Here is a 57,470-nt window from a genome sequence, read left to right on the forward strand (position 1 = left end):
GCTATTTTTTAAGCATAATTAGGGCAGGGTTTGCAGATTTATTAAAAGCTTTATTCTCTTTATCTATTTCTTGCCACTTTAAAGGTCGGCAATCGATGTATTCACAATAACCACTTTCGCCTTGATATAGGTCTTCATTAATTTGAAGTTGATAACTAAAGCTACCGACATAGCCTGCACCTAAACCAAATTTATAATCGCCACGACTTTGCGCTTCTAGATTGATTTGAATATTTTCATCTTGATATTGCCACCCAAACTCACGTGGCAAGTACATTTCTTGTTGGTTTGGCGTTTTAACTTTAGGAAAGACTCGATCAATATTAAAATGCGCTTTCTTATCTAGCATCGTCATTTGATTATTCTGAGCATCACGTAAATAAATTCGTGAATATAAAATACTGTTCATTTGATCACGACTATGCATACAGATCATTTGTAAGTCTTCGCTGAGTTGCACAAGTTGATAGACATATAAAGCATGTGGAAGATAAGGAAAGTTCACCATTCTCAAATATTCAAAAGCACCCATTTGTTGAATTTGATATTTTTCCTGTTTAAATTGAATCGTGCCCTCGCAATGTGCTAGCAAAGACCAATGCTCTGCAAACCCAAATTTTAAATAGCTAAAATATGAAACCAGAGGCATGGTAGTCACTTTTAAATTAAAACTAAGTTCATCATCTTGTCTTTGAATTTCAAAACTTGGTAATTTTCCAAATAGCTTTTCTTTTTGTCCAAACCCAAAACTCACTTGATGATTTTCATCATTGGAAAACTGACAATCATTTTTTATTGAATATGAATTGAGTTGTCCAACCATATGCGGACTAGAACTCACCAAAACTGTTGCCGTATCTAATGCGCTTGTCGAAACTTCACTTTGGTTGCAAAAAACTGCGCTATTAGGCTGACCCATAAAGCTAAAGAAGTTGAAATAATGTAATGGCGCAGGAAGATCTGTAATGACCAATTTTTGGTGAATGATTTTATATTTATCTTTCGGTGGATGATATTGTAATTCTATAGGTTTTTGAGCTTGATTCAGTTGCCTAGACTGATCTAAGAAATCTTGAAACAACCGCATATCAAGCTCCTCACCATTTTCATTTTTATTTAGCTCATCTTATGCAACCGTATTTTTACGTGCAAGAAAAGTCGTTACAAAACCAGAAATCGCATAGATAACTGAAATCACCAGAATACCTACAGGAATATTATAGGTCATCGCAGCAAGGATAAAAACAGCGATTGGTAATACAAAAAAAGGAACTCGTTTACGGTCTACAGTTTTAAATGAATAGTATTTGATATTTGAAATCATCAACAAACCCACAGCAATAATAATCGCAGCATTAATTGATTGAATCGTAATATCTTTTAGGTCAAAAATATAAGGAAAATCTCGACCTACCCAAACCAATGAAATAATCATAACCGCAGCCAATGGACTAGCAACGCCAATAAAATAACGCTTATCGACTACACCGATTTGCACATTGAAACGGGCTAAACGGAATGCAGCACATGCAGTATAGACAAAACAGGCCGCCAATCCGATACGACCTAAATCATGTAAACTCCAACTATACATCAGGATCGCAGGTGCAACACCAAAAGCCAATAAATCTGATAACGAATCGAATTGCTCACCAAAAGCACTTTGTGCGCCTATCGCACGTGCAACTCGCCCATCCAAACCATCAAGCAGTGCAGCGATAAAAATCGCATAAATTGCCTGAGTATAATCACCATTCATACTGGCAATAATCGAGTAGAATCCCGACAACAATGCTGAAGTGGTAATTAAATTTGGCCACAAATAGATTCCGCGACGTTTCACCTTCTGCCCTTCATGCGTATGCTCTTCTTCTTCAACCTCAAATGTGATGCCATCATATCCTGGGTCTTGATGAGAAGAGTTTGGACTTTCTGGTTTATTTATATTTGTCATTTTAAAATCCTATCTATGGCTCTAAGCGAGCTGTTGATATTCTACCGAATTGATTTACTACATTCATTTTTAAGTGAAAATGACATGAATTACTTCATTTATTTGGTCTGAAATTGTAATTCACATCATCCACGGCATGTTCAACAGAATGCTTTATTCTCCAACTAACCAACGCACTGCCGCATGCCCACCATTTTCACTCATACGCAAATGTGGGAATAACCATTGCAATGCTTCATCCGCATCTTCAGAGAATTTCCAAGGTGGGTTGATCACCAATAGTCCACAACCATTTAAACCTACTGGCGTGTCATCAGGCCATACACAGACTTCACAGACCAACTGACGGCGAATACCTGTTTTAAACATTTTCTTTTCAAAGCGTTCAATCATCGCACGGTCTTTGATTGGGTACCAAATCGCAAAGACACCTGTTGGCCATTTTTTATAGGCTGCCACGATCAATTCAACCAATTGTGGAAAATCCTTACGCTCGACTTCGTACGGTGGATCGATCATCACCAAACCACGTTTTTCTTTTGGTGGAATTACACCTAAAAGACCTTCATAAGCATCACGCTCATGCAAGCCCGCACGTTTATCACGAATATTAAAATAAAGTTGTTGAAACACATCACGTTGCATTTCAAAAATAGTCGCCTTATCAATATCACGCATCGCTTCGATGGCAAACCACGGCGAACCAGGATAAGCACCTTTGCCTGAACCTGCACGCATATCTTCAACAATTTTGAGATATTGTTTTACACCTTCAGGCGCATTACGCTTAATTGAATCATCGAGTTTAACAAGGCGATGAATCCCTGTTAAAAACTCACCTGACTTTTGCGCTTCAGAGGTAGATAAGTCATATTTACCCGCACCACCATGTGTATCTATATAGCGATATGGTTTGTCTTTAGCATTGAGACGTGTCAAAAGTTGCAGCAATAACACATGTTTCATGACATCGGCAAAGTTGCCTGCATGGAAATGGTGACGGTAATTCATGTTTCGATTAATTCCTGAGTTCAACGCATATTTTAACACGAAAAAATGTTTCTTCACTGCCCATCGTTTGTTCTAAAATAACAAGCTTATTTTATTCGGTTATTTTTGGTCATTTATGGAAGCGTCTCTTGTCCCAAAGTCTTGGAATGTTGATCAAATTCTTGATGATTTAGATCAACATGGATTTACCATTATTGATCATGCCTATTCTTTAGAATACGTACATCAATTGGTTAAAGAGTGTACATCACATTTAAATGAATTTCGTGATGCAGCGATTCAAAATGGTGTTGTGAGTAATATTCGCAGTGATCATATTCTATGGATTAATGAAAATTTAGCCATTGCACAACAGCATATTCAAGCTCTATTCCAACTTTCGCAAAGTTTAAATCGTGCCTTTTATCTAGGAATCAAAGATGTAGAAGCACATTTTGCCTGTTATAACGCAGGTGAATTTTATGCCTTACATCGTGATAACCCACAAGGTAAAAATGGCAGAATGATTTCCGCTGTGTATTATTTACATGAACAATGGCAAGATGACTGGGGTGGCAAACTACACTTACAAGATAAAAATAACATTTGGCATTTCATTGAACCAAAACCTAATCGTATAGCCATGTTTCAAAGCGATCTACTCCATGAAGTCATAGAAGCAAAACATCAGCGGCTGTCGATCACGGCATGGCTCAGAAGCGATAATGGTCTGTTGTAGTTGGACACTATCTTCAATCTAAAAGTGCAACGCTGTATCGCGATTTATCTCACTTTAAATTTAGCCAATCGACCTCATAATAGAGTGTAGAAATTAAGAGGATTCAGCACATGTTTGATAATACAAAACAAATCATTTCACGTATTGGCGAAACGGATCAATTGTATTTGTCAGGCAATACACCTGAGTTGGCGCTTGAACGTGGTGACTTACGTTTACAATTGGTCGAACAAAGCAACTCCAAACAAGAGCAAATTCATTTTCTTCAAGAAGCCATCGTGTTACTCGAAACTGCACGTGTTGAATATGAAGAAATGCCGATGTCTTTGTATGTGAATTTGTCTTTACATTTAGCCAAAGCCTATATGATCTATTTTGAACTGACCAAAGAAGTTCGTTATGCATTGATCACACAGCAAATTTTAAAGCCGATGACACAACATGAAAGTGCTGATATTTATTTCATGCTTGCTTATGCTTCTGTGAGTAAAAATGAATTGTCATTGACACGACACTGGCTCAAAAAATATATGGCGACAGCTGATTTTGATCTGGTCTTGTTAAGACAACACCCTGCTTTAAAACCTGTACGTAATGAAACTTGGTTCACGCAAATGGTTCAAAATAAGTTGCATTGAGTACAGCCTACACAGGCTTGTACAAAGTTAAAACCAACATTTGAATTAATATAGAAAAGATGGTCATCCAATAACTTGAGTGACCATCTTTTTTGTTGCTCTGGGGGAAGGAAAATTTAAGCCATTTGTAACTTATAAGCATCCATGTGTAATTGTTGATTAAGTTCATCAATCCACATCGACCAATCGTCATCTTGAACCAAATGACTGATTAAAAAATCGCGCTGTGATTTATTCCAGAATGGTGCGTCATGCAAATTTTGATTTGCGGTTAATTGGTGAGTCCGGACATAAAGCTCAATTGCAGCAGGACTATTTGCCAAACCGAGCTGAGAAAATAATAAGGCTAAAGATGGTTGTTTATTCATGAGCTTCCTGCCCTCCCTCGGTTAAATCTCTGTCATTTAATCATTGTGAAATTTATATCAAAAAAATTGTATTTACTTATACAACTAACTTATAAGAATTCAGATAAAAAAAATAGCCTCGCAGCTATTTTTTGTTGTTTCAATTTGTGATTAAATTTCAATCATTATTTGATATAGAACACATTCCCAATAAATTCTATGGTTTATGTGACAATAATTCACTCAACTCATCAATCACCAAAGACCAATCATCATCTTTACGCCAATGGCTGGCTATAAAATCGCGCTGTGAATCATTCCAAAAATCTGCCTCATGCATCATGACGCCTTTTGATAATTGATGACTTTCCACAAACTGATCGATTGAAGCCTGATCAGAATCCAATCCTAACTGATCAAATAATAATTTGAGTGTCGGTTGTTCATCAAACATTTTATTTCCCTCTATTCCTTATTGTTAAAAGTACGATAATAAGTTTAAAACTAACTGTTTTTCATTCTAAATTCAGCTCAATCTTGCATTGTTCTTGTTATTGTTTGTTAATCATTTCGTCAATAAGTTTCCATAAAAAAAGCACCCCAAAATGGAGTGCTTCTTCAATTCAATCTAAAAGATCAGTGATCTTAAAAATTCAATTATTTAACCATGTCAGCAACTGCTGCACGTTCGCCTTCTAACTCATCAAGTGTAACGTTGATACGTTCACGGCTGAATTCGTCGATTTCAAGACCTTGAACGATTTTGTATTCGCCATTTTCACAAGTTACAGGGAAACCGAACATTACGCCTTCAGGGATACCATAAGAACCGTCAGAAGGAATACCCATAGTTACCCATTTGCCGTTTGTGCCAAGCGCCCAATCACGCATGTGATCGATTGCAGCATTTGCAGCAGACGCAGCTGAAGATAAACCACGTGCTTCGATGATTGCAGCACCACGTTTACCAACAGTTGGAAGGAATACGTTTGCATTCCAGTCAGCATCGTTGATTTTGTCTTTTAAGCTTTCGCCGTTTACTGTTGCAAAACGGTAGTCAGCATACATTGTTGGAGAGTGGTTACCCCAAACAGTCATCGTTTCGATGTCAGAAACTGCAACACCCGCTTTTTGAGCAAGTTGAGTTAACGCACGGTTGTGGTCAAGACGTAACATTGCTGTGAAGTTTTTCGCTGGAAGATCTGGCGCAGATTTCATTGCGATGTAAGCGTTAGTGTTTGCAGGGTTACCTACAACAAGAACTTTAACGTCACGGCTCGCAACTTCGTTAAGCGCTTGACCTTGACCGATGAAGATTTCACCGTTTACTTTAAGTAGTTCAGCACGTTCCATACCAGGACCACGTGGACGTGAACCAACTAAAAGTGCATAGTCAGCATCTTTGAATGCAACTTTAGGATCATCAGTACCGATCATGCCTTCTAATAATGGGAATGCACAGTCGTCTAATTCCATCATTACGCCTTTAAGCGCAGCTTGAGCTTTTTCAAATGGAACTTCTAATAATTGAAGGATAACTGGTTGGTCTTTACCAAGCATTTCACCACTAGCGATACGGAATAATAAGCTGTAACCGATTTGACCTGCAGCGCCAGTAACGGCAACACGAACTGCTTGCTTCATGTAATTATCTCCAATTGAGGATCGTTAATGTGACTAAACGGTTGAATCCGTTTTAATCGAATTATCATAAACGGCAAAGATTGTACTCCAATCCTTTGACACTTGCATGTAAAAGAGAATGAATTTCAACAAAAGTATGATAGGAAATATGAATAAAATCTGTTGAAAGACCTAATATGTCCCTTTGATCGAGAATGTATTCGGGCAATTTGACACGATGTGGTTTGAACATTGTTTATACTGACCATTGACCCGATAACACACTTGCACCTCGGTCAATACTGGGTTTGACGCATAACTTTGGCAGGTAAAACGGATACTTTCACTGTTCATACCTGGATTCAAACGCACAATCTGAGACTTCAATGCATGATGTTGCACATTTTTATTTTCTGCACTGGTCAACTCTGTCGGCACTTTTAGCTTATCTGCTAAATTAATCACTGTTCTAAAATATTGTGCTGCATTCATCGGTACGCAACCGCCCACGGTGCGCCACAATTGCACACGTGCATTTTCTTCAGGCATGACACGTGCAACAACTTTAGCCTGTAATGGTGACAAACTTGCAGAACTATTGGTTGAACAATTTCGCTCAGTCGTTTCAGGCAATAGCCCAGTAATCGTGAGTGAATAACCTTCTAAACATTTACGCTGCTTTTGTTTAGTCGAGTCTAATGCACAAACCGCAGGCGTTAATTGAACCTGCATCACATAGCCTTGTATTTGCGGTGCAGCATGTAACGGCACATTAAACAAAAAGAATCCTGCACAGCCTAAAACCCATGCCATGCAAGATTTTTTCAATTTACGCAAAATACTCAAATTCATTTACTTACCAATAAAACGCTGACTTGATCCAATTTTTACTGTGATACTCGAGTTGGAATAATAGGCATACGACTTTCAATCGCTTGAGGCCCTTGTCCAAGTAAAATTCCGTAATGTGCTGCATTGGTCATCACATTCTTCACGTAGTCACGTGTTTCATTGAGTGGAATCGATTCAGTATATTGATCCGCTGAAAGATTTTGATAGTCAGGCTGCCAACGCTTAGCTCGGTTTGGTCCTGCATTATAACCTGCGGTTGCCAAAACAGGATTGCTACTCAACTGACCATGAATCATGGATAAATAGAATGTGCCATAACGAATATTGGTATTTGCATCGCTTAATGCAGCTGGGTTATAAGTTTCCCCCATTTGTCGGGCAACCAACTTTGCTGTGCCAGGCATAATTTGCATCAAACCACCTGCACCCACATGAGAGCGTGCTGCCGTAACAAAACGACTTTCCTGACGCATTAAGCCATATGCCCAAGCTGGATCAATGCCCGCATTTCGACTATGGCTGACCACTAAACTTTGGTGTGGCGTTGCATAGCGATAATTATAGTTGTGCTTTTTCTCTGTGCGTTCAGCAGCGTAAATCGCACGGTCATACCACCCCATATCCGTCGCACGTTTCGATGCCGCTAAAAGCAATCCGTCATCGTGTTTTAAATACGCTTGGCGTACAGCCCAATTCCATTCACGATTGGTATACGTCGCAGGTGCATTAATATTACGCAAGGCAAATGCACGACGGAAATGAATGTCTTGATTTAAACGTTGCTGATCATCTACTGATGGCTGTTCTTTGGCAGGGTTAGCACTATATTTTTGCCCCAAGTGATCTTTTGCCAACAGATTATGATAGTCATCACCTGACATGGCTAAACGCTGATAAATTTCATTGGCTGCTTTTTTCGATTGAGCATCATTGCGTTGCTCAGAAGCACGTGCCAACCAATATTGCCAACGGTCTTCTTGCTTTTGCGTCACACTCATACTGTCAATCGCGCGAATCACACTTTCCCAAGCCCCAAATCGAATGGCTTGTCGTGCATACACTTCTGACTCTTCACTACTGAATGGCGCACCATAACTGGCATCAAAGTTTTGTAGCACTTCACGGTTGAAGTTATTTTTCATGACCGTTGTACCACCGATATATCCCACAGTACGATACAAATACTTCTGCACATCGGCAGGAACGTCCTGCACCAGTTTTGGCATAGACTGTAAAGTACTGGTCAAATCAGTATCTGCAGCACGTCCAAGTGCATACACCAAATAAGCATAATCCTGAACATTAGCTTTTGGCGCTGACCATAAATAATTCAGTGGACTGGCTTGGATTTGATTGAGTTGGCTTAATGATAAGTTAATCCCTAAGCTCTGTGCCGTTGCAATCGCTTGTCCAGACTGCCCTGCTCGTAATTGTGCATATAGACGCTGTTGACGGTCTTGTGTCGTCATTAACGGACTAGACAACATCATTCGTCCCAAACCATTACAAGACTCAGGTTGCGAGCTTGTGGTCAACCAGACATCTTTAAATTCAGCAAAAACCAATGAATCACCTGTTCGAGCACGAACTTGGGCAACCGCACAGCGTTCCGCTTGATCTGGATTGGTCACATAAGCCAATACAGGTTGAGCCGTTGCGTAATCAGCTTGTTTGACTTTTTCCTCAACATAATCTGCTGCTAATTTTTCAGCCATTGCAGATTGAGGATAGCGTTTTGCAAAGTTCACAATATTTGACGCAGGTTGGAATGCGAGATTGGAATTTAGTGACCAATATTCTGGATAGTAACCGAGTGCGTCATTCTGCATGCTATAGCGATATTGTTCCAATGCACTTGGACTATTGGCATTACGTAATGCACTATTAAAATCTTCTTCAGCAGCTTGCGTCACCTGCACACCTGTACACGCGATTATTCCTAAAAGGTAAGCTTTTAATTTATTCTGATTAAGTTGTTGCTTTAACACCGTTTTTCTCTCAACCTGCATGACATGCCTTAACTTACTGACGCACTGATTTGTGACTAGTTTAGTTATTCTAATTCATTTCTACTGTTGTGTTATGTAACCTTATGATTCGCCATTAATAATTTTCTCTATTTTTCATCCATATTTTCACCTAAAAAATCACCAGACGTAAATATTTCCCTGAGTTTGATTTAAATACTGTAAAATAGCGCGCTTTTTATGAGTCTGATAAAATCAGGTTCTATATAAAGTTCCAAATTCCCTTTTTCATAGGATAAACGCCTCCATGACGGTTCAAACCTTCATCCCCAATGGTGCCAAAGCTGCCTCAGAAAACACTGTAACCCAGCCACAGCACACCCCTGTCGACGGTGCAGTCAAAAAACTGTATATCGAGACACAAGGGTGTCAGATGAATGAGTATGACAGTCATCGTATGGCAGACCTTTTAGGCGACTCACACGGATATGTACTGACCACTGACCCTAAAGATGCAGATATTCTACTGATGAATACCTGTTCAATTCGTGAAAAAGCTCAAGAAAAAGTGTTTTCTGAATTGGGTCGCTGGCGCAAACTAAAAGAACAAAATCCAGACTTAGTGATCGGTGTCGGTGGTTGTGTTGCTTCTCAAGAAGGTGACAACATTCAAAAACGTGCGCCTTATGTGGACATGGTTTTTGGCCCACAAACTTTACACCGTTTACCACAAATGCTTGATCAACACGTTGAACAAATTGAGAAGCCGAAAAAAGAAAAAATCAAACTGGTGGATATTTCATTCCCAGATATTGAAAAATTCGACTTCTTACCTGAGCCACGTGTTGAAGGTTATAAAGCCTTTGTTTCCATCATGGAAGGTTGTTCAAAATACTGCTCTTTCTGTGTTGTTCCATATACACGTGGTGAAGAAGTTTCTCGCCCTCTCGATGACGTTTTAGCTGAAATCGCTGGTTTGGCTGAAAAAGGTGTACGTGAAATTAGCCTACTCGGTCAAAACGTCAATGGCTACCGTGGTGAAACTTTTGAAGGTGAAATCTGTACTTTTGCAGACTTACTTCGTTTAGTCGCAGAAATTCCTGGAATTGGTCGTTTACGCTACACAACATCACATCCACTTGAATTTAATGATGATTTAATTCAATGCTATCGTGATTTACCGCAAATGGTTTCACATCTTCATTTACCTGTACAAAGCGGTTCAAATGATGTGTTACAAGCGATGAAACGTAATCACACCATTGATGTTTATATTGAAAAAATTGCCAAACTTCGTAAAGTTCGTCCAGATATGCATTTATCTTCAGACTTCATCATCGGTTTCCCTGGTGAAACAGATGAAAACTTTGCTGAAACTTATCAATTTATCCAAGATTTAGATTTCGATCACTCTTATAGTTTCATCTATTCAAAACGTCCAGGCACGCCAGCATCTGAATTACCAGACAGCACACCTGAAGATGTGAAGAAAGAGCGTTTAGCTAAAGTTCAACAATGGATAAAACAATCCAGTATTGAAAAAACAGATGCGATGCTTGGTACGATTCAACGTGTCTTGATCGAGAATGTTTCCAATAAAGATCCGAATTTATTGGTTGGAACAGCGGACAATACACGTTTAGTAACATTTGTAGGTGACGCCGCTTGGGTCGGACGCTTTGCAGAGATTGAGATTACAGAGATTAAGACCCTAAATTTAGTTTACGGAGAACTCTTGAATCTTGAGCCTGACGTGGCGTAATGTAAGGGTATAGACTTTATTTATAAAAAGGATATCTCTTGACTGCAGCGATTCGACGTACAGTAGCTTTTCCGGGTATTTCAGTTGAACGTTTAAAAAGCATGTTGGGTGCTTATAACGGTCATCTGAAACAAATCGAACAACGTTTAGAAGTCAGTATTTCTCACCGTGGTGACAGCTTTTATATCGATGGAGATATAGAAGCTGTTGAGAGAGCTGAAAGTTTATTGCAGCGCTTACATGCTGAAGCTGAGTTCACACCTCAAGTCAGCGCAGATACCATTCACCTCCTCATTCAAGGCAGTCAAACTGACCGAGAAATTCAAGAAGATCTTTCGGATAATGAACATACGGGGCTAAACGATGTTTGGCTACAAACCCGTAAAGGTCGTATCAATCCACGTGGTGCAAATCAAAAACGCTACGTGCAGCGTATTTTACAAAGTGACATTTCTTTCGGGATCGGCCCTGCGGGTACAGGTAAAACCTATCTTGCCGTCGCAGCTGCTGTAGATATGCTCGAACGTAATGAAATTCAACGAATTCTCTTGGTTCGCCCTGCTGTTGAAGCAGGTGAAAAACTTGGATTTTTACCAGGTGATTTGAGTCAAAAAATTGATCCGTATTTACGTCCACTTTATGATGCCTTGTATGAAATGTTGGGGTTTGAAAAAGTGGCAAAATTGATTGAGCGTCAAGTGATTGAAGTTGCGCCACTTGCCTATATGCGTGGTCGTACACTGAATCATTCTTTCGTGATTTTGGATGAAGCACAAAACACCACACCTGAACAAATGAAGATGTTCTTAACGCGTTTAGGCTTTGGTTCTCGTGCCGTGATTACAGGTGATATTACTCAGGTCGATTTACCGCGTGGTCAGCAATCTGGGCTTGCACATGCATTGCGGATCATTGAGAAAATCAAAGAAATTCACATTACTCGCTTCCACTCTCGTGACGTGGTTCGTCACCAGTTGGTACAAAAAATTGTCGAAGCTTATGAGGGTTGGGACAGTGAGCAACATCGTTTAACCGCTGAAGCACGTGCTGAACGCAAAGCACGTCAGGAAGCACTCATTGCAGAGAATGATTCGGCTGCTGATGCTCAACATCAAGAGCCTGCGACCGATCAAGATCATGCTTAAGTTTGACATGAAGGATTGGTTTTGAAACTCAGCCTATCGTTACAACAATCGTTTGAAGCACCTGAATTGGTGCTCAAACGTGCTTATTTGAAAAAAGTCATTGAAACCACATTGCGTCATATCGACACACAAAGTGATTGTGAAATCGGAATCGCGTGTGTCGATAATGATGAAAGTCATAAATTGAATTTGGAATATCGTAAAAAAGACAAGCCAACCAATGTGTTGTCTTTCCCAAGTGATTTACCTGATGAAATGGCGCAAATCTTAGATACATTCCCGATTGGGGATTTGGTGATTTGTATTCCTGTGGTTTTACAAGAAGCGATTGAGCAACAGAAAACCCCAATTGAACATTTTACCCATATGTTGGTACATGGCACCTTGCATTTGATGGGCTATGATCATGAAACTTCAGAAGAAGATGCTGAGGAAATGGAAGCGTTGGAAATCGAAATTTTGAAAAAATTAGGTTTTGAGAATCCATATACTGTGAAAGAAGATTGATTGTTTAATCCAAAATGAATCCCTCAAAATTGAGGGATTTTTTATATAAATCTTCTCCCTAGCCCTAAGCCATATATGGCGCAAGGAAAAGAGGGGGGGGGGAACTTACTGTAACTAAAACAATTTTAGTAATGGAAGCTCCCTCCTTTTTCAAAGGAGGGTTGGGGAGGATTTAAAGAATTCTTAACTGACTGATATTATCTAAACCAAATACTTTCTATATGTAATGAATTAACATGAACTATCAAATTCTTGTATAAGCCTGAAAATTTTAGATTCAAATATATTTAAAAACGTATTGGAAATTGCTTCTCTTACGCCATATATCGCTTAGGGATAAGACTAGATTTCATAAGAGGATGAACTTTTCCTATAAATCCTCTCCCTAGCCCTCTCCTTTAAAAAGGAGAGGGCTAGGGAGAGGATTTATGAGAATTAAAAATGAACTTAAGTGAAAAAATCTAAATCAACATAAACCATCACCGAAAACTTTCCCAAATCCCCACCTGTCCTTCTTTCACTCGCGGAATATTTCCAAGTTTAATCCAAGGCATATTATCCCCGTGAAAATCACTTCCTACAGAAACTTTCAAACCAAACTCAGCAATCATCCGATCGACCATTTGCCGTGTAGAAGCAGGTTCAATTGCAGGTGGCAGCTCGACTGCATCACCACCATATTGTGCAAATATTTCAATCAAATAACGCACATTGGTTGCAGACAAATCATAACGTGTTGGATGTGCTAATACAGCAAAACCCTGACTTTCATGAATAACTTTAATGGTTTCTTCTAAACCCAAACCATCAAACTTCACATAAGCTTTTTTGCCTTCTTTAATATATTTATCAAAAGCCGACTGTGCGCGTTGCACAATTCCCTTTTCAACTAAAGTTTTGGCAATATGAGTACGGGTAATCCGATCAGGCTCACCATCTACTTTTGCCACCACATCAGCATAAATATCTTGATGAATTAAAGGAATCAATAAATCACAAATTTGCTTGGCACGTTCAGCGCGGATTTTCTTTTGTTGAGCTAAAAGACGTTGCAAAGGTTCAGGATTTTGCATGTTCAGCGCGACAATATGCACACCATAGCTCTTTTTAGTTGCAGGTCTAGACCATTGGCTAGAGATCTCTACACCAGAAATGATTTGAATTGGTTGATTTTTTGCAAATTGTTCAGCTTCTATTAAGCCATCCATGCTATCGTGGTCCGTAAGAGCAAGTGTATGAATGCCTTTCTCGATGGCCGCCTCAACCAATAACATCGGTGTCATGGTTCCATCAGAAATATTACTGTGAGTATGTAAATCTACGCCTTGCATCTTTTATACTATCCCATCAACCTGAACTGGCTAAGATACTTTAACATGAAAGCACTTTTAGACTTTGTGCCCCTCATAATTTTCTTTTATTTATATAAGACGGTTGATCCAAAAAATACTGATCATCCATTATTGCAACTGATCGGCTCAGCAGGTGGTGTTAATAACAATAATATTCTTGTTGCTACAACAGGTCTAATTATTTCCATGCTTGTGGTATATGGTGCTTTATTTGTATTCCAAAAATTCCGTTTAGACAAGCAACAATGGCTGGTTCTGTTTATGACGGTGATCTTTGGTGGCATCACACTGATGTTAAGTGATGACTTCTATATTCGCCTTAAAGCTGCCATTTTAAACTTAGCCTTTGCTGGTGCTTTCTTACTTTCACCTTATTTTGGTAAAGAGAAAAAGCCATTGATTCAACGATTATTTGGTCCAGTATTAAACCTCAGCGAAAAAGGTTGGAAAAATCTCAACTTTGCTTGGGCTGCCATGTTCATCGTGATGTCTTGCTTACATATTTTCTTTGCATTTTTATTTGCTGATGGAAAATATTGGGGCGAATTTACCGCATTTGGTGACATGATCGTGATGTTTTCCTTTATCATTATCCAGTTTATTATTTTACGGAAACACTTCAAGTCATCTGAAGACTAGTGTGTTTAGAAAAATCGAGAATTATCATGCCATTATTTGTAGTTACTTGTACTGATCAAGAAGGTACAGTAGAAAAACGTCTTGCAACTCGCCCTCAACATTTAGCACGTTTAGAAAAGTTAGATGCTGAAGGTCGTGTAATTGTTGCAGGTGCGATGCCGAAAGATCGTGAAAACCCACAAGCGGGTTTTTATGGCAGTACTTTGATTCTCGATTTTGATAGCCGTGAAGAATTAGATGCTTGGCTACAAGAAGAACCTTTCCTTAAAGAAGGCATTTATAGCCATATTGATGTTAAACCATTCAATAAAGCATTGCCTAAGGGATAATAGAATGCGCGTTGTCGTCCAAAGCTTATTGAGCCTAACATTAAGTACTTCTCTACTTTTACCTGCTGTTGCATGGGCTGAACCAAATCAAACCAGCCCACAAACAACTCAAGCAACGACTGCAACGCCTCCACCTCAGGCGAACCCACCTGTTGCCGCTCAAAAACCGAGTATTATCCCTGCGGTAGCGGGTGCACATGCAAATCAAACGCAAGCTCAGACACAAGAAAATAAGCCTTTAACTGCTGAACAGATTGCCAAAGAGAAAGCATCTCAAGAAGCCAATGTGAAAGCACTGGTAAAAGACCAAGCGACACGTTTACAACAACTTGAAAAAGCCAATTTAGAAGCCTTATCACAAAACCAAGAATTACAATTGAAAAATGACAATCTTGGTGTACAAGTTCAAGTTTTACAAAGTGAACAAAGTGCGCAAATGTTTCTATACGGCGCAGCCACCATTGCTGTTGGTGTACTACTCGGCTTTTTAATCGCAAGTTATATCTATACCAAACGTCGTCGTCAGTGGTAATTTATTAATAACGCCCCGATGACTTCAAACTGTTATTTGATACTCGGAAGTGTCATCCGCAATGTGTCTGAGACAAGACTCAATTAGTCATCCAATGTTTTTGCGATGTACTTACTCAAAAGATACAAGTGAACGAGTTTTGTCGGTGAGGAGCAACGCTCCGCAAGGTGGTTTTCTTGCGAAGTTTTACTTCTCATTTTCCCGAAACAAAAGTAGGTCGAGCCGAAGGCTAATCCTGAAATTTGCTTAATAGAAGCAAGACACCGTCGAGATTTTAATTACTATAAATTTCGATGAATTTTAAGTTTCTAAATCCTCTTATTCCACTTTTCACAAGGTACATTACGTTGTCACAAGCCATTCAAACAGCCGATTTAGATTGGCAATGTGTTGATGGAATTGAAGTTCCAATTTCTAAACAATTTGGTGATGTCTATTTTTCCAAAGACAATGGACTACTCGAAACCCGACATGTTTTTTTGGGTGGTAATGACCTTGAAACTCGCCTTGCAGCTTTAAATGATTTTGAATATTTCAGCGTGGGAGAAACAGGTTTTGGTACAGGCTTAAATATCCTTGCACTGTGGCAACTCTGGCAACAAGTCCGACCGAGTAACCAAAGCCATTTACATGCCATCAGTGTAGAAAAATTTCCACTATCTAAAGAGGATTTGATCCGCGCCTTAAATGTATGGGCTGAACTCAAACCCTTAGCAGATCAACTGATTGAGCAATATCCTTTAGCTATTGCAGGTTGTCACCGCTTAAATTTTCCCAAAGAGCGCTTTTCCATTGATTTATGGTTAGGCGATGCACATGATGTTTTCCCAATCATTCCCAAAACAGCACCTGTGAATGCATGGTTCTTAGATGGATTTGCCCCATCTTGTAATCCTGACATGTGGGAAGAAAATGTTTTAAATAATATTGTGCGGTTATCTGATCTTGGAACTACATTCGCATCGTTTAGTGTTGCAGGTGTGCTTAAACGTGGTTTAAAACAACATGGTATATCTATTTCACGTCCACGTGGTTTTGGACATAAACGTGAAATGCTCAAAGCTGTTTGGAATGTACCAGAAGTCGTCAATTTAAATGTTGATGAAAATAGCGCTCTTGAATCTGAAAATACGCAAATTGAGCAACATAATCATCAGCAAATTGATTTAGCCACGGCTCAAAAAAAAACTTTAAATAAAACTGACATTCAGAATAATTCTAAACAACGTCAAATTGCGATTATTGGCGCAGGAATCGCAGGATTGAGTTGTGCATGGGCATTGGCTCAACGTGGGCATAAAGTCACCATTTACGACCAATCAGCGCCATTATCAGGGGCATCTGGCAATCCACTTGCCCTACTCAATCCAAAACTCTGCCCAATTGAACAAAGTTCTGAGCATTTAATGACTTTGGCATGGCAACATGCGTTAAACCATTATCAAAATTTCAAAGCTTTTCGCCCCATTTCAGTCAATCAATTGGCACAAAAAAATCCTGAAGAATTATTGGCATTAGCCGAACAATATCCGCAAGGTCTACTCAAAGCACAGACGGAAAATGAATTAGATATTCAAAGTACTTTTTCAAGTTTACAACTGACTCAAGCAGGCTCTATTTATCCACATCAACTCAAAGATCAAATCCTTGAACATGCGTTAATTGAATTTCAACATGCTGAAATTGAAAAAATTGAACAACTTGAAAATAATCAATTACGAATTTTCAATCATCAACAAGATGCTTTAGGCTCATTTGATCATGTGATTGTCTGCTGTGCCAAAGAAAGTAAAAAATTCTTTGCAAATTTTCCAATCTTAAAACCTATTCGTGGACAAGTCAGTTGGGTAAATAATCAAGATCATGCTTTAGATCAACAACATGCTTATAGCTATGGTGGTTATTGCATGCAATTGGATAAGCAACAACTCATTCTAGGCGCGTCATTTTATCCAAATCGTGATGATACAGAAGTCTTACTTGAAGACCATGTGCATAACTATGATCTTATCCACAGTGTTTTTCCACAATACGCTGAAAACCTAGCAAATGTGAATGAGTGGCAAGGTCGTGCTTCGGTGCGTGCGCAAAGTTTGGATTATTTTCCATTGCTTGGAAAAGTCGAAGAAGAGCGTGAAATCTATACATTTTCTGGGCTAGGTTCTAAAGGTTTCTTATTTGCGCCCTTATGTAGTGAAGTTTTAGCTTCTTTAGTTTTAGGCGAAGCTTGCCCAATTCCAAATGATTTATTACAAAAACTCAGCCCTAAACGCTTTCAAAAGAAAGTAAAACCGAAGAAGCCTTATTTTAAACCAAGTGAATAATGCCAAATTGTTACCCATAAAAAAGCGCCTTTCGGCGCTTCTTTTTATGCACCTTGTTCCAATGGTAAACCAGCATCACGTGCTGCACGTGTGCCTCCCATCAAAACAACATAATCACGCGAACTGTCAAAACCCTCTAGTTTTTCAGCTGCACGCGGTGCTTTACTGCCGCCGCCACATAAAATGTAAATTGACTGATCCGACCCCACTTGAGTCAAGCTATCTGCAGTTAAACCATCTATCGGCTGATTCACAGCTCCTTTTACATGGCTTTCAGCAAACGCTTTATTGTCACGAACATCCCAGATTACTGCATTTTCTGGGAACTCAAATGTTGTAATTTCGATTTTACGGATCATTGCGCACTCCTTTGATGTAAACAACACTTGGCAAATGAAGAAAACATCCCTAGCATCTCAGATATTCTTTCTATTTGCAAAGGTCTAACTATGCCTTCTTTCGATATTGTATCTGAATTGGAAATTTTTGAAGTAAATCACGCGGTACAAAACACGCAAAAAGAGATTGCGACTCGTTTTGACTTCCGTGGACAAGATGTTTCTATTGATATTAATGAAAAAAATAAGGAAATTAAAATTTCTACGGAAAGCGATTTCCAATGTGAGCAAGTCTATAGCATGCTCGAAAATCACTTTTTTAAACGTAAAATTGATATTCAAGCTTTAGACCCACAAAAAATGACGGCTTCTGGTAAAAACATCATTCAAGTGATTAAGCTTAAAGATGGACTTGACTCAGATACCGCAAAAAAAATTAATAAAGCCATTAAAGAAAGTGGCATCAAAGTGCAATCTTCTATCCAAGGTGACAAGATTCGTGTAACTGATAAAAAGCGCGATACTTTACAGCAAGTTATGGCATTTTTAAAAGAACAACAATTCGGTGTCCCACTCCAATTCAATAACTTTAAAGACTAAGTCTTTAACGATGTTTACAGGGTGACATATGACTCAGACCAATCGCTTATCCAAACTGGTAAAAGCCACTTCAAAACTTCCGAAAGGAATCCAAAGTACTGTTCTCAGTAAAGCCTTTGGTCGAGTTGTTCCGATGGTTGGCACAGCCAAACTTCGCTACATAGAAGTCACACCTTCTCGCGTAGAAGTACGAATTGAAAACAACCGCAATGTACAAAACCATATTGGGCAAGTGCATGCCTGTGCCATGGCATTAGTCACTGAAACCGCAACGGGTTTTGTCACAGGAATGAATATTCCAGACTCATGTATCGTGCTGATTAAAAGCATGCAAATTCAGTTTAAACGCCCATCGAAAGGTGGTTTAACCGCTATTGCGACACTGACTGATGAACAACGTAAACTGATGCAAGAAACAGAAAAAGGTGAAACCCTAGTTTCAGTCGTTGTGACGGATGATTCAGGGCAACAACCGATTGAAGCAGAAATGCTTTGGGCATGGGTGTCTAAATCGCACCTCAAAAACAAGTAACTGAAAAACCAATAAATGTAAATAAAACTTACTTTTAAGTAAGTTGAAAAATTACTAAATCCCTGCAAATGAATGACGAATATTCACTATTTTCATTCAGTGTTAAGCTTCAAGATGGTGTGGAATCTAACATCATCTTGAGAATAATCATGTCAGCCTTTCAATCAAAAAAAATCATTGGATTAGGTTTAATCCTTAGCCCACTTTTACTACTTACAGCATGTAGTCAAAATCCCAATAAAGCTGTTGCAGCAGTAACGGACAATACGCTTAATGCAATTTCAGCCAATCAACAAGCGACGCAGAATAAGAAAATTGTAGTCGATTTCTACGAAGGTGTTTTCCAAAAGCATCAAGTCAAAGCCTATGCAGATCGTTATATTAGCGATCAATATATTCAGCACAATCCACATGTACCTGATGGTAAAGCACCTTTTGTTGACTATTTCACAGGACATTTTAAAGAAAATCCTGAAGCAAAAAGTGTCATTAAACGTGCTGTCGCTGAAGGTGACTTAGTATTCTTACATGTACATTCAACTCGAAATGCACAAGATCGTGGTGTGGCGATTGTCGATATTTTTAGAGTTGAAAATGGCAAAATTGTTGAACATTGGGATGTACAACAAGCAGTTCCTGAACAAGCTGCAAATACCAACACGATGTTTTAAGGATTTTTTATTCTTAATTCCCAATAAAAAATCCCAAACTCAGTTTGGGATTTTTTAGCTTACTTAACTGATGTTACGCAGTAACATAAAAACATCTTTTGCATCTCGATAAAATTGGATACGCGATAACGTCATCCGCATTTGTCTGAGGCAAGACTACTTCTGACCATAAATGTTTCTGAGATATATTCAATATTTTGACGGAAGCTGACAAGTTCTGCGGTGAGAAGCGAAGCTTCGCAAGATGGTTTCCTTGCGCAGTTTAACTGCTCATTTTGCCGAAACAAAAGTGCCTCGAGCCGCAGGCTAATCCCTAAATCTAAATAATTGATGTAAGACTCCGTCAAGGAGAATTAATATAATTTGAAAAATGAGTACTTTATTTTTCAAATGCGTAACATCAATTACTTAAGCAAATCAATTAAGCACTTTGAGTACTTAAAAACTTCTGCTTCACATCTTCAGGAATCTGACGCTTATTCCCCGCTACATCAACAGCAACAAAAGTAAATACACCTGCTGTCACACGTTTTGCTTCACGAGAACTGTCATGGCTATCCCAAACTTCAATCTGCATTTGAATCGAGGTATTGCCCACTTTCAAAATCTTGGTATAACAACTAATCACATCACCCACTTTCACAGGGACTAAAAACGTCATTTGATTAATTGAAATGGTTGCACAACGTCCTTTACTAAAACGTTCTGCATGAATTGCACCTGCCAAATCCATTTGTGAAACGATCCAACCACCAAAAACATCACCACTCCAGTTTGTATCTGCTGGCATAGCAATCGTTTGTAAAGATAGTGTACCTTCAGGTTTTACATGAGAATCTGACACAATAACTCCGAGTTCATAAAATTTTATGAGCGATTATTTAAGGGCATTCAATTGTTGATCTAACCATTCTTGCAATTGGTTAGCACGTAGCGCACCACTTATTCTAGCAACTTCCGTGGTTTTATTCATTAAAACTAGGGTTGGAATACTGCGAATATTGAAAGCACTGCTTAAACGCGGATTCGCCTCAGTATCAATTTTTGCAAAAACAACATTCGGATTGGTTTTTGCTACCTCAGCAAAATGTGGCGCCATCATTTTACAAGGACCACACCAGTCAGCCCATAAATCAATAATGATCGGTAAGTCACTATTGCTGACAAAGTTACTAAAATTTTGCTCATTAAGTTCAATTGGCGCCAATGGCACGAGGTTTTGATGACATTGACCACAAGTCGGTTGTGCAGTTAACTTATCTTCAGGTACACGGTTTTTCGCACCACATGACGGGCATACAATAATCATCTAGCTCACTCCAATATGTTGATGTAAGAATTCTAATTGGGTCAAAATTGCTTTTTCCAACCATTTGCCATGATAAATATCAAAATGCGCCATATTCCACTCATGATATTGTACAAAAGGTGCAATATTGGTTGCCGTTTCTCGACTGGATTCAATCGGAATAAAACTGTCTTTTTTCGCTGCAATAAACAGCACTGGAATATTGATGCTACGTACAGTTTGGATTGGTCTAAACCTGATTAAATTAAAAAATACCCGTGCTGGAACTTCCCCACTCCAGAAATAATCAGGGTTGACGATCGACATATAACCGTTATAACCATCTTTCGTTGGAATAAAAGACAAATCAAAAGGATGCACCACGGGCAAAGTCCTGATCTGCATCCCAACCTTTGCACCCATATAATCCTGACTGGATATTTTCAATGCTTTAGGCAATTGCTGAATCGGAAATAATTTTGCGGTTTCAGCACCATCTACAAATGGCACTTGCACCATAATGGCTTGGACATTTTTTAATTCACTAGCAAGTGTAAGCACATAACCTGCACTTAATGAGGTTCCCCAAAGAACCATTTTTTTAGTATTGATTTTCTTTTGTGTGGCAACATAATTCACCACGGTTTTCCAATCCTCCATTTGATCTTTCAAAGAAACGATTTCTCTCGGAAAACCTGTACTTCCACCCCAAAACCGGTAATCGAATAGCACAACGGCATAACCTGCTTGAGCAAATTTCTGCGCAAAAGGAATCAATTTAAATTGTCTTAGGGCAGCAAAACCATGCGCCATGATAATCACAGCTGGCTTTTTGACATTCTTGGGTCGGTAAAAATCCGCAGCAATGACTTCCTGCCCAATCGGTACATACAGTGGCTCAACTGTATACGCGTACATACACACTCCATTGCGTTATCTTTTGAGATAATTCTTTTATAAATCTTTTGTTGTTTAAGCTCACATTTCAGCTTAATGCTATTATATATAGCATAACTGTTCCGAAATAATATAGGAGTGACAAAATGAGTGAAAATGTTGGCTTTGCAGGTCAAATAGGTCCAGAACATATTGAACAAGTACTTGAAAAAGGATTCAAATCTGTGATCAATAACCGTCCAGATATGGAAGGTGGTCCAGAACAACCGACCAGTGCTCAGATTGAAGAAGCTGCTCGTGCGGCAGGCTTAGACTACGTTTACCAACCTGTTGTTGCAGGTCAAATTACTGAAATTGACGTGAGAGCTTTTGCCAATCACTACAATGAACTACCTAAACCTGTATTGATGTTCTGTCGTACAGGCAACCGTTCAAACAATCTGTATCAAATTGCCAAACAAATGGACTTATTAGACGACGAATAAGTCTAGATACTGTTCCATTTCATCGGCATTCCACATAGAGAATGCCTTTGAATCCATAAGATTCATGACAAAATATATTCCGCACGTGAATCAAACCCAAATCATTTAAGCATCACCTCTAAATGATAGGTCTAAAGCTTGTATAGTTTTTCTAAAAAAGTGATATGACAAAAGCGTCAGTTTCACGTTATGATTATTCTATAAATGAATTGCATAACTGCAAAATAAAAGGAATATTTTCATGCAACAGGCTTTATTCGGCGGTGGCTGTTTCTGGTGTACCGAAGCTGTATTTTTACAACTCAAAGGCATCCAACAGGTGGTCAGTGGCTATGCAGGTGGGCACACTATTGATCCGACCTATGAAGCAATTTGCAATGGAGATACCAACCATGCAGAAGTCATTTTGATTAGTTTTGACGAACAACAAATCAATTATCAACAATTGCTCACTGTATTTTTTGCCATTCATGATCCAACAACACTCAACCGTCAAGGCAATGACATCGGAACCCAATATCGCTCTGTGATTTACTATTTTGATGAACAACAAAAATTAGAAGCTGAACAATTCATTGAAAAACTAAAAGCTGAGAATTTAGATATTGTGACTGAACTCAGCCCTGTTCCAACCTTCTACCCTGCTGAAGAATATCATCAAAACTATTTTGCGAAGAATCCTGCACAAGGCTACTGTAACTTTGCCATTCCGCCGAAACTTTTAAAATTACATAGTCAGTTTAAGGATTTACTTAAAGACTAATTTTCATTATGAATAAACACAAAAAAACCTCCTGAATGATCTAGGAGGTTTTTTTATTCAGACATATTTACTGAATTAAATTATTAGTTATCACTCATAAAAGCAAGATCATTTAGACCCGCTTCACTGGCACGTGACATTACTTGTGCCACCGTGTCATAACGCGACTCTTTGTCTGCACGAAGCTGTACAGCAGGCTTCACAGGCTTTTGACCTTCCTCATTAAAACGAGTCGATAACTCATCTAAACTAATGATTTGATCATTCCAAGCCACTTCACCTTGTTGATTAATACTAATCGTAATCGCTTCAGGTGGTGGTGTCTGAATTTCAGCAGTGGTTTTTGGTAATGTTAATGGTATCGATGGGTTAGCAACGGTTGCTGTCACCAAAAAGATGATCATCAATACCAACATAATATCGATCAGCGGAATGAGATTCATCTCATTCATGCCAGAGTCGTTGTCTTCTCCCAATTGAAAAGCCATTAAGCTTGACCTCCAACTAAACCTTTATTACTTGATTCAACTTCAACTTTTTGAGTTGAAGAATCTTGCTGCAACATGGTATCAATCAACAAACCGTGAGCTTGATCTTGCAATTCATTAGATAATGTACGGTTAAAACGCACACAGATGTTATATGCCAATACTGCAGGAATCGCCACAGCAAGACCGAGACCTGTCATGATCAGCGCTTCACCTACAGGTGTTGCCACTTGCGCTAAACCTGCTTGACCACTTTTACCCACTGCAACAAGTGCATGGAAAATCCCCCACACTGTACCGAATAAACCAACGAATGGTGCAAGAGATGCAATCGTACCTAAAACCGAAACACCTTTTTCAGCATTGGCTTTTTCCACATTGATTTGACGAAGCAAAGCTTGTTCTGCGACTGCTTTACGTTGATCAAAACCCAAAGGAGCAAGTTTTGCTTTTAATGATTGCAGTGCTTGCGCAAGTTGTGCTTGCGCCACTTGTTTTAATTGGCGTGTGCCTAAAATACGCAAAATGAACACCGTCCAAGTTGCAATAGACATTGCCAATAATACGAAATACAGTGTTTTACTGATCGCATCAGCATGTTGCCAATAAACTGAAAAGTTCATCTGGAACTCCTATTATTTTGTCGGTGCTAAATCAAATGGTTGCTCAGCGCTAATTGGATAAGCGATACCATTTTCTTTATAAGGTTTAAATCTTGCATTGCGTACAGCATTTGAAATTCTACTCGCCATTTCAGAACCACAGCTTGAGTTTATTACATTTGCACTAGTCACTTTACCTTTTTCATTCGCTTTAATCGAAATCACAACACGGCAACCACCCGCAGGAATCTCACCATTTTGAAACTTAAATTTTGGCGATAAACTCCATTGTACCCCTGCACCAATCGATACAGTTTTAGGTGCTGGTGGCGCAGGATCAGCTTTCGGTGCTGGTGCAGGCTCAGGTTTTGGCTCTGGTACAGGTTCAGGCTTCGGTAAAGGTTTTGGCGTAGGTGTCGGCGTAACTGTTGTCGAGATCACTGGTGCCGGTTTAACATTCACTGGTTTTTCAACCACTTTTACCGTATCAGCTTTTTTCACTTCCTTAATTTTTTCCACTTTCTTTGGTGGTGGAGGCAATTCTTTTTCAACAATTTTAACTTGTTTAGGTTTCGGCGGCTCTTTTGGTTTCGGTGGTTCTTTTGGCTTTGGCGGCTCTTTAATTTTTACAAATTTGACTTTTAACGGTTCTTTTTTAATTTGAGGTAACTCAGGTGTTTTCATCTGACTGACAGCCCACAACACACCTGTGTGCCCGACAATCACTGCTAAAATTGCAGCAATAACTTTTTTCTTCATCGGTGGTGGCGTTTGAAGTGGTGCTGTGGAAGACTGACTCATAAGAATCTAAATACCTAAAATTAAGCCATCTAAAATCATTGAATTTAAATCATCAAATTGATTTATAGATGAAGCTCATCGGATAGAACAATTAAAGTAGCGCAATGATAAATGAGAAGTGTTTTCATTTGCAACTACTTTTTGGTTGCTTTTAATCGATTTTCCAAATAAAAAAGTAAAAAAAGGATGCCTAAAGCATCCTTTTTTTTAACTGAATTTCATGAATATTCACATATTATTGAAATACCACAGTTTTATTACCATCGACAATAATGCGATCTTCTAGGTGCCATTTCACAGCTCTTGCCAATACATTACGCTCTACATCTTGACCTAATTCACGTAATTGATCGACTGTAAAATCATGACTTACACGTTCCACATCTTGTTCAATGATTGGACCTTGATCGAGATCAGCAGTCACATAATGCGCTGTCGCACCAATCAATTTCACACCTTTCTCATGTGCTTGTTTATATGGATTTGCACCTACAAATGCAGGCAAGAATGAGTGATGAATATTGATAATTTTCATTTCCCATTTTTGTACAAATTCTTCATCTAGAATTTGCATATAACGAGCAAGAACGAGTAAATCATTGCCCTGCATCAATTCATCAATTTTGGCATAAGCTTCACGCTTATTTTCTTTATTTACAGGTACAACTTCAAACGGAATACCAAAATTTTCCACGGCTTCTTTAAGATCAGGATGATTCGAAACTACTTTGGTAATTTCGCAAGGCAAACCACCACGTGCATGACGCCACAATAGCTCAAGCAATGCATGGTCAACTTTCGACACCAAAATTCCGACTTTTTTCACATCACTGACCAAAGCCAAACGCCACTGCATTTCATAACGTTCAGCAACATTCGTCGCAAATGTTTGAAGCAAACTTTCACGACGACTTTGTAAATGATCCAATTCAAACTCAACACGCATGAAATAACGCCCGCCCTGAGCTTCAGTCGCGTATTGATCAAGCGCAGTGATGTTCGCGCCTTGATGATACAAAAAGCTCGATACAGCTTGCACGATGCCGGGCTTGTCTTCACAAGTAATCAGCAGACGTGCTGTGTTGGCAGTAGTCATGTTCATGTTAATGGGTATCACTTATATAAATTAATTTTAAAAACAGCCGAATATTCTAACGCTTTTTCGCTAGCTTTCAATCTCGTTTCAACATCAATCGTGCTTTGTCGCAGATAAACTGGCAAATAATTCAGAAGAACCAAAACTTTCGAGTAAGCGTTCATAAGTCTCACGACTTTCACCACGCAAATAAGGTCCTTCCAAGAACACCATTTGACGTAAAGCTTGCCAAATCCATTTTTCATCCAAATGGTTTGAATCGCTGAGATGACCCGACATATATAAGAAGTTCGTCCAGTTGGTTAGGACGATCCAAATATTGATGATTAATGCTTCGATTTCAGAAGGCGTCATTTGCATCAAGCCTGCTTCCACAAAGGCATGATAAATTTTCTGCCCTTGTTGCATCACTTTACCCGCAAAACGTGGGTAAATTTTTCTAAAATCTTCATTATTTTCAATCAAATGATATACATCACGATGCAGAAAGCGATATTCCCATAGCTGGCTACTCAAAACTTGGAAATAACGAATTTTGTCATTTGCATTGACTGCACGGTCATCGGGTAATGAAAGCATGTTCAAAGTTTCTTTTTGGTACTGCTCCATCAACTCCTTGATGATTTCTTGCTTATTCCGAAAATGGTAATACAAGTTCCCAGGGCTGATCCCAAGCTCAGCCGCAATATGGTTTGTCGTCACCGAACGCTCGCCACGCTCATTAAAAAGTTGCAGGCTAATCTGCAAAATTCGGTCTTTCGTTTTCAAAGTTTTGGAACTTGACATCCTATTACCATGTTTAACCGTTAGCACTTGCTAACATAAAGTGACTTGACTATTTAGAGTATTTACTCTAAAAAATATATTATATTAATCGATCCATAAATGGTACTTACCATGAACAGTCAAACAAAAACAAATTCAATGACGCCTTATTCACCTGAAGTTCAACACATGCATGACATTCTTGAACAACAGAAAATTGCTTATCAACGTCATCCAGTGCCAACAGCAAAAGAACGTATTGAACGTTTAGCACGTTTAAAGAAGGTTCTCGTAAAATATCAAGATCAATTGGCAGATGCAATTAATCAAGATTATGGCAATCGCTCTATCAGCGAAACCAAAATTGGAGAGTTACTCACATGTTTAGAGCAAATTAAATATTATAGCAAGCATTTAAGCACTTGGATGAAACCATCTAAACGCCATGTTTCTATGTTACATCAACCTGCAAAAGCTTGGGTGCAGTACCAACCTTTAGGTGTAATCGGGATTATTGCACCATGGAATTATCCATTAATTCTTTCGGTTGGCCCTTTAATTTGTGCATTGGCAGCGGGCAACCATGCCATGCTTAAAATTTCAAGCTCATCAGCAAACTTTGGTCATGTGCTTGAAAATGCCTTGTCTGAAGCATTTCCGCAAGAATTGGTTGCTGTGATCAATGGTGGTGGCGCAATTTCAGATGCATTCTCACACTTAGCATTTGATAAAATCATTTTTACAGGTTCAACCAATGTCGGTAAAACCGTCATGTCTGCTGCGGCTGAGAATTTAGTTCCAGTTATCCTTGAGTTAGGTGGAAAATCACCTGTAATCGTACATCCATCCAGTGATTTAAAGCTGGTGGCTGAACGTATTGCCTTTGGTAAATTATGGAACTCAGGTCAAACTTGTGTTGCACCTGACTATATGTTCCTGCCTAAGGGAAAAACCAAAGAATTCATTGAAAACTTTAGACAAGCTGCAACGTCGATGTACCCTTCTATTCGTGATAATCAAGACTACACCAGTATTATCAATGATAAACAATACAATCGTATCCAAGGTTATTTAGAAGATGCTCGTCAACAAGGTGCAGACATCATTGAAATTAATCCTAAAAATGAAGATCTAAGCTCAGTCCGCAAAATCGCACCTACATTCCTGTCTGGCGTACTACCAACCATGGACATCATGAAAAATGAAATCTTTGGCCCAGTACTTCCGATCATGGAATATGATCAAATAGACGATGTAATTGACTTTATTAATGGCAGACCACGTCCACTTGCTTTATACTATTTCGACTTTGACAATGCCCGTGCAGATTACGTTTCGCAACGTACCCATTCTGGGCATTTCGGTCAAAATGCCGTGCTTACCCATGTCGCACAAGACGATCTTCCTTTTGGTGGCGTTGGTGCATCAGGTATGGGCAAATATCATGGCCCTGAAGGATTCTTCGGTTTGTCGCATGAGCGTTCAGTGATGTCTATTCCAAAGCTATTTAGCTTAAAATTCATCTTACCGCCGTACGATAAACCTCTAAATAAGATTTTAGAGAAAACTTTCTTACGCTAACTGATCAAGGCATGATCTATCACAATAGATCATGTTGCGTTTTGACGAATTCCGCTTGTCTTTTAAGCGGAATTTTGGTATAAAACGCCCCTTGAATGAATTCAATCCGTTTTATTTTGACTGGCCATACAGATTTGCTGTTGGCTAAATCAATGGAGTTACACCATGTCTAAGGTTTGCCAAGTTACCGGCAAGCGTCCAGTCGTTGGTAACAACGTCTCACACGCCAACAACAAAACTAAACGCCGGTTCGAGCCGAACCTGCATCACCACCGTTTCTGGTTAGAAAGCGAAAAACGTTTTGTACGTCTTCGTTTAACCACTAAAGGTATGCGTATTATCGACAAATTGGGCATTGAAAAGGTTGTTGCTGACCTACGTGCTCAAGGTCAAAAGATCTAAGGAGTCTGAACCATGCGTGATAAAATTCGCCTAGTTTCTACTGCTGGTACAGGTTATTTCTATACCACTACTAAGAACAAACGTACTATGCCGGAAAAAATGGAAATCAAAAAATTTGATCCAAAAATCCGTCAACACGTAGTTTTCAAAGAAGCTAAAATTAAATAATTTTAGTTTTCTGAAAAAATACGACCCACTTGGGTCGTTTTTTTTGCCCTTTTTTTCTTCAAATTGGTAAAATTATCGGCATATTTGGCACTCTTTGTGCTTTTCCAATATGACTTTTAACTAAGTTACTCTTCTAGAAATGATTTTTTGAATGATTTCTCCTCAATGTTTAAGGAGTATTTTGTGCCTCATGATGTAGATTTGATCATTTTACTTGCAGTTGGTTTTGGTATTGCCCTTATTTTTGGCTATATCGCTGCTCGGTTACGTCTACCTCCTTTGATCGGGTATTTAATTGCAGGGATTATCATTAGTCCCAACACGCCTGGCGTTGTCGCAGATATTGCGCTTGCCAATCAACTTGCAGAACTCGGTGTGATGTTCCTAATGTTTGGTGTGGGCATGCATTTTTCTCTCAATGATCTAATGCAAGTCCGAAAAATTGCTCTACCTGGTGCAATTCTACAAATTACAGTCGCCACCTGTTTAGGTATGATCGTATCGCATTTTTGGGGTTGGGGTTGGGGTTCAGCGCTTGTATTTGGTCTAAGCTTATCTTGTGCAAGTACTGTCGTATTGCTTAAAGCCTTAGGTGATAAAGGTTTATTGGACTCAGTCAATGGTAAAATCGCAGTCGGCTGGCTCTTGGTTGAAGACCTTGCCATGGTTTTGGTTTTGGTTCTGCTTCCAGCAACAGCCGTTTTATTGGGGGGTCATGCACCAGAAGGTCATGCGGCAGATGAAAATATTTGGCTAACGCTTGGGATTACTCTACTCAAAGTCACAGGCTTTATTGCTTTTATGCTGATTATTGGCAAACGCCTCGTTCCAATGATCATGCAATATGTCGCTCGTTTGGGTTCTAGAGAGCTTTTTACACTGACTGTCGTTGCAGCAGCAGTTTCAATTGCCTATGGCTCATACGCGATCTTTGGCGTTTCTATGGCACTTGGTGCATTCTTTGCGGGAATGGTCGTCAAAGAATCAGACTTTAGTCATCGTGCAGAAGAAGAAACGCTGCCGTTACGTGAAATTTTCTCAATTTTATTCTTCGTTTCTGTCGGAATGCTGTTCGACCCACGTATCATTGTGGAACAACCGCTTCACATCCTTGCCGTTATTGCCATCATTATGATTGGTAAAACCATTGCAGCAATGGCATTAGTATTATTCTTCCGTTATCCAATTAATACAGCACTAACAGTGGGTGCAAGTTTGGCACAGATTGGAGAGTTCTCATTTATCCTAGCAACTCTAGGTTTATCTTTAGGTTTACTCACACCTGAAGCACAGAACCTAATTTTAGCAGGTGCTTTATTTTCAATTACGCTCAACTCATTTTTATTCTCTGCGATTGAACCTGTACAAAATTGGATTCGTGAACGTTCACATTTGGCGCGTTTATTAGAACGTAGTGGTGACCCTTTAGCCATGCTCCCTGATGAGGTTGATCAAGACTATTTACGTGATCAAGTCGTGATTGTGGGTCATGGTGAAGTTGGACGTCGTATCACCAAAACCCTAATGGATGACGGGATTAAAGTTGTTATTGCCGAAGAAAATCGTGAAATTGTTGAAAATCTACGTGAAAAAGGCATAGCTGCGGTTTCTGGTCGTGCAACTGAACCGAGTGTACTGATTCAAGCGCATATTCAACATGCGCGCCTATTGGTCATTTCACCGATGGACATTGTCGATATTCATAAAATTGTCGATACTGCAAAATTACTTAATCCTCAGATTCAAGTGCTTGTTTGTGCTGAGAATAAAGAAGAAGCCGAAGTCATTCGTAAAGATGACATTGGTGACGTCTATTATGCCAAAGAGGAAATGGCAAAAAATATGAGCAATCATATTTTAAATCAAATCCAAATTGCCCATCATCATCAACCAACACATTGATGATTCTTTGAATAAGCACAAAAAACGCACTTTAAAGTGCGTTTTTTTAATGTGTATGAATTCAAAAAAATTAACTCATAAATTTCGGTTGTTCATCCACAACTTCTGCATGCCACTCATCAGACTGCTTTTCTAGCAATGCAAACAAAGCTGCTTGAATCATTTGTTGTGCAATTGCAGGTGTTTGATCCCCTAACAATGCTTTCACTTCATCATTAAACTGAATCGTCACTAATGGCTCTTTTTCAGAACCTGCATTACGAAGTGCCAACTCTCCACCTTCGAGTTGTACCAACTCCAATATCGCTTCTTGATTCCCAAATAACTCTTTTAACTGTTCAATAGACATAAACCCTCCATGCGCAACATGGGGCAAAATACTGAATGCATTTTGCATCTTGTAAGTATTTTATATAGTCATTCAAAACAAAATTTCAAGTCAATCTGATCAATTTAATCAGAATTCCACCATTTCATTACGAAAACCATCAATGAGGTGAGTTAAATCTCGGTGCCATTCTCTTAAAATCTTAGTATCAGGCAACCATGCTTGTGGTGTTTGAGTAACTTTAATAATCAAATTTGAAGATGTTTCATCTTCTGGTTCAGGTGCACTTGGCTCAGGTGCATATTGGCACAGACGATAAGCTCTTTTTAATTCCGCAATAAAACCACTTTTTGCAAGCTGTTGCATCACTACAACTTCTGGTGAAACTTGCCCTTTTGCCGCCATATTTTCTTCAATTGATTTCAGTGTCGGAGCAAGATCATTTAAACGATAATAACGTACCAATTCTTGTAAAAATGCTAAGACCCCTCCATGTAAATGAAAAACTGCTGCTTCACGGTGCGCCTGCGCTTGTTGTACATTTTCACTCTGCTCTGCTTGCATACAAGAAAGGCGAGCAAAATAGAGTTTTTGATTGGTACGGTCTGCATGAAAGCGGGCTACACGTGACATGATTATTTCCTAGGATTTTGGCATTTATTACACACTTAGCTTAATCTTTATTGGAACAAATTCACAATAATTTATTAATGAATTCAAACTAAAAATATTTAAGCCCCATTGTAAAATTATTTAGCAATGTAGTTATCCAATTCAGCTTTCCACTATCCAATAAAAAAAGGAGCAATCTATGCTCCTTTCTATGCCACCATACTCAATTAAGCTTTTGGCTTATCTTCTGCCGCTTTGACACGAATACCCGCACCTTTCACTTTGAGTGTATTCAAGCCTTTGATCGCTTTAATCGCTTCACGACCATTTGGCATTTCCACAAAGCCAAAGCCTTTCGACTTCTTGGTTTCTGCATCCATCACCACAACAGCAGACTCAACCGTACCAAAAGGTTTAAACAATTCAAGCAATTCCGCTTCTGTGACTGAACGCTCTAAGTTACGTACTAAAATTTTCATGATCAAACCTAAAATATCTTCGCTATAGTTTAATCCAGATCAATACCAAAATCTAAATTAATCCGCTTTCGTTCGATCAAAGCACTTTTTACCGTTTGCTCACGCTGACGATAATGGGTTTCAGTGGTACATAAATTCCGAGTTAAATCATTGAGAAAATAGCTTTCCACCTTACGACCTTTTTCATCAGTTTGAGTATGCGCCCAAAAACTTAAATTTTGTTTGGTTAATATCAACTCATTTTGTGCACGGGTTAGCGCCACGTACAACACACGGCGTTCTTCTTCCACTTCATCAAAATTACCTTGCGCACGTGCATGTGGATATTGCCCTGCAGAAACATTTGCCACATAACAGACTTTTTGCTCAGTCCCTTTAGCGGAGTGAATGGTAATTAAAGTCACCACATCATCTTGAGATTGACGCTCTATTTCTGAAATAGACACAGGATCGAGCACGTATTCTTCTAAAAACTCACTCAGTTGTGAATGTTTCGAAGCCAATTGTTTAACTAGGTCAAAATCCCCCACTCGTTTATGCCAATCTTTCTTGGCATAATTTTCTTCAAGTTGATTGAGAATGGCTTCGACACCCAATTTGACACAGGCTTCTACTTCAGTTTTGAGTACTGACATTTGCTTCATAATCAGCAGAGTATTGTCAGGAATACGTCCAAACTTTTCTAATTTCTCAAACAGTTTATCTAAGTCAGATTCAAGTAAAAGTTGCTGTGCAAGCTTACTTGCTCCAACATCGCCAACACCATTCCACAGAGTTAAAAAGCGCATCCACGCAATATCATCCATTGGATTGGCGATCACACGAAGTAAACTCAGTAAATCTTTAACATGCGCTGTTTCAAGCAATTTCATCCCACCAATAAAACGATATGGCACATTGGCTTGGATAAATGCCGCCTCGACATGACGTGCTGCAAAGGCTGAACGCACCAAGACCATGTGATCATTCCACGCAGCCGCTTCAAGCAAATGCCGTTCTTTTATGTCGATGGCAATCCATTTTGCTTCATCAAACTCATTGGGAAAAACGTGCATTTTCGGTTTAATGCCATCACCACGATAGGCTTCTAATTTTTTATCGTAGTGAATTTCGCTTTGATCAAGCAACCAATTAGACAGGTCTAAAATTTCTTGGGTGGAACGATAATTTTTTTCGAGTTTAAAAATTTCTGCATTAGGCACTCGATCTTTGAAATGGTGAATATTTTCAAAGTCCGCACCACGGAATCCATAAATCGACTGTGCATCATCCCCCACACAGAACAATGAAGTTTTGTCTTTCAGTGGTTCTAAAATCGCCCATTGCAATGGATTGGTGTCTTGCATCTCATCCACGAGCATGTGTTGACACAACCCTGCCACATAATCGGTCAAGCCCTCAGACTGTGCCAAACCTGAAGCAACTACAGCTAAAATATCATCATAATCTAGAAAATTACGAGTACGTTTTCGGCTTTCGTACTCTTTCATAATCTCGGCGATTTGATCTTTATATTCTAAAAATTCAGGCAATTGTTTTTCTAAAGCCAAGCTGAGTTTTTGACGGGTATTGCGCGCGAATGAATAGAGGTCGCAAAGCTGTTGTGGCTTGGGTAATGCATTTGGATTTTTCTTATCATCTTTGCCACGGATTAAGCGGAATAACATCAGTTGATCATCACGATCAATAATTGAAAATTGTTCTAATCCAAAGGCTTTTGGCACACGGCGCAAGAGGTACATGCAAAAGGTATGAAATGTCGAAGCACGTAAGCCTTTGGCTTGATCACCCAAAGCGAGTTCCACACGTGCCACGATTTCACTCGCAGAACGGCGGGTAAAAGTCAGGATTTGGATTTGATTGGCAGGTACACCTTGATCTATCAGGTATGCTGCACGTGCCACGATGGTTTTGGTTTTGCCACAACCTGCCCCAGCAAGTACTAAACTGTGTTTTGTTTCAGTCGTAGCAGCTTGTTTTTGTTGAGGGTTTAATTCATTGATCAGGTTGGCTAAACTCATGGGTACTCATCGTGTTGTGGATGAAGGTAGTTTAGCAGAGCTATCGTGAAATAAGGCAGTTTCGGTTAATTATAGAAAGTACTCTTCCATATTCGTAGGATTCTTTCATAGACCTAAATTAATTAAGTTATTCAATTTGTTAAGAATACCACCCTTATATAAATTATAATAACAGCTATCAAAATCAGCAATGATTATCATATTTTTATTTAGATAGCATTGAAAATTATGACCGCTTAAACCATGTACTCTATAATGTTCATTATCACTTTTAAACTTATTCTGCTCTGGGATGCGAATTTCTTTTTCAACAGTTTCAAAATATTGTTCATTTTCTTGATGCCAAAAAAAACTATAAATCAGAAAACTTTCAATATTATGATAATAAGCTGGAGGTGATTTTTTCTGATATCCATAAACAAAAATTTCCCCTGTAAAATTATCTATACATAAAAATTCATCATTGAAATCATGACCAAAATAAGTAGTTCCTAGAGGAAGTTTTTCTTCGTCATGTATTTCATCAAATGGAAACTGAGCAGAGTAATAGTTTTTAAACCGATCAAATGTACAATCAGCAAACATACTTGTTAACAATGATGAACTATTTCCATATTTCATTAGAAAATTTTGATGATCCAACCTAATATCGATATAATTTTGTTCCAAAAAGTGATCAACATCCTCTTGATTAATACCTTGCAGTTTTAAATAGTGCATCATTAAAAAATTTATTAAATCATTTTTATTAGTCACAAATGTCACCTCTGAACAGTCAATATTTTCTTTCTTGCACAATTAAACGGGCAATATTCTCACAAGCCCTTTCCAAATTCTTCTCACCATTTTTCAAAGCTGTTTGTAAATCACAAGCCCCATCTACAATCCCCAAAATCGCAGTAAATCCCTCATCATAAAGTTCTTCAATGCTCTCACCGACATAGCCTGAAAAAGCGACCACAGGCTTATTGAAACGCTTTGCCACTTGCGCCACACCAAACGGGGTTTTACCAAACTTAGTCTGAAAATCAATACCACCCTCACCCGTAAAAACATAATCCGCTTGAGCAATTTTTTCAGCAAGCTGAGTTTCTTTAATCATAATTTCCACGCCTGAGCGAATACTTGCACCTGCAAAAGCCATCAAGCCAAAACCCAAACCACCTGCCGCTCCTGCACCGCTAATATTCTGTTTCTCGATATTTAAAGTGGATTCAACCAAATCAGCAAAATGCTTTAAGTTCTGATCTAAAGTTTTGACCATTTCAGTGCTTGCACCTTTCTGTGGCGCAAAAACATAGGATGCACCATTTTCACCACACAAATGATTATTCACATCACTTGCTATGATAATCTCAGTCTGCTTTAAACGCGCATCTAATTCAGAAAGATCAATACATTGAATCTGATCAAGCTGACTACCACCCAAGGCAACGGATTGACTATGCTTATCCAAAAACTTTGCTCCTAAAGCTTGTGCCATGCCTGCACCTGCATCATTGGTGACACTACCACCCAAACCAATAATGATTTTCGATACACCCAAGTCCAATGCAGCCTTGATCATTTCTCCTGTACCCAAAGTTGAAGTGAGTAATGGATTACGTTGTGACTTTTCAATCAGATGAATACCATTGGCAAGCGCCATTTCAATCACAGCCGTTTGATCATTTTCAATCAGACCGAAATAGGCTTGGACTTTGTGCTGTGTAAATGGTCCTGAAACTTCGATGTAAACTTTGCGCCCATTTCGTGCAGAAACCAAAGCATCCACCGTTCCTTCTCCACCATCTGCCATCGGTACGTGAATGATGTTTGCATCAGGTATAACTTTTTCGATACCACGTTGCATGGCTAAACAAGCCTGTTCAGCGGTCATACTTTCTTTAAATGAATCGGGAGCAAGGATAAAAGTCGTCATGTTCCATCATGTAAGTTGTTGGTCTAAGCCTATTATTAACATGATTTTTTCAATCAATTGGCTTATTTTATATCTTTTTATAATTTGCTTATTTTTGTTTCACTTTTTTATCCTCACTACGAAAATATAGCCGAATAAAGAACAGCAAAAGTGCTACGACTATTGCCAAAATAATGCCAACCCCTGAATCTATTTGAATTCTATCTGCTTTTAACTCATTTATCATAAAATATAAAACTGATCCAATCGCGGTAAGCGTAAATGAAATTTTATAAGCTTTATTCATCATTTTTATAAAATATAAACAGTGTTTGAAAATTTTAGCGATAAAATAAAGTATTACCAATAATGAAAGTGTAAATCACATGTCACGTGTCAATCTCGGTAAAACCGCACCTGAACTGTATAAAACAGTGCTTGAACTTGAAAATTTATCCGTGCAAAAAGTGAAACAAGCAGGTTTAGATCTTGGTTTTTCACATCTGTTAAAACTACGTGCTTCGCAAATTAACCAATGTGCTTTTTGTGTACGTATGCATACACAAGATGCAATCAAAGCAGGTGAGTCTGTAGATCGAATTGCTTTGATCAGTGCATGGCGAGAAAGTCAGTATTTTTCAGATAAAGAACGTGCTGCCTTAATTTTGATTGAAGAAATCACATTGATTGCACAGCAGCATTTCCCTGATGAAGCCTATGCAGCCGCGAAAGAAGTATTGAATGATGACGAAATTACGGTGATTGAATGGATTGCGATTGTCATTAATACGTGGAATCGTATTGCAATTTCAAGTCAATATAAAGTGGCGCCTTGAGCAAAACAATGCAATCTTGAATTTTAAATAAACTTAAATTTTTCAAAGCTAAAACAAAAATGCCCAACATATTTATTGATTGGGCATTTTTATTCATTTAAAAAAATAATCAATGACTTGCAGGTGGTATCTGCTTAATTGCCGCTGCAAAAGTCAGATAGTTTACTCCTTGAAATAAAATATCCACACCGAGAAATAATCCTAAGACCCAAAACGGAGCATCAGGCGAAGCTAAAATAATTGCACCCGTTGCCAAAGTCAGTAAACCTGAAAATAATGTCCATCCCCAACCTGATATCGGTTTCAACATAAAAGCATTAAAAACTCGAATAAATCCGCCAATAAGTAAAGCAATCGCTAGTAGATTGGTCAACACCACAGCCGTAGTAATCGGAGATTTAAACGCATAATAACCAGCGATCAAATACAATATTCCGAACAATGCCCAAAGCCAACGAAAGCCGCCATCAAAGATTTTAAAAGCAGCAATTAAATGAATCACCCCACCGATCATCATCAGGACACCAAACAAGACGACAACTGTTAATGTTGCCATCCCCAATGAAGCCAGTAAAACCAAACCAAAGATGACCAATAGAGCCCCGAGCAAAAGATACCATTTACGGTTTTCATGCAGTTGATGACGGACAATATCATTTCCAACAGTACGCATATTTTCTCTCTTACTTGTTATTGATTCATTTGATTTTTAATCCGATTCAATTTTTTGTCTGTATAAGATATGCATCTGACATGTGGATAGATTCTATCTTATCCACAGTTCTGAGCATCATGAGTACTTCTTATTTAATCCATCCCATTTCTTGAGCAGTTAAGCGACTAATCATCGTATCTTCTAGATTATCAGGTGTTTTACTCTTTATTGGTGATAATGGAATATATCCACCCATAATTTCTGCACGGCTTTGTGGATAAAGAGGTTTTTGTTCTGGATTTGCATAACCCGTTGGATTGATCGGTTGTCCAGTCGCAAAATCATATTTATCTTTTGCCCCAAAGGTATGTAAAAGCTCATGAACTAAAACTACTTTATTACTTGAACTTTGCTTTTTCGAGGCAAATAAATTAACCGCACCTATTCGACCACGCTCCAGAGCGGTTGAATGTTTTAAGCTATTTTGCAATTTAGGATCATGATAATTTAAATAAAGTATGACAGATGACGAGCCATCACCGCTCTCATGTTGTTTCCACGCATAGAAACGGAATTTCAAACTCCATAAAATTGCATCTAAAGCACTGCTTGTTTCAGGTGGTTTGGGTGGTAATGTTTTTAGCTCACGCCCCAATCGAAAATAAAATGAAATCGGTTGCCCTCTAAATTCTTTGGACTGAAGCTGTAAATAGTTTCGCATTTCATCCAAATCATCGATGGAGATTTGTTGAATATAATGTTCCGTTACAGGTTGACCATCAGCATTGATCGGATGTAATAACACCACGATTGGTTTTGTCCAATCTTGATTCATGTCTCGCCACGCATTCATACCGACGATCAAGAGAATGATGAGTAATAGGGCAACTCTAATTTTTTTCCACATTTCAGTCCCTTTTAAATAAGATGATGTCAAGTATCAATAATCATGGTGCAATAGATGCTGAGATCACTGCTTAGTATTCATTTTCCATATAAACCCTACTTAATAATTAAACATATTTACATGTCAACGTGAGATAAAAAATGCCCACCGAAGTGAGCATTTTTATATTTTTAAATAGTTTAAAGCTTAAGCTTCAACCCATTTTCCATCGTTATAAACCAACGACCATTTGGTTTGCTTACCTTCAGGCGTTTCAGAACCAATATACTGAGCTTGGTTTTTACGACTGAATTTCACTAAAGTCGGGTTACCCTCTGGATCTTGATCTGGTGCTTTCAATATAAACTGATATTTCGGATCAAGTTGATCTGCCACAGTACGCAATTCGGCAACTTTTGGCGCACGTGTTTCACGCACTTTCGGGAATTTACTTGCTGCTAAGAATAAACCTGCCGCACCATCACGAAGTACAAAGAAATCATCATGTTTGGTCGAACGCAAGTGTTCCATTTTGATTGGATCTACACGTGGAGGTGCAGGCTGACCATTTTTCAGAACTTTACGGGTATTATCACAACTCATACATGCAAAATAAGGACCGAAACGACCAGTCTTTAACTGCATTTCGCCATCACATTTATCACATGGAATGGTTGGACCATCATAACCCTTGATTTTGAACTCACCTTCTTCAAGCTCATAACCATTACAGTCAGGGTTATTACCACAAATATGCAGTTTACGACCACCGTCGATCACATAACTGTCCATCGCAGTACCACAGACAGGACAACGTTTTTTCGACATCAAATCGGCAGTTTCAGCACCATCATCATCAGACAAAGCTGCAAGTGACTCAACTGGGGTTAAATTCAGCGTGCCTTTACAACGTTCTTTTGGTGGCAAGTTATACCCTGAACAACCTAAGAATACACCTGTTGTTCCTGTACGAATCTGCATTGGACGTTCACATTCTTTACAATGAACGGCTTCAACTTCGACAGGAAGATTACGGCGCATGCCGTTCTCGCCTTGAGCTGTAGTTAAACGTTGCTTAAAATCGCCATAGAAGCTGTCTAAGAGCTCTTTCCAGTTACGTTGACCATCTGCAACCTTATCCAACTGCCCTTCTAAATCCGCAGTAAATGCGTAATTCATGAGGTTATTGAAGTTTTCATCTAAACGGTCGGTTACGATCTCGCCCATTTTTTCTGCATAAAGACGACGGTTATCCAGTTTCACATAACCACGATCTTGAATGGTCGAAATAATCGCAGCATAGGTCGAAGGACGACCAATACCTTTTTTCTCTAATTCTTTAACCAATGATGCTTCGGTAAAACGTGCAGGTGGCTTGGTAAAGTGTTGAGATGGATCTAATTTCTCAAGTTTAAGTACTTCACCCACTTTCACCGCAGGCAGTAAAACATCATCATCCGATTTATTTTGACCACGAACTTTGGTAAAACCATCAAACACTAAAGTACGCCCTTTGGCTTTAAGCTCTACGCCATTGGCATCGACAAGAATGGTTGATGATAAATATTCCGCTGGTGTCATTTGGCATGCCACAAATTGACGCCAAATCAAATCATATAAACGTTGAGCATCACGTTCCACACCTGCCAAGCTATCGCCTTTGAATGAAACATTCGATGGACGAATCGCTTCATGGGCTTCTTGCGCGCCAGCTTTATTACCATAACGATTTGGCTTTGCAGGTAAGTATTTCGTACCAAATTCTGTTTCAATATGGTTACGCACCATATTGACAGCATCATCACTCAAGAATGTTGAGTCTGTACGCATATAGGTAATGAAACCTGCTTCATACAAACGCTGTGCAAGCATCATGGTTTTCTTTACAGAATAACCGAGACGTGTACTCGCTGCCTGTTGCAAAGTCGACGTGATATATGGCGCACTTGGATTGACCTTGGTCGGCTTATCTTCACGTGTTGACACCTTATATTCAGCATCATTTAAAATTTTCAATAAAGCATCGGTTTGCGCTTTATTTTGTAATTTTAAAGTTTTACCACCTTGCTTCACTGCTTCAAGGCGAATGTCGTCTTTCTTCGATTTGGTATCTGCAAATACTTGCCAATATTCTTCAGGAATAAACGCACGAATTTCACGTTCACGCTCAACCACAAGTTTGACCGCAACAGACTGTACTCGTCCTGCTGAAAGACCACGGGCAATTTTTTCCCAAAGCAGTGGCGATACCATAAAGCCCACAACACGGTCTAAGAAACGACGTGCTTGTTGTGCATTTACACGGTCTATATCTAAGCGTGTTGGCTGTTTAAATGCTTCTTGAATGGCATTTTTGGTAATTTCGTTAAATACCACACGATGGTAACGTGAATCATCACCACCAATCACTTCTCTTAAATGCCAAGCAATCGCTTCCCCTTCACGGTCCAAATCCGTTGCGAGGTAGATAGCATCTGCATCTTTAGCAAGTTTCTTGAGTTCAGCAACTACATTTTCTTTGCCTGGAAGCACTTCATACTTGGCTTTCCAACCATGCTCAGGATCGACACCCATTCGGTTGACCAAAGCGGTTTGTGCTTTTTCAGCTTTTTGTTCATCCGTCAGTTTGGCACGTGAAACAGGTTTTTTTTCTGTTGTTTTACTTGAGCCACCTGTAGGCAAATCGCGAACGTGACCTACCGACGACTTTACAATGTAATCTGAGCCTAAATATTTATTAATCGTTTTCGCTTTTGCAGGCGATTCCACAATCACGAGCGCACGTTTTTTTCCAGCTTCGGGAGAAGTTGCTGCCGTGCTTTTGGATGCAGATCGAGGAGCGTTCGCCATAATAAACCACTGTTCCTATTATTAAAGTTAAATTTCAGCAAATTTCAGCAAATATGCTTTCATATCTTCAAGTTGGGTTGCTCTGAGGTCAGATGCTTCATCCCAATACAGCCCTACACAATTCGCCTGCATATCAATAGCATAAATCCCTTTTAATGCAATGGGAAAATCTTTAAATTTCTCATCGCCTTGAATCACTTGAAGCTTTTGATCTTCGACACGAAAGCGCATTAAAGGCAAACGAGCGTCTGGAATCAATACACTATAATACGCCACCATACTCGCACGAGATTCAGTTGCCATTGGAACTTTAGTCCAATCTGGCGCAGCCACTAAACGGGGGTGCAATCCCATCTTTCTCGCTTTTTCTCGCATTAAGCCTAATGCTTTTTCTCTAGGGCTTACGCGTAAACCAAAAATTGAGCCCAATACAAAAACAATAATAATGAGCGCAACCCAAAGACCAGTGTGTTCCATAGTTCACCTTTTAATTCCTATATTAGAGTTGCATAAGCTGAATATAAAACGCAAGTTTGTCTGATAAATTAATTTGCGAATAGAATTGAACTATATGACACCTGTTTCTTACTATTTATTTGAATTAAGTCATATTTCTTAAGTAATTCTAAGCTTTCTTCAACATACTTTTCATCTAAACATTTTTTTAAAACGCTCGTAAAACCGCCCAATGATTTAGGATAAGGCTTATTTTCTCTATTAAAATAGGTAACTAACTTAAATTGAATCTCTGTCAATTTTCTTTCTATTTCCTGATATTCAGAAGTTTCAGAAGTTTCAGAAGTTTCAGAAGTTTCAGAAGTTTCAGAAGTTTCAGAAGTTTCAGAAGTTTCAGAAGTTTCAGAAGTAGATTTTTTAGTCCAAATTAAGATATTTGAAGTGCTATAATGTAAGATTTCATTTTGAAAGTGAATAATTTTTTCTTTAATTAAAATTTGTAAAATTCTAATTATTGCTGAATCATCTTCAATTTTGAGTACAGCCTTAATAGAACTTAATAAGCTTGATTGTTTTGCTGGCTTATTATTCTTAATTTTTAAAAGATAATTACAATATTGTTGAACTAATTTTTCTTCGCTTTGAGCTATGTCTGCTACAGGTATAAATTTTACTTTATTCTCAGCTGTGACAATATGATTGCATTGTTTTTCTTGAATAATATTAGCATCAAATTTCGCAATTTTGAGTAAATCAACCACGTATTCCATTGAATGATCATTTGACATAATTTCAAAACAAAATTCTTTTTCTTTTACTTGAACAGATAATTGTCCTGCAATAAAAGCCAATCCAAAATCAGCCGCATCTTTCCCTATCTTAGGCATTTTTAAAATTTTTAGTTTTCCGTTCATTACAAATGGGGATAATTTAACTAAACCATCTAAACTAAAATTTACTGGTGATTTAGCATAAACCAAATAGACAAATGAATATTGTGATACAAATTTAAGTAACTCTTTTTCAGTTTTTTGAAGATTTTCAATATCAAGTAATAAAATTTTTTTCATATTCCTCACCAACCGTCTAAAATTAATATCAATTCAAATACATCTCATGGCTATACACCACTTCATGCCCATTCCAATAAATATAACCCTTTTCAATCAACTCTTTGAGCAATAAACGAATATCTGACTTAGGGAACATCTGTTCGAGTAAATCACGTAATTCGTAAATATCTTTGGGTTTATTGGTTTTTAAATCATTGAGCTTTTGAATCACTTCAATTTGTACTGGATCAATTTTATCAAAGTTTTTAAATAGAACCTTTTGCACTGCTTCAACTGAATCTTGCTGATCAATCTCAGTCAGCACTTGTTGAGAATCGCCACGTAATTTTTCTAGAATTTGATCTATTTTCTCTAGCTTCATTCGTGATGGAGTTGCAGTATCCTGTATTTCTGTTTCAACAACAGGATGATCTAATTCCAACTCAGTCCATTCTTTCAATACTTTTTTACGGTAGGCAACTTGCTCATCGATACGTTTGACTATTTTTAAATTGATCAACATACCCACCAAGTGTTGGGCTTTTTCAGGAACGATTTGTAAAATATTAGCCACAGAATTTCTAAGCTTTTCAACTGTATTCGGCTTTCCAGTCATTTTACCCAAAGCATCACAATACTTTTTGACCATCTGTAAATACGGTTTTTCTTGGATTGTTTGTATGCTTGGCAATACAGGCGTAGTTGCTGATGTTTCGGCTTCAACTTGAATCAAGCTGCAATGCAAATCTGAACTACGCATCATATCCAACAACATGTCACAACTTGGCATGGCTGAAATTACATCAATATGTGTTTCAGTCTCAACCAAAGCCATCAATTGACCTGTCACCACAGCATATTCAAATTCTTTCTCTATCGCTTCAGGTGTTTCAAGAATCACCACTTGACCACTCACGACCCAACTTGAAAATTCAGTTAAATCTTCAAGTGAATACTGAAACTGACCTGCACAATTAAATAAGTATAAAGTTGGATAATGCTCGACCATATTTCTCAGCAATTTTGCTGATGGCATATTATTTTCAAGGTCAAGGAGTACAACTTTATCGTGCATCATAAAAAATGATCAATTTTGAAAAAGAAAGCATTACAACGAGGTTTAGACAAAAGGTCAAATAAAAAATGAATTTCTAATAGACCTCTTGCGAAAGTTATTTTCGGCGAGATCTAAATCAATATTGAATGTTCCCTCTCCTTTCAGGAGAGGGTTAGGGAGAGGTTTTCTATTTAAAAGTCCCCTCATCCTAGCCTTCTCCCAAAGGGAGAAGGAACTTCCAATATTCTTTTGGATATGTTTTTAATCTAAAATTTGTACATTTTTTGACTTACGCAAGAGATCTAATGACGCCTATCCGAATAGCCCTCACACAGCTGAATCATTAATAATGCGGAGGGCGATTGGTCATCGGATCAAATGCTGCAATACCTTCTGACAAATCCGAAGATTCCACACGTTGATACAACAACTGCATTTGTTTTTTTAAATCAGCAATTTCTAAGCTCTGTTGTGCAACCTGATCATTTAATTGTTCGACTAAATCATCTAAAAATGCAATTCGGACTTGCAAATCTTCTATGGGTGCGGAAAATGACGCCTGATCATCAAGATTTTTCTGTTTAGTCATTTTTTAGTCCTCACTGTGGGATGTTTAGGAAACCGTATGGCCTATATTACTATAAGGGATGTCCAACTTGCGTTTGGTGGACCTGCCCTACTCGACGGCGCAAACTTCAATTTAGAACGTGGCGAACGAGTCTGTTTGATTGGTCGTAACGGTGAAGGTAAGTCAACTTTACTCAAACTAATTGAAGGAAGCTTACTCCCTGATCAAGGTGAAATTGCCCTACAAAACGGCATCACCATTTCCATGCTTGCCCAAGATGTTCCTATGGACTCTGGCAAAGTTGCTGACATTGTTGCCGAAGGTGCTGGTGAAGCTGCTCAAGTATTGAAAGAATACCATGAAGCGAGCGATGCATGTGTACTCGGTGACATGGAAGCCTGTGACCGCATGGGGAATTTACAACATAAGCTCGATTTACTCGATGGTTGGGCGCTCGAAACCAAAGTGAACTCTATCCTCAGTAAAATGGGCTTAGATCCTGAAGCGGATTTAGCAGATTTATCTGGTGGTCGTAAGCGTCGTGTCTTACTTGCACGTGCCTTACTCACTCAACCAGATGTGCTATTACTCGATGAACCAACCAACCATTTGGACGTTGAAAGTATTGAATGGTTAGAAAAATTCTTACTCGATCAAAATAATCTAACTTTGCTTTTCATTTCACATGACCGTGCATTTGTAGATAGTATTGCAACACGTATTGTCGAATTAGATCGTGGGCAATTGCGTAGCTATGAAGGTAACTATTCACGTTATCTTGATCTGAAAGCACAACAAATGGAAGCTGAAGAAAAACAAAATGCTTTATTTGATAAGAAATTGGCGGAAGAAGAAGTTTGGATTCGCCAAGGGATCAAAGCACGTCGTACCCGTAATGAAGGTCGTGTCCGTGCCTTAAAAGCCTTACGTGAAGAATCGAAAGCACGCCGCTCACAACAAGGTAAAGTGAGTATGGCAACTCAAGAAGCCAATCGTTCAGGTAAAGTAGTCTTTGAGATTGGAAATCTTCAAGTTACTTTTGGCGACAATGCACCGATTATCAAAGATTTCTCAGCATTGGTACTTCGTGGCGACCGTATTGGCTTAGTCGGTGATAATGGTGTCGGCAAAACCACACTGATTAAAGCGATTTTAGGTGAGCAAGAGCATAAAGGTACAGTTAAAACTGGTACACAACTTGAAGTGGCTTATTTTGACCAATTACGTAATGCGCTTGATCTTGAAAAATCAGTCAAAGATAACGTTTCAGAAGGTTCTGACCATGTCGATGTAAATGGTAGCCGTCGTCATATCTACAGCTATTTACAAGACTTTTTATTCTCACCAGAGCGCGCACGCACACCTGTAAAAGCACTTTCTGGCGGTGAACGTAACCGTATTCTTTTAGCAAAACTTCTACTCAAACCATCGAACCTCATTGTAATGGATGAGCCAACCAATGACTTGGATATGGTGACTTTAGAACTACTTGAAGAAATGCTTGGTGGTTATAAAGGTACATTGCTTCTCATCTCGCATGACCGTGCCTTTATGGACAATGTCGTGACATCAACTTGGGTCTTTGATGGTAAAGGCAATATCGACGAATACATCGGTGGTTATCAAGATTACCTAGAACAACGTCCTGACCAAACGGCTGTAGACCAGAAAAGTGCGGTGAAAAAAGCGATTGCCAAAGCGGAAGCTGCTGCTGCACCTGTGCAAACTGCACCAAAGAAAGTTAAATTAAGCTATAAAGATCAACGTGCTTTAGAACAACTTCCTCTTGAAATGGAAGCTTTGGAAAAAGAACAAGCTGAGATCAATGCAAAACTTGCAGATGGCTCGCTATTTGTTTCTGACAATGCACAAGCCATGAAGCTTTCAACACGTTTAGCTGAAATTGATGATTTGTTGCTTGAAAAATTAGAGCGTTGGGAAGAGCTAGAAGAAATGACCAAAGGTTAATTCTACATTTCCAATTTAGATAAAAACTCCGCCATCGTGCGGAGTTTTATCTTTCTCATTTTAAATTAATCAAAAAATCCATAAAACATTTTTGTAAATAGCTACTTAATTCCCAACCAAGCTATTGGCTTCATGAGCCAAAGCGACAATTTCCTCAATAGTTGATCAAAAAATTGCTGTTGTAAAATCCAACAAGTCAGAATAGATAAAACTATACAAATTCCAATCTCGACAAAAATATTAAAATCCAATTTCCAATAGCGAGCAATCAATATCACCACAAAACCATGAAGTAAATAAACAGGTAAAGTATTTTGTCCAAGTTGAATAAACCGAGGATTTAAGAGTTTAACCCATGCAAAAATAGCAAAAATACCAAGACTCGAAGTCAGTAATAAACTTGCTCTGATCCACGTACCATCCCATGCGCTGACCTTGAGTTGTGTATAGTTCAAACTCCCATAAAGCCTGAATGGGTTGATTTGTGAGAAATACACATAACTCACAATACCCAAAATAATCAGCCCACCGAAAACAGTTGCGAATTTAAATTGTTGTATCTTTTGTAGAATACTCTTGCCGTAAACCACACCGATCATAAAAAATGGGAAGAAAGTAAAAATTCGCCCGATTGAATATTGATAATTATTCCAAGGGCTTAAACCTATACACAGCGCAAGAATAAGTGAAATAATGACTGGAAATTTAATTTTGATGAACAGATGCGCCAGTAATGTCCAAAGCACCATGCCTTGCAAATACCATAAAATCCAATAAGGTCGTTCAAAAATATTCCAGTTGAATTTGAACTGCCCCGACCAAATTGCATCAAAAGCAGGGAATAGAAATTGGAATGGTAAATATAGAGATACAAAGAAAAAAATATTTTTGAGCCAGTTTTTATCTTTAAACAAAATGCCCGAAACGAGAATAAAAGCAGGCATATGAATAAAATAAATTGTGCCTAATAAGGTATGTGCGATTGGGTCTTTCCAACCCATCATTCGTTCGAGGAAATGTCCTAAAACCACGAGAAATATCAACGTTGCTTTACAACTGTCTAAATACGTATCTCTCATGGCAATTTCGATCTAAATAATAAATTGGATTATATACCTAAAACTTGAAATTGATTTTGGTCAATATCTGCAAGTAACTGTCGATAAATTTTAAAATTTTCCAGATCAAAACAAACAAAATTTATTTCTTCGACGGATTCAGCATGTTTAAAAAAATCAACCATGGTTTTAATCGCAATACTCGCAGCACTGACTTTTGGGAAATGATAAATTCCTGTGGAAATATTAGGAAAGGCGATTGTTTTCAGCTGATGTTGTTCTGCAAGTTTTAAGCTATTTGAATAAGCGTGTTGAAGTAATTCTTGTTCACCATGTTGCCCGTCTTGCCAAGTGGGTCCAACCGTGTGGATTACATAATTACTGGGCAATAAACCAGCTGTAGTGATGACGGCTTCACCAACTGCACAACTGCCTTGCTTTGCACGAATCTTTTGGCAGTCTTCTAAAATAGCAGAACCCCCTTTTCGATGAATTGCACCATCCACACCACCTCCACCAAGTAGCGAGGTATTGGCTGCATTAACAATTACATCTACCTTTTGAATGGTAATATCACCCTGAATTAATCGTATTATTTTCATTCCCCATCCCTAGCACGTTCAATTTTCTTTCTGACTTTGAGTGTTTTCTACTTTAAACCGCTTCATGCTACACTTCTTTCAGTTTCAATCACCCCCATATTTACAAAACTGCTATGAGTAAAAAGCATCAATACGAGTCTGGAAAGTTTTACTGGGCATTTTTGCATCCAAAATATTGGGGAATTTGGATCGCGATTGTATTTTTAATGATTTTGGCAATATTACCTTGGGCGTTCCAACATCGTTTAGCAACTTTGCTTGGTCATCTCGCATTTAATGGGCTGAAGTCACGTCGTGAAACCACCATTCGTAATTTAGAAGTCTGCTTTCCCGAATGGTCTGCGGAACAAGTTTTAGAAAATTCTAAACAAGTTTTTGTAGATCAAATGGTCGGCGTATTTGAAACACTCAATGCATGGTATGTACCACGATGGTTTAAAAATCGTGTGACCATTGAGGGTTTAGAACACATTCACCAAGCCAAAGCTGAAGGCAAAGGCATGTTGCTTTTGGGTACACACAGTACCATGTTGGATGCAGGTGGTTATCTTTGTGCGCAATTCTTTGAACCTGATGTGGTATATCGTCCGCAGAACAATCCTCTGTTGGACATGCTAATCTATCGTTGTCGAGCAACCATTTATAAAGCACAAATTGATCATGATGATATGCGTGGTTTGATTCGTCATCTCAAAGATGGGGATGCCATTTGGTACAGTCCAGATCAGGACTTCGGTTTAAAACAAGGTGTGATGGCACCCTTTTTTGGTGTGGAGGCTGCAACGGTTACTGCACATCGTCGTTTATTGAAAATATCCAAAGCAGTTGCGATTCCACTGTATTTTTATCGTCATGGTGATATTCGTAATCCAAAATATCATGTATTGATTGAACCTGCTGTTGAACCAATGCCGAGCGAGGATGAATTGGCTGATGCTATTCATGTCAATAAAATCATTGAAAATCAGCTTCGTATCGCACCGACTCAATATATGTGGTTCCACCGTCGTTTTAAAACACGCCCTGAGGGTTATGATAAGATTTATTGAGTTGGTTATTGTTTAGAATTGAAAGCATTTATATTCAAAATCAGGAGATCATCAAGATCTCCTTTTTTATTTTTGGATTAGTGTCCATTCCAAACGTACAAAAGCGTACTGTAGTCACAACATAAAATTCGCTAAGATCGTCAGCGTATAAAACACTAAAACTTAAAAACATGAAGGAAATATAAGACTATGCATATTTTTAATAAAATTCTTTTTATATCAATACTGAGTTCAAGCATTTTACTCATTGGCTGTGCAGATAAAAAAGCAAATACGGAACAAAATCAACAAACAAAAGAAAGCAGTACAACAACATCTACAGGAAATTGGCAAGCTAAAGCTTCAGAACTGAGTAGTGCAAATGCAACGGATATCAAATCAGATTTAGCACAGTTAAATCAAATCACCAATCAGTCCAACTCCCAAGCTTTACAACTTAGAGAACAAGCGCAAGCTGCAGCTTCTGATCCGCAAAAACTCAAAGAGGTTCTAAGCCATTCCAATGATATACAAAAAGAATTCCAACAAAAGCTGATGGGACTTCAATTAAAAAGTAGTGAAGTACAAAATATTCGTACACAAATGATTGATAACCTCCTTACTAGCCAAAAACTATATGAACTTTCAACTGCGCCGAATTTTGATATGAAAGCACCAAGTGAGGAATTTAAACAACTCAGTATGCGCACCATTGCGATCCAACAAAAAGTAGGTGCTGAATTAGATGCGATCAACCAGCAGTATCCTTAAAGATATTGGCGACATGAGACTCAAGCTCATGTCGCCGGCTTGGTTTGAATCTCTTAAAACCATTCTCAATCTAGCTTATTTTCAAGCTTGAATGATGGAAAATATCAGCCCTTCCAAACTCGAAAACGTGCCATTGCCCAAATCACATAAGGCCAAAAAATCATATTAACGATGGAATGGATACTATCCCAAATACGCCAATAACCTCGACCAAAAATATCAGCTCGGGCATTAAAAATTTCTATCACAAAGGCGAAAACAACCGTTACGATAATGGCGATATGTGATCTCAATTGTCTCTTGTGAATGGCTGCAACCACAAAATAAATGATTAGACCTGCGTAAATGAATAAAGCATCACTACTTAAACCTGTAAAATGTTTAAGGTTTTGTGCGTACTGTTGAATTTTAGCTAGAAACATAATCTCTCATTTTTATTTTCAATTCTAAATCGGATAAATTATATACCATAAATAAAGCTAACCCGAGTTCTGCGTCCTGCAAAACTCGGGTCTATGAGGTTGTGCTTTCAATCATTATTTTTATTCTATTTGGTTATCCATTCCAACATCAAATCCATGATGATTCATCCATCGACTTAGTCTTCCTTAGCGGGACATTTCCTTTCCCATTCCGTTTGTCGATGATTAAAGATTAAAGCGAATACAGATTTCATACCATCCGTTTAGAGACACAATCCTTGTACGAAATAGCTTACAAAAATCAATCAAATTCAGCCTTTATTGTCTGACAATTTATTTTCACCTTTATAATCCTGTGCAATTTCATCAGTGACAATTTTTTCTTCTTTCTCTGCTTTTTCGATGCCCTCTTGAATCGCTTCCTGAGCCTCTTGCTCATCCGCATCCGACTGTTCCAGTTCTTCTTGAATCTGCTCAAAAACACGACCCGTTTGCAGCGTAACAAAAATAGGGAAATGGTCTGATCCAATATGCGGCAATCGTTGCATCTGCACTAAAGCGAAGTCTGTACTATGAAATAAATGATCGAGCGACCATCTTAAAAACTTATAATCTGCATGGAAAGTATTGACATATTTACGCCCTACTCGTGGGTCAAGTAAACCACTAATCCGTTGAAATAGCCGTGTCGTCCGAGACCAAGCCACATCATTTAAATCCCCCATCACGATACAACTTTCATCCAAATCTTTAATTTGATCGCCGACAATGAGCAATTCAGCATCACGTAAAGTTGAATCTTTGGCTTCCGTTGGGCTCGGTGGTTTAGGGTGTAAACAATACAGTTTAACGGCTTGTCCTGATGGCAGAATCGCAGTGGTATGAATCGAAGGAATTTCATCACTCAGAATGAATTTGACATCGGTATCCACCAATTTTAATTTGCTATACAAATGCATGCCATACAAATTATCTAATGGCACAGGAACTCGATAGGGATAATCTTGCTCAATCACTTTTAAATAATTTTGCCAAGTTTGATCGGTTTCTAAGGTCAACACTAAATCAGGTTGAAACTTTTGAATGTGCTCAATCAAAAGATGATATTGATCATTCGGTGTGAGTACATTCGAAACAAGCACAGAAATCTGTTTACTCGAATCAAGTTGTTCTGATCGAACTTGAGCAACTTGTTTTTTCCATAGAAAGGTATAAGGCAAAACCATTTTCAATTGAAATGCTAAAGCCACAATCAACAACACAAAAATAATTTCTCGTTTTAAATCCCATTCCCCTTGCCAAAACAGCAGTAAAAAGAAAGCAATGATCCCGACAAACAAAATCTGTAAGCGTGGGAAATCTGCACCCCTGAACCACCATTCATCACGTGGGATCAATGACCAAAAACTCAGCCAAATCACGATTGCAGACAATATTTCTATCCAAATCATATTTTGTCACTCTTATATTCTTAATTTTTGAATGATTCATAAATTAATATCAATTTTGCATGTATCATAAACAAGATATATTGCACAATATAATTGTGTTTTCATTGTGTACGCTATTGCAGTTACACACTCTTTTGATACACTCAAGCCCCCTTTTTATTTTTTATTAACGCACCGAGGCAAAGTGACATGAAAGTAGGTCTGGTCGGTTGGCGCGGGATGGTTGGTTCCGTCCTTATGCAACGTATGGTTGAAGAGAATGATTTTGCTCATTTTGAGCCATTCTATTTCTCTACCAGTAACGCAGGTGGTGAAGCTCCTGCTTTTGGTGGTAAAACTGCTCCAGCACTTATGGAAGCGACGGACATTAGCAGTCTGAAGCAAATGGATGTCATTATTACCTGTCAAGGTGGCGATTATACCTCTGAAGTTTTTCCAAAGCTTAAAGCTGAAGGTTGGAACGGTTATTGGATTGATGCTGCATCTACATTACGCATGGATGATGAAGCGATTATCGTACTTGATCCAGTGAACTTGAATGTCATCAAAGATGGTTTAGTCAAAGGCACTAAAACATTCGTTGGTGGTAACTGTACCGTTTCATTGATGTTGATGGGTATGGGTTCATTATTCCAACAGAACTTGGTGGAATGGATGACTGCAATGACCTATCAAGCAGCTTCAGGTGCTGGCGCGCAAAACATGCGTGAGCTCATCACAGGCATGGGTTATTTATATAACAATACCAAAGACTTATTGGACGATCCTCGTTCTGCAATCTTAGACATCGACTCTAAAATTGCTGATTTACAACGTGGTGAAGGCTTCCCTTCTGCAAACTTCGGTGTACCACTTGCAGGCTCATTGATTCCATATATCGACAAACAACTCGAAAGTGGTCAATCAAAAGAAGAATGGAAAGGTCAAGTTGAAACCAACAAGATTTTGGGTAATCAACAGATCGTACCAATTGATGGTCACTGTGTTCGTATTGGTGCAATGCGTTGCCACTCTCAAGCTTTAACATTGAAATTGAAAAAAGATGTCCCGCTTGATGAAATCGAAGATATGATTCGTCAGTCTAATCAATGGGCTAAAGTAGTTCCAAATACCCGTGAAGCATCGATGACGGATTTAACACCAGTAGCAGTAACTGGCACACTTTCTGTTCCTGTAGGTCGTTTACGCAAATTGAACATGGGTAAAGAATATTTAGGTGCATTTACTGTTGGTGACCAACTTCTTTGGGGTGCTGCAGAACCTTTACGCCGTATGTTACGTATTTTAATCGATTATAAGAATGCGTAATTTCACAAAAAAGTATTAAACATTGAAAAAGCCGATCTATCTTGATCGGCTTTTTTATGTAACTATATTTATGTAACTCTTGTGTTAATAATTTGCATCTAGATTACATTTAGATATTGTATAATTTAAATGCGCGTACTTCGTCAGAGCAATGGACAGAGATGACCGGATATAACAAATTAAAAATTGCCATTTTAGCCATTATGACTTCGCAAACTGTAAATGCGATCACGATTGATCCGATTCAAGTTCAATCAGGAGCTGGGGAATTACTTTATGCGGAAATGAAGTTTAGTAATGCCAATCCGAATGACAAAATCGAAGCGGGTCTAGCCAGTGCGGATGATATTCAAAGTACTGGCGTGGCAACGCAAACACCTGGGCATTTAAACTTCTATACACGTCGTTCAAATGATGGCAGTGGTGTTATTGTCATTACTTCTTCACGCCCATTAATTGATTCAGAACTCAATATTTTAGTAAAAATCAAAGAAGGTAATGCCACTCATTTAAAGCAGATTAAAACACCATTGACTCGTGGTCGGAATAATGTTCCAGTACCTATGCTCAAAACTGCGGCAAATGAAAAACCGCTTATGCCTCAAGTGATTGTGAGTGAAAAAGATATTGCACTGAATTTACCGACGAGCACTCAATATAAAAGCAATGTGCCTCAAGCACCGTCAACAGCAAATACTCAAGTTGACACATCCCCTATGACCAACGCTCAACGCCCGCTCACAATCAGCGTTATTGCTCCACCTACTTTAAACACACCTTCTTTAAGCGCACCAACTTCAAAGATAGAAACAACGACACAAACTACAACAGTAGTGCCAGTCAACAATAACTCGGCTATTAAAAATGAAGTAGCCAAAACAGAAACACAAAAAGAGACAGCAACACCGGCTATTGCTCAAGCCCCTCGTCCACCAGAGCAAATTCAATCTGAAAAAATTCAAACAGATACAGTTCAAACGATAGAGACTCAATCACCTCAAAAAACAACTCCAGCACAGCAAGCCAAATCGCAGACTGCAAAGCCTGAAACTCATAAAGCTCAAAAAAGCGATAACAAGAAAAATGAAAATAGGAAAAACGAAAGTAAAAAAGTCGAGACCAATCAAGGCAATAATCAAAATCCTCAGCATATTGTCCAAGCAAATGAATCGCTATGGGCAATTGCGTCACGTATAGCCGCAGAAACCCATCAAAGCATCCCTGATGTGATGCGCCAAATCAAAGACAATAATCGGAGTGCTTTCATTCAAGGCGATGTCAATCGTATTCGTCGTGGAGCAGCACTCAACCTAGCTGCTAGTTATCAACAAACACCTCCGACAAAATACAAAGTCCCAACACAGGCACCTGTTGTTACTCAAAAACAGTCAGGAGCTGCAAAATATCGCTTAGATCAGGCAGAAATGAGCTTAGTTGCGGACAATGAACAAAATTCAGCCCAAGGTTCTGCAAAGAAAAATACTCAGATAAATCAAACAAATGCTGAACTTTCTACAAAAGTTATGACATCTCGTGAAAAAACAGTTAAATTACAGAAGAATGTGACTCAACTTGCTTCAGCTTTACAGCAAAAGAATCAACGAATTCAATTATTAAATGCACGATTAGCTCAATTGCAACAGCAATTAAAAGACAAAAGTGCAAATAAACCAAACAGTTAGAGTTGCATTAAAGGATATTAATTCATTGTACTCAATGAAGGGGAAATAAAATGTTGTTGTATGTGATTCCATTTGTTCTACTTTTGGTTGTCGCTATCGTTTTAAAGAAACGCGAAGACGCCAATAAAGAAAATAATAGCACCAGTGCGAAGAAAGCCAATAATAAAAAAACGGCTAAGAAGAATGTTGCTCGAACAGCACGTACAACACAACGACCACAGACCCAGGTTGTCGAAGATCCTGTTATCACTAAAAATGAACCTAAACCATTAAGCGCCGAACTTAAACAAAGCATTGAAAAACTGATTCAAGAAAAAAATTATTTTTCAGCTGAAGCAAAAATCAATCAAGCCTTAAATCAAGATAACTCCCAACATGAACTTTATCTGTATTTACTCGATGTTCATTTAGCACAAAATGATGAATTTGCTGTCAACCAATTGATTAATCATATTCGTTCATTGAATTTAGATGAAATCATTGAGCAAGCTGAAGCACGTCAAAAAGTCGCTGAAGCTGATCGCCCGATTGAATCAATTGCTTATGTTCCAACAACACCAGCAACTAAAGATACAGAAAATACAACAGCTTTTGATGCATTGATTGAGACTGATTCCGTATCAGAAATAACTCAACCTGAACCTACTGAGAATAAGATTGAATCACTAGAGTTTAGTGCTCCGACAATCACTGCACCAGCAACAGAAAAATCTCCAGAACCGATTCAACCCTTAGAGTTTACGCTAAACCCTACAACGCAAGAACCAGCGGAGACCGCAACTACAGCACCTGCTTTTGAAGCGACGCAACCTGTAGAAGTAGTTGAAGCTGAAACAGTGGTTCCGCTCGAATTTAGCTTTACACCGAATCAGGTAGAGCCATCAATTGAAAAGCCAACTGAAATTGCGCCTGAGTTTAAGCTTGATTTTGCAGAGCCTACACTCACTCCTGTTGTTGAAGAATCAGTATTAGAAGAATTAAAGCCATCTCATGAGGCTGAATTCAAACTCACACCAAGTAAAACCGAAACTCAACCGAGTTTCAGCTTTGATCTAGAACAAAAAACTGAAACTATTGAACAAGAAGTACCTGTTGCACCTACATTCAATTTAGATACATCAGGCCCTGCGACTGTAGCTATATCAGCCGAAGTAAATGATCCATTGGTCAAATCATTCCCTGAACTTGCAGAAGTGAATGAAATCCAGTTGAACTTAGATCTTGCTCAACAATATATTCACTTAGGTGCATATGCTTCTGCTCGAGAGTTACTCACCCAAGATGAAACAGCATATACACCTCAACAACGACAACAATCACAAACTTTACTCAATCAAATCGCGTCATAAACCAATTTGATTTAAGATAAAGCAGTCATTTATGGCTGCTTTTTTATTGTGGATATGGAAAATTACGAGCCAGAGAATCATGAATAAGAAAATTGCGCTAATTTACATGGGTGGAACTTTTGGATGCATTGGTGAACCATTAGCACCCATGCCAGAGACAGAGTTTATTCCTCAACTTAAACGTGTTCTCCCTCCTCACCTTAAAATCGAATGTTTTAAAGCACCCGGTATTAAAGACAGTAGTGCCTGTACTGCTATGGATTGGCTCAAACTGATTCAACAGATTCAAAGCTTGCAATTACAAAATTTCGAGCATTTTGTGGTAATTCATGGCACAGACACATTAAGTTATGCAAGTGCCACCCTATCACGCTTCTTAGGCGATTCATGCCATGTTGTGCTCACAGGTAGTCAATATCCTTTGCTGAATATTCAGGGAGATAATACCCGTGAATTTACCGATGCGATGGATAATTTAAATACTGCTTTAGATGCTGTAACAAAGCTCCCCGTTGGTGTTTATCTGGCTTTCTTCCACCAAGTTATCCATGCACGAACAGCTTTAAAAGCCCATAGCACAGCCTTAGATGCTTTTAGAGGACAAAAGGCTGATCAGAGTCTAAAAACAAATCAAGATGTTGTGAATGTTCAACTTTCACATCTTGAAAAAGCCAAGACCTTAAATATTCTCAATTGGATGATGATTCCAACTGAATTACAACAATTTGAAAATAATCTTGAAGCACTCATCCAACAAGCACCACATTTCTTGATTATTCAAGCGTATGGGGTTGGGAATCTTGCTGTAAATGAACGCATTATCCAACATTTTAAGTCACTACAAGATAACGGTTGCCAAATTATCTTGTCTACTCAAGTGCTATTTGGTGGTATGGATCAACGCTATGCGATCAGTCAATGGATTCAAGATTCTAAAATTTTAGTCAGTGATGCACTCAGTCAGGCAGATCTTTATGCCAAAATTTTGAAAATTTATTTACAATACCCGACTTCTGAACAATGGCACGATCATTGGTATGATCATTTAGACC

61 protein-coding genes (1 of these 61 running past the window's edge) are annotated in these 57,470 nt (G+C 38.6%); 26 read left to right on the top strand and 35 right to left on the bottom strand.

The features are described from left to right. Position 1 precedes the first annotated feature (1 nt). The 3 genes from EXE09_RS00005 to EXE09_RS00015 all read right to left on the bottom strand — a co-directional run bounded on the left by EXE09_RS00005 (position 2) and on the right by EXE09_RS00015 (position 2,965). A complete protein-coding gene (locus EXE09_RS00005; RefSeq protein ID WP_130115937.1) occupies positions 2-1,087 on the bottom strand; it encodes a DUF6670 family protein in 1,086 nt (361 codons plus the stop codon). A gap of 39 nt (positions 1,088-1,126) precedes the next feature. Further along, entirely contained in the window at positions 1,127-1,954 is an 828-nt protein-coding gene (gene pssA, locus EXE09_RS00010; RefSeq protein ID WP_087552145.1) for a CDP-diacylglycerol--serine O-phosphatidyltransferase, read from the bottom strand. Between the two features lie 153 nt (positions 1,955-2,107). Further along, positions 2,108-2,965 (bottom strand): 23S rRNA (adenine(2030)-N(6))-methyltransferase RlmJ, encoded by an 858-nt coding sequence (locus EXE09_RS00015; protein WP_068973646.1) that lies wholly within the window; start codon positions 2,963-2,965, stop codon positions 2,108-2,110. 115 nt (positions 2,966-3,080) lie between these two features. Between EXE09_RS00015 and EXE09_RS00020 the strand changes: the two genes are divergently transcribed. Further along, a complete protein-coding gene (locus EXE09_RS00020) occupies positions 3,081-3,683 on the top strand; it encodes a 2OG-Fe(II) oxygenase (RefSeq protein ID WP_087552146.1) in 603 nt (200 codons plus the stop codon). A gap of 110 nt (positions 3,684-3,793) precedes the next feature. Continuing rightward, positions 3,794-4,321, top strand: coding sequence for a hypothetical protein (locus EXE09_RS00025; protein WP_068973648.1), 528 nt, complete (start codon positions 3,794-3,796; stop codon positions 4,319-4,321). A gap of 116 nt (positions 4,322-4,437) precedes the next feature. Here the strand turns inward: EXE09_RS00025 and EXE09_RS00030 are convergent, their stop codons facing one another. The 5 genes from EXE09_RS00030 to EXE09_RS00050 all read right to left on the bottom strand — a co-directional run bounded on the left by EXE09_RS00030 (position 4,438) and on the right by EXE09_RS00050 (position 9,152). Next, positions 4,438-4,689, bottom strand: a complete 252-nt coding sequence (locus EXE09_RS00030; protein ID WP_068973649.1) for a DUF2789 family protein — start codon at positions 4,687-4,689, stop codon at positions 4,438-4,440. A 196-nt stretch (positions 4,690-4,885) separates the two neighbouring features. After that, positions 4,886-5,122, bottom strand: a complete 237-nt coding sequence (locus EXE09_RS00035) for a DUF2789 family protein (RefSeq protein ID WP_068973650.1) — start codon at positions 5,120-5,122, stop codon at positions 4,886-4,888. A gap of 203 nt (positions 5,123-5,325) precedes the next feature. Further along, positions 5,326-6,312, bottom strand: coding sequence for a malate dehydrogenase (locus EXE09_RS00040; protein ID WP_068973651.1), 987 nt, complete (start codon positions 6,310-6,312; stop codon positions 5,326-5,328). 171 nt (positions 6,313-6,483) lie between these two features. Continuing rightward, the gene (locus EXE09_RS00045) at positions 6,484-7,143 is read right to left on the bottom strand and encodes a ribonuclease T2 family protein (protein ID WP_130115938.1); all 660 of its coding nucleotides are present in this window, start codon (positions 7,141-7,143) and stop codon (positions 6,484-6,486) included. A 35-nt stretch (positions 7,144-7,178) separates the two neighbouring features. Beyond that, positions 7,179-9,152, bottom strand: coding sequence for a lytic transglycosylase domain-containing protein (locus EXE09_RS00050; RefSeq protein WP_130115939.1), 1,974 nt, complete (start codon positions 9,150-9,152; stop codon positions 7,179-7,181). 265 nt (positions 9,153-9,417) lie between these two features. Here EXE09_RS00050 and miaB point away from each other — a divergent pair, with 265 nt between their 5' ends. From miaB to ybeY, 3 genes are read left to right on the top strand one after another with little or no spacing between them, the layout of a single operon-like run. Next, positions 9,418-10,872 carry a tRNA (N6-isopentenyl adenosine(37)-C2)-methylthiotransferase MiaB gene (miaB, locus tag EXE09_RS00055; RefSeq protein ID WP_087552148.1) on the top strand — a complete coding sequence of 485 codons (1,455 nt, stop codon included), beginning with the start codon at positions 9,418-9,420 and terminating at the stop codon, positions 10,870-10,872. 38 nt (positions 10,873-10,910) lie between these two features. After that, positions 10,911-12,017 carry a PhoH family protein gene (locus EXE09_RS00060; RefSeq protein WP_068973655.1) on the top strand — a complete coding sequence of 369 codons (1,107 nt, stop codon included), beginning with the start codon at positions 10,911-10,913 and terminating at the stop codon, positions 12,015-12,017. 21 nt (positions 12,018-12,038) lie between these two features. Beyond that, complete coding sequence (ybeY, locus tag EXE09_RS00065; protein ID WP_130115940.1) at positions 12,039-12,524, top strand: rRNA maturation RNase YbeY; 486 nt, start codon at positions 12,039-12,041, stop codon at positions 12,522-12,524. A gap of 479 nt (positions 12,525-13,003) precedes the next feature. Here ybeY and EXE09_RS00070 read toward each other — a convergent pair whose 3' ends face one another. Then, positions 13,004-13,855, bottom strand: a complete 852-nt coding sequence (locus tag EXE09_RS00070; protein WP_130115941.1) for a PHP domain-containing protein — start codon at positions 13,853-13,855, stop codon at positions 13,004-13,006. Between the two features lie 45 nt (positions 13,856-13,900). Between EXE09_RS00070 and EXE09_RS00075 the strand changes: the two genes are divergently transcribed. The 4 genes from EXE09_RS00075 to mnmC all read left to right on the top strand — a co-directional run bounded on the left by EXE09_RS00075 (position 13,901) and on the right by mnmC (position 17,700). Further along, entirely contained in the window at positions 13,901-14,515 is a 615-nt protein-coding gene (locus tag EXE09_RS00075) for a septation protein IspZ (RefSeq protein ID WP_068973659.1), read from the top strand. A gap of 26 nt (positions 14,516-14,541) precedes the next feature. Then, positions 14,542-14,844, top strand: a complete 303-nt coding sequence (locus EXE09_RS00080) for a YciI family protein (protein WP_068973660.1) — start codon at positions 14,542-14,544, stop codon at positions 14,842-14,844. Between the two features lie 4 nt (positions 14,845-14,848). Continuing rightward, on the top strand, positions 14,849-15,376 hold the full coding sequence (locus EXE09_RS00085; protein WP_068973661.1) for a hypothetical protein: 528 nt from the start codon (positions 14,849-14,851) through the stop codon (positions 15,374-15,376). 347 nt (positions 15,377-15,723) lie between these two features. After that, positions 15,724-17,700, top strand: a complete 1,977-nt coding sequence (gene mnmC / locus EXE09_RS00090) for an FAD-dependent 5-carboxymethylaminomethyl-2-thiouridine(34) oxidoreductase MnmC (RefSeq protein ID WP_130115942.1) — start codon at positions 15,724-15,726, stop codon at positions 17,698-17,700. Between the two features lie 44 nt (positions 17,701-17,744). Here the strand turns inward: mnmC and EXE09_RS00095 are convergent, their stop codons facing one another. Next, complete coding sequence (locus tag EXE09_RS00095) at positions 17,745-18,059, bottom strand: rhodanese-like domain-containing protein (protein ID WP_068973663.1); 315 nt, start codon at positions 18,057-18,059, stop codon at positions 17,745-17,747. 90 nt (positions 18,060-18,149) lie between these two features. Here EXE09_RS00095 and EXE09_RS00100 point away from each other — a divergent pair, with 90 nt between their 5' ends. The 3 genes from EXE09_RS00100 (at position 18,150) to EXE09_RS00110 (ending at position 19,841) form a co-directional block, all read left to right on the top strand. Then, entirely contained in the window at positions 18,150-18,638 is a 489-nt protein-coding gene (locus tag EXE09_RS00100) for a YajQ family cyclic di-GMP-binding protein (protein ID WP_068973664.1), read from the top strand. A gap of 28 nt (positions 18,639-18,666) precedes the next feature. After that, complete coding sequence (locus EXE09_RS00105; RefSeq protein WP_130115943.1) at positions 18,667-19,170, top strand: DUF4442 domain-containing protein; 504 nt, start codon at positions 18,667-18,669, stop codon at positions 19,168-19,170. Between the two features lie 149 nt (positions 19,171-19,319). Then, positions 19,320-19,841: a nuclear transport factor 2 family protein gene (locus EXE09_RS00110; protein WP_130115944.1), complete on the top strand. Its 522-nt coding sequence runs from the start codon at positions 19,320-19,322 to the stop codon at positions 19,839-19,841. Between the two features lie 421 nt (positions 19,842-20,262). Here EXE09_RS00110 and EXE09_RS00115 read toward each other — a convergent pair whose 3' ends face one another. The 3 genes from EXE09_RS00115 to EXE09_RS00125 all read right to left on the bottom strand — a co-directional run bounded on the left by EXE09_RS00115 (position 20,263) and on the right by EXE09_RS00125 (position 22,047). Next, positions 20,263-20,631: an acyl-CoA thioesterase gene (locus tag EXE09_RS00115; protein ID WP_410117572.1), complete on the bottom strand. Its 369-nt coding sequence runs from the start codon at positions 20,629-20,631 to the stop codon at positions 20,263-20,265. Positions 20,632-20,718: 87 nt separating this feature from the next. After that, the gene (gene trxC / locus EXE09_RS00120; RefSeq protein ID WP_068973668.1) at positions 20,719-21,150 is read right to left on the bottom strand and encodes a thioredoxin TrxC; all 432 of its coding nucleotides are present in this window, start codon (positions 21,148-21,150) and stop codon (positions 20,719-20,721) included. After that, positions 21,151-22,047, bottom strand: coding sequence for an alpha/beta hydrolase (locus EXE09_RS00125; RefSeq protein WP_068973669.1), 897 nt, complete (start codon positions 22,045-22,047; stop codon positions 21,151-21,153). 125 nt (positions 22,048-22,172) lie between these two features. Between EXE09_RS00125 and EXE09_RS00130 the strand changes: the two genes are divergently transcribed. Next, positions 22,173-22,511 carry a TIGR01244 family sulfur transferase gene (locus EXE09_RS00130; protein ID WP_130115945.1) on the top strand — a complete coding sequence of 113 codons (339 nt, stop codon included), beginning with the start codon at positions 22,173-22,175 and terminating at the stop codon, positions 22,509-22,511. A 241-nt stretch (positions 22,512-22,752) separates the two neighbouring features. Then, entirely contained in the window at positions 22,753-23,274 is a 522-nt protein-coding gene (msrA, locus tag EXE09_RS00135) for a peptide-methionine (S)-S-oxide reductase MsrA (protein ID WP_087552159.1), read from the top strand. Positions 23,275-23,357: 83 nt separating this feature from the next. Here msrA and EXE09_RS00140 read toward each other — a convergent pair whose 3' ends face one another. From EXE09_RS00140 to EXE09_RS00160, 5 genes are all read right to left on the bottom strand, one after another. Beyond that, the gene (locus EXE09_RS00140) at positions 23,358-23,762 is read right to left on the bottom strand and encodes an ExbD/TolR family protein (protein WP_068973672.1); all 405 of its coding nucleotides are present in this window, start codon (positions 23,760-23,762) and stop codon (positions 23,358-23,360) included. After that, the gene (locus EXE09_RS00145) at positions 23,762-24,385 is read right to left on the bottom strand and encodes a MotA/TolQ/ExbB proton channel family protein (RefSeq protein WP_068973673.1); all 624 of its coding nucleotides are present in this window, start codon (positions 24,383-24,385) and stop codon (positions 23,762-23,764) included. The genes EXE09_RS00140 and EXE09_RS00145 overlap by 1 nt, the downstream gene beginning before the upstream one ends. 12 nt (positions 24,386-24,397) lie before the next feature. After that, the gene (locus EXE09_RS00150; RefSeq protein WP_087552160.1) at positions 24,398-25,165 is read right to left on the bottom strand and encodes an energy transducer TonB; all 768 of its coding nucleotides are present in this window, start codon (positions 25,163-25,165) and stop codon (positions 24,398-24,400) included. A 235-nt stretch (positions 25,166-25,400) separates the two neighbouring features. Then, a complete protein-coding gene (gene purU, locus EXE09_RS00155; protein WP_068973675.1) occupies positions 25,401-26,267 on the bottom strand; it encodes a formyltetrahydrofolate deformylase in 867 nt (288 codons plus the stop codon). 87 nt (positions 26,268-26,354) lie between these two features. Beyond that, complete coding sequence (locus EXE09_RS00160; RefSeq protein WP_068973676.1) at positions 26,355-27,047, bottom strand: TetR/AcrR family transcriptional regulator; 693 nt, start codon at positions 27,045-27,047, stop codon at positions 26,355-26,357. A 111-nt stretch (positions 27,048-27,158) separates the two neighbouring features. Between EXE09_RS00160 and EXE09_RS00165 the strand changes: the two genes are divergently transcribed. The 4 genes from EXE09_RS00165 to EXE09_RS00180 all read left to right on the top strand — a co-directional run bounded on the left by EXE09_RS00165 (position 27,159) and on the right by EXE09_RS00180 (position 31,079). Continuing rightward, positions 27,159-28,607, top strand: a complete 1,449-nt coding sequence (locus EXE09_RS00165; protein ID WP_068973677.1) for a coniferyl aldehyde dehydrogenase — start codon at positions 27,159-27,161, stop codon at positions 28,605-28,607. Positions 28,608-28,772: 165 nt separating this feature from the next. Beyond that, positions 28,773-29,009 carry a 50S ribosomal protein L28 gene (gene rpmB, locus EXE09_RS00170; RefSeq protein WP_000048256.1) on the top strand — a complete coding sequence of 79 codons (237 nt, stop codon included), beginning with the start codon at positions 28,773-28,775 and terminating at the stop codon, positions 29,007-29,009. A gap of 12 nt (positions 29,010-29,021) precedes the next feature. Further along, complete coding sequence (gene rpmG / locus EXE09_RS00175; RefSeq protein WP_004976146.1) at positions 29,022-29,177, top strand: 50S ribosomal protein L33; 156 nt, start codon at positions 29,022-29,024, stop codon at positions 29,175-29,177. A gap of 183 nt (positions 29,178-29,360) precedes the next feature. Next, the gene (locus EXE09_RS00180; protein WP_068973678.1) at positions 29,361-31,079 is read left to right on the top strand and encodes a cation:proton antiporter; all 1,719 of its coding nucleotides are present in this window, start codon (positions 29,361-29,363) and stop codon (positions 31,077-31,079) included. A gap of 70 nt (positions 31,080-31,149) precedes the next feature. Here EXE09_RS00180 and EXE09_RS00185 read toward each other — a convergent pair whose 3' ends face one another. The 6 genes from EXE09_RS00185 to EXE09_RS00210 form a co-directional block, all read right to left on the bottom strand. Beyond that, the gene (locus tag EXE09_RS00185) at positions 31,150-31,428 is read right to left on the bottom strand and encodes a hypothetical protein (protein WP_068973679.1); all 279 of its coding nucleotides are present in this window, start codon (positions 31,426-31,428) and stop codon (positions 31,150-31,152) included. A gap of 108 nt (positions 31,429-31,536) precedes the next feature. Beyond that, a complete protein-coding gene (locus EXE09_RS00190) occupies positions 31,537-32,040 on the bottom strand; it encodes a DUF6586 family protein (RefSeq protein ID WP_087552162.1) in 504 nt (167 codons plus the stop codon). 206 nt (positions 32,041-32,246) lie between these two features. Continuing rightward, a complete protein-coding gene (locus tag EXE09_RS00195; RefSeq protein ID WP_068973681.1) occupies positions 32,247-32,498 on the bottom strand; it encodes an RNA recognition motif domain-containing protein in 252 nt (83 codons plus the stop codon). Between the two features lie 29 nt (positions 32,499-32,527). Continuing rightward, the gene (locus EXE09_RS00200) at positions 32,528-34,519 is read right to left on the bottom strand and encodes an ATP-dependent helicase (RefSeq protein WP_130115946.1); all 1,992 of its coding nucleotides are present in this window, start codon (positions 34,517-34,519) and stop codon (positions 32,528-32,530) included. A 105-nt stretch (positions 34,520-34,624) separates the two neighbouring features. Beyond that, on the bottom strand, positions 34,625-35,275 hold the full coding sequence (locus EXE09_RS00205; RefSeq protein WP_130115947.1) for a hypothetical protein: 651 nt from the start codon (positions 35,273-35,275) through the stop codon (positions 34,625-34,627). A 19-nt stretch (positions 35,276-35,294) separates the two neighbouring features. Further along, a complete protein-coding gene (locus tag EXE09_RS00210; RefSeq protein ID WP_130115948.1) occupies positions 35,295-36,440 on the bottom strand; it encodes a glycerate kinase in 1,146 nt (381 codons plus the stop codon). Positions 36,441-36,805: 365 nt separating this feature from the next. Here EXE09_RS00210 and EXE09_RS00215 point away from each other — a divergent pair, with 365 nt between their 5' ends. After that, a complete protein-coding gene (locus EXE09_RS00215) occupies positions 36,806-37,255 on the top strand; it encodes a carboxymuconolactone decarboxylase family protein (protein WP_130115949.1) in 450 nt (149 codons plus the stop codon). A 109-nt stretch (positions 37,256-37,364) separates the two neighbouring features. Here the strand turns inward: EXE09_RS00215 and EXE09_RS00220 are convergent, their stop codons facing one another. From EXE09_RS00220 to EXE09_RS00250, 7 genes are all read right to left on the bottom strand, one after another. After that, positions 37,365-37,928: an HdeD family acid-resistance protein gene (locus EXE09_RS00220; RefSeq protein ID WP_130115950.1), complete on the bottom strand. Its 564-nt coding sequence runs from the start codon at positions 37,926-37,928 to the stop codon at positions 37,365-37,367. Positions 37,929-38,058: 130 nt separating this feature from the next. After that, positions 38,059-38,817 carry a hypothetical protein gene (locus tag EXE09_RS00225; protein ID WP_130115951.1) on the bottom strand — a complete coding sequence of 253 codons (759 nt, stop codon included), beginning with the start codon at positions 38,815-38,817 and terminating at the stop codon, positions 38,059-38,061. A 186-nt stretch (positions 38,818-39,003) separates the two neighbouring features. After that, positions 39,004-41,646: a type I DNA topoisomerase gene (topA, locus tag EXE09_RS00230; RefSeq protein ID WP_130115952.1), complete on the bottom strand. Its 2,643-nt coding sequence runs from the start codon at positions 41,644-41,646 to the stop codon at positions 39,004-39,006. Between the two features lie 27 nt (positions 41,647-41,673). After that, positions 41,674-42,123: an ammonium transporter gene (locus EXE09_RS00235; protein ID WP_130115953.1), complete on the bottom strand. Its 450-nt coding sequence runs from the start codon at positions 42,121-42,123 to the stop codon at positions 41,674-41,676. A gap of 68 nt (positions 42,124-42,191) precedes the next feature. Beyond that, the gene (locus EXE09_RS00240; protein ID WP_130115954.1) at positions 42,192-43,172 is read right to left on the bottom strand and encodes a PIN domain-containing protein; all 981 of its coding nucleotides are present in this window, start codon (positions 43,170-43,172) and stop codon (positions 42,192-42,194) included. 28 nt (positions 43,173-43,200) lie between these two features. Beyond that, positions 43,201-44,229: a hypothetical protein gene (locus tag EXE09_RS00245; RefSeq protein ID WP_130116103.1), complete on the bottom strand. Its 1,029-nt coding sequence runs from the start codon at positions 44,227-44,229 to the stop codon at positions 43,201-43,203. Positions 44,230-44,554: 325 nt separating this feature from the next. Beyond that, complete coding sequence (locus EXE09_RS00250) at positions 44,555-44,800, bottom strand: SlyX family protein (protein ID WP_068973694.1); 246 nt, start codon at positions 44,798-44,800, stop codon at positions 44,555-44,557. Positions 44,801-44,836: 36 nt separating this feature from the next. On the opposite strand from EXE09_RS00250, the gene EXE09_RS00255 reads away from it, so the two are divergent. Further along, entirely contained in the window at positions 44,837-46,747 is a 1,911-nt protein-coding gene (locus EXE09_RS00255) for an ATP-binding cassette domain-containing protein (RefSeq protein WP_130115955.1), read from the top strand. Positions 46,748-46,848: 101 nt separating this feature from the next. On the opposite strand, the gene EXE09_RS00260 is transcribed toward EXE09_RS00255, so the two are convergent. Continuing rightward, positions 46,849-47,826, bottom strand: a complete 978-nt coding sequence (locus EXE09_RS00260) for an acyltransferase family protein (RefSeq protein WP_130115956.1) — start codon at positions 47,824-47,826, stop codon at positions 46,849-46,851. A 29-nt stretch (positions 47,827-47,855) separates the two neighbouring features. After that, entirely contained in the window at positions 47,856-48,407 is a 552-nt protein-coding gene (locus EXE09_RS00265) for an O-acetyl-ADP-ribose deacetylase (RefSeq protein WP_130115957.1), read from the bottom strand. Between the two features lie 113 nt (positions 48,408-48,520). Here EXE09_RS00265 and EXE09_RS00270 point away from each other — a divergent pair, with 113 nt between their 5' ends. After that, on the top strand, positions 48,521-49,456 hold the full coding sequence (locus EXE09_RS00270; protein WP_130115958.1) for a lauroyl acyltransferase: 936 nt from the start codon (positions 48,521-48,523) through the stop codon (positions 49,454-49,456). A gap of 189 nt (positions 49,457-49,645) precedes the next feature. Continuing rightward, complete coding sequence (locus EXE09_RS00275; RefSeq protein WP_130115959.1) at positions 49,646-50,206, top strand: hypothetical protein; 561 nt, start codon at positions 49,646-49,648, stop codon at positions 50,204-50,206. Between the two features lie 104 nt (positions 50,207-50,310). Here EXE09_RS00275 and EXE09_RS00280 read toward each other — a convergent pair whose 3' ends face one another. After that, entirely contained in the window at positions 50,311-50,628 is a 318-nt protein-coding gene (locus EXE09_RS00280; protein WP_087552175.1) for a hypothetical protein, read from the bottom strand. Positions 50,629-50,939: 311 nt separating this feature from the next. Beyond that, positions 50,940-52,079, bottom strand: coding sequence for an endonuclease/exonuclease/phosphatase family protein (locus EXE09_RS00290; protein ID WP_130115960.1), 1,140 nt, complete (start codon positions 52,077-52,079; stop codon positions 50,940-50,942). Positions 52,080-52,268: 189 nt separating this feature from the next. Between EXE09_RS00290 and asd the strand changes: the two genes are divergently transcribed. The 4 genes from asd to EXE09_RS00310 form a co-directional block, all read left to right on the top strand. Then, a complete protein-coding gene (gene asd, locus EXE09_RS00295; protein ID WP_130115961.1) occupies positions 52,269-53,387 on the top strand; it encodes an aspartate-semialdehyde dehydrogenase in 1,119 nt (372 codons plus the stop codon). Between the two features lie 161 nt (positions 53,388-53,548). Next, positions 53,549-55,069 carry a FimV family protein gene (locus EXE09_RS00300; RefSeq protein ID WP_130115962.1) on the top strand — a complete coding sequence of 507 codons (1,521 nt, stop codon included), beginning with the start codon at positions 53,549-53,551 and terminating at the stop codon, positions 55,067-55,069. A gap of 50 nt (positions 55,070-55,119) precedes the next feature. Further along, a complete protein-coding gene (locus EXE09_RS00305; RefSeq protein ID WP_130115963.1) occupies positions 55,120-56,418 on the top strand; it encodes a hypothetical protein in 1,299 nt (432 codons plus the stop codon). A 79-nt stretch (positions 56,419-56,497) separates the two neighbouring features. After that, a protein-coding gene (locus EXE09_RS00310) for an asparaginase domain-containing protein (protein ID WP_130115964.1) crosses the window boundary here: on the top strand, positions 56,498-57,470 show its 5' portion. 14 nt of this gene lie beyond the right edge of the window; the window shows 973 of its 987 coding nt (coding positions 1-973); its start codon is at positions 56,498-56,500; its stop codon lies off the right edge, out of view.

Origin of the sequence: Acinetobacter sp. WCHAc060025 (assembly GCF_004209355.1) — a bacterium.
In the GTDB taxonomy this organism is placed as follows: domain Bacteria; phylum Pseudomonadota; class Gammaproteobacteria; order Pseudomonadales; family Moraxellaceae; genus Acinetobacter; species Acinetobacter wuhouensis.

Coding starts and splice junctions, on each gene's coding strand:
- EXE09_RS00005 (WP_130115937.1), bottom strand. CDS start 1,087: ATGCGGTTGTTTCAAGATTTCTTAGATCAGTCTAGGCAACTGAATCAA.
- pssA (WP_087552145.1), bottom strand. CDS start 1,954: ATGACAAATATAAATAAACCAGAAAGTCCAAACTCTTCTCATCAAGAC.
- EXE09_RS00015 (WP_068973646.1), bottom strand. CDS start 2,965: ATGAATTACCGTCACCATTTCCATGCAGGCAACTTTGCCGATGTCATG.
- EXE09_RS00020 (WP_087552146.1), top strand. CDS start 3,081: ATGGAAGCGTCTCTTGTCCCAAAGTCTTGGAATGTTGATCAAATTCTT.
- EXE09_RS00025 (WP_068973648.1), top strand. CDS start 3,794: ATGTTTGATAATACAAAACAAATCATTTCACGTATTGGCGAAACGGAT.
- EXE09_RS00030 (WP_068973649.1), bottom strand. CDS start 4,689: ATGAATAAACAACCATCTTTAGCCTTATTATTTTCTCAGCTCGGTTTG.
- EXE09_RS00035 (WP_068973650.1), bottom strand. CDS start 5,122: ATGTTTGATGAACAACCGACACTCAAATTATTATTTGATCAGTTAGGA.
- EXE09_RS00040 (WP_068973651.1), bottom strand. CDS start 6,312: ATGAAGCAAGCAGTTCGTGTTGCCGTTACTGGCGCTGCAGGTCAAATC.
- EXE09_RS00045 (WP_130115938.1), bottom strand. CDS start 7,143: ATGAATTTGAGTATTTTGCGTAAATTGAAAAAATCTTGCATGGCATGG.
- EXE09_RS00050 (WP_130115939.1), bottom strand. CDS start 9,152: ATGCAGGTTGAGAGAAAAACGGTGTTAAAGCAACAACTTAATCAGAAT.
- miaB (WP_087552148.1), top strand. CDS start 9,418: ATGACGGTTCAAACCTTCATCCCCAATGGTGCCAAAGCTGCCTCAGAA.
- EXE09_RS00070 (WP_130115941.1), bottom strand. CDS start 13,855: ATGCAAGGCGTAGATTTACATACTCACAGTAATATTTCTGATGGAACC.
- EXE09_RS00075 (WP_068973659.1), top strand. CDS start 13,901: ATGAAAGCACTTTTAGACTTTGTGCCCCTCATAATTTTCTTTTATTTA.
- EXE09_RS00080 (WP_068973660.1), top strand. CDS start 14,542: ATGCCATTATTTGTAGTTACTTGTACTGATCAAGAAGGTACAGTAGAA.
- EXE09_RS00085 (WP_068973661.1), top strand. CDS start 14,849: ATGCGCGTTGTCGTCCAAAGCTTATTGAGCCTAACATTAAGTACTTCT.
- EXE09_RS00095 (WP_068973663.1), bottom strand. CDS start 18,059: ATGATCCGTAAAATCGAAATTACAACATTTGAGTTCCCAGAAAATGCA.
- EXE09_RS00100 (WP_068973664.1), top strand. CDS start 18,150: ATGCCTTCTTTCGATATTGTATCTGAATTGGAAATTTTTGAAGTAAAT.
- EXE09_RS00105 (WP_130115943.1), top strand. CDS start 18,667: ATGACTCAGACCAATCGCTTATCCAAACTGGTAAAAGCCACTTCAAAA.
- EXE09_RS00110 (WP_130115944.1), top strand. CDS start 19,320: ATGTCAGCCTTTCAATCAAAAAAAATCATTGGATTAGGTTTAATCCTT.
- EXE09_RS00115 (WP_410117572.1), bottom strand. CDS start 20,631: ATGCCAGCAGATACAAACTGGAGTGGTGATGTTTTTGGTGGTTGGATC.
- trxC (WP_068973668.1), bottom strand. CDS start 21,150: ATGATTATTGTATGCCCGTCATGTGGTGCGAAAAACCGTGTACCTGAA.
- EXE09_RS00125 (WP_068973669.1), bottom strand. CDS start 22,047: ATGTACGCGTATACAGTTGAGCCACTGTATGTACCGATTGGGCAGGAA.
- EXE09_RS00130 (WP_130115945.1), top strand. CDS start 22,173: ATGAGTGAAAATGTTGGCTTTGCAGGTCAAATAGGTCCAGAACATATT.
- msrA (WP_087552159.1), top strand. CDS start 22,753: ATGCAACAGGCTTTATTCGGCGGTGGCTGTTTCTGGTGTACCGAAGCT.
- EXE09_RS00140 (WP_068973672.1), bottom strand. CDS start 23,762: ATGGCTTTTCAATTGGGAGAAGACAACGACTCTGGCATGAATGAGATG.
- EXE09_RS00145 (WP_068973673.1), bottom strand. CDS start 24,385: ATGAACTTTTCAGTTTATTGGCAACATGCTGATGCGATCAGTAAAACA.
- EXE09_RS00150 (WP_087552160.1), bottom strand. CDS start 25,165: ATGAGTCAGTCTTCCACAGCACCACTTCAAACGCCACCACCGATGAAG.
- purU (WP_068973675.1), bottom strand. CDS start 26,267: ATGAACATGACTACTGCCAACACAGCACGTCTGCTGATTACTTGTGAA.
- EXE09_RS00160 (WP_068973676.1), bottom strand. CDS start 27,047: ATGTCAAGTTCCAAAACTTTGAAAACGAAAGACCGAATTTTGCAGATT.
- EXE09_RS00165 (WP_068973677.1), top strand. CDS start 27,159: ATGAACAGTCAAACAAAAACAAATTCAATGACGCCTTATTCACCTGAA.
- rpmB (WP_000048256.1), top strand. CDS start 28,773: ATGTCTAAGGTTTGCCAAGTTACCGGCAAGCGTCCAGTCGTTGGTAAC.
- rpmG (WP_004976146.1), top strand. CDS start 29,022: ATGCGTGATAAAATTCGCCTAGTTTCTACTGCTGGTACAGGTTATTTC.
- EXE09_RS00185 (WP_068973679.1), bottom strand. CDS start 31,428: ATGTCTATTGAACAGTTAAAAGAGTTATTTGGGAATCAAGAAGCGATA.
- EXE09_RS00190 (WP_087552162.1), bottom strand. CDS start 32,040: ATGTCACGTGTAGCCCGCTTTCATGCAGACCGTACCAATCAAAAACTC.
- EXE09_RS00195 (WP_068973681.1), bottom strand. CDS start 32,498: ATGAAAATTTTAGTACGTAACTTAGAGCGTTCAGTCACAGAAGCGGAA.
- EXE09_RS00200 (WP_130115946.1), bottom strand. CDS start 34,519: ATGAGTTTAGCCAACCTGATCAATGAATTAAACCCTCAACAAAAACAA.
- EXE09_RS00210 (WP_130115948.1), bottom strand. CDS start 36,440: ATGACGACTTTTATCCTTGCTCCCGATTCATTTAAAGAAAGTATGACC.
- EXE09_RS00215 (WP_130115949.1), top strand. CDS start 36,806: ATGTCACGTGTCAATCTCGGTAAAACCGCACCTGAACTGTATAAAACA.
- EXE09_RS00220 (WP_130115950.1), bottom strand. CDS start 37,928: ATGCGTACTGTTGGAAATGATATTGTCCGTCATCAACTGCATGAAAAC.
- EXE09_RS00225 (WP_130115951.1), bottom strand. CDS start 38,817: ATGTGGAAAAAAATTAGAGTTGCCCTATTACTCATCATTCTCTTGATC.
- topA (WP_130115952.1), bottom strand. CDS start 41,646: ATGGCGAACGCTCCTCGATCTGCATCCAAAAGCACGGCAGCAACTTCT.
- EXE09_RS00235 (WP_130115953.1), bottom strand. CDS start 42,123: ATGGAACACACTGGTCTTTGGGTTGCGCTCATTATTATTGTTTTTGTA.
- EXE09_RS00240 (WP_130115954.1), bottom strand. CDS start 43,172: ATGAAAAAAATTTTATTACTTGATATTGAAAATCTTCAAAAAACTGAA.
- EXE09_RS00245 (WP_130116103.1), bottom strand. CDS start 44,229: ATGCACGATAAAGTTGTACTCCTTGACCTTGAAAATAATATGCCATCA.
- EXE09_RS00250 (WP_068973694.1), bottom strand. CDS start 44,800: ATGACTAAACAGAAAAATCTTGATGATCAGGCGTCATTTTCCGCACCC.
- EXE09_RS00255 (WP_130115955.1), top strand. CDS start 44,837: ATGGCCTATATTACTATAAGGGATGTCCAACTTGCGTTTGGTGGACCT.
- EXE09_RS00260 (WP_130115956.1), bottom strand. CDS start 47,826: ATGAGAGATACGTATTTAGACAGTTGTAAAGCAACGTTGATATTTCTC.
- EXE09_RS00265 (WP_130115957.1), bottom strand. CDS start 48,407: ATGAAAATAATACGATTAATTCAGGGTGATATTACCATTCAAAAGGTA.
- EXE09_RS00270 (WP_130115958.1), top strand. CDS start 48,521: ATGAGTAAAAAGCATCAATACGAGTCTGGAAAGTTTTACTGGGCATTT.
- EXE09_RS00275 (WP_130115959.1), top strand. CDS start 49,646: ATGCATATTTTTAATAAAATTCTTTTTATATCAATACTGAGTTCAAGC.
- EXE09_RS00280 (WP_087552175.1), bottom strand. CDS start 50,628: ATGTTTCTAGCTAAAATTCAACAGTACGCACAAAACCTTAAACATTTT.
- EXE09_RS00290 (WP_130115960.1), bottom strand. CDS start 52,079: ATGATTTGGATAGAAATATTGTCTGCAATCGTGATTTGGCTGAGTTTT.
- asd (WP_130115961.1), top strand. CDS start 52,269: ATGAAAGTAGGTCTGGTCGGTTGGCGCGGGATGGTTGGTTCCGTCCTT.
- EXE09_RS00300 (WP_130115962.1), top strand. CDS start 53,549: ATGACCGGATATAACAAATTAAAAATTGCCATTTTAGCCATTATGACT.
- EXE09_RS00305 (WP_130115963.1), top strand. CDS start 55,120: ATGTTGTTGTATGTGATTCCATTTGTTCTACTTTTGGTTGTCGCTATC.